Source organism: Lentzea californiensis (genome assembly GCF_024648825.1).
In the GTDB taxonomy this organism is placed as follows: domain Bacteria; phylum Actinomycetota; class Actinomycetes; order Mycobacteriales; family Pseudonocardiaceae; genus Lentzea; species Lentzea californiensis.
The window spans coordinates 281684-337999 of record NZ_JANBBE010000003.1 but is presented as its reverse complement, the minus strand read 5'-3'; the positions used below and the strand labels follow the sequence as shown (position 1 = coordinate 337999).

Genomic DNA, 56316 nt, shown 5'->3' with positions numbered 1-56316 from the left:
TGCGACCCGGCCTCACGGGCCAGCCTGGTGGTCGACCACTCCGCGCATCGACCCCCGAATCGTTACCCGGCGTGATAACGCCTGGTGGCTTCCGGACGACGTAACGACCACAGCGTCCGAACGGCGTAACGAGGAGGCCTCCATGGCGACCACGTTCTGGGCTTGGATCGTGTCCGCGCTAGTCATCGTGCTGCTCGCGGTGGTGGTCCCCAGCCGCCTCGGCGCGCAGAACGTGCTGAGGGACGGCCGCGGCCGCTACAGCCTCTCGCGGGTGCAGGTGACGGTGTGGACCGTCGTACTGCTCTCGCTCATCAGCGGCATGGCGTTCGGCCGGTTCGCGGCCGGGCAGGTCGACGTGGCCGGGTTCCAGATCCCGGACCAGGTGCTGTGGCTCCTGGGCATCTCCGTCGGTTCCGGTGTCGTGGCGGGCGCCATCAAGGTCACGAAGAGCGCGAGCCACCCGGACACCGTGGCCGCGTACCCGCTCGGCGCCGGAAGCGGGCGGTTCTGGGAGATGCTGACCGCCGAGGAAGGTGCGTCGGCGGGCAAGTCGATCGACCTCGCGAAGTTCCAGAACTTCGTCATCACGGTGTTGCTGGTGCTCATCTACGTGGCGCAGGCCGTCTCGGCGTTCAGGGTCGTGGACAACCCCGCCGGCATCGCCGGGCTGCCCGAGTTCTCCGAGGCGTTCCTCGTACTGCTCGCGGTGAGCCACGCCGGGTACCTGCTGGGCAAGGTGCCGTCACCGGCCGGGACCCCCGAGGGCGGCACGATGGCCCAGCGCCTCGCTTCCGCCGAACCTGAGGAGAACGTGGCGATGGTCGTCCCTGGGGTGCGCCCCGCGTGACGTCCACTCGCGGGTGATTCTCACAAGATACGAACGGCGTGGGCCGGGAGTCCGTTCCACCACCGCGCGTAACGCTTGTACACCAGCGGCTCCCGATCACCCAGGAACTTGCGCAGAGCCGCCACCTCCTCGGCCAACCCGGCCCAGTCCTCCTCACCAAGAGCACGGAACGCAGTCACCTCAACGCCTCCGTCCACAGTCGGACGCCACACCCCGGCCACGTACCCGTCGACGAGCACGGTGGGCAGCGTGTCACCGTTGTTGCGGATGACGAGCTTGCGGTACTCCTCCGGAATGATCCGGCTCCGGTCCGCATAGGCGAGCAAGGTGCTGTCCCACATGGCCATCAGCCGCGGCGGAGCCAGAACATCCTCGTCCGAACCCGTCCGCCCAGGAACGTCGTAGTAATCACCGTCCCGAACGAGATCCAGCAACGCCAACGCTTCCCGGATCGTGGTGCGCGGCAGCATGCTGAACTGGTTCATGTCGAGCACGGTCGCCGGCCCGAACCCGGTGAGGTAGCGGCGCAGCATCTCCGCGACGGCCGCCATCCGCTCGCGGGGCTCGGCAGTCACGGCCAGATAGGACGGCCGCAGTCCGAACGACCACGGCCCGCCCGTAGGTGCGTGCACCAACCCGCCGTAGGTCCGCAGCGCCCACCAGACGCCGGGGTCACCCACGTCGCCGACGTGCGAGTGCAGGAGTTCCTCGATCTCCGCCTTCTGGCGGGGAGTCGCGGCGAACTCGAGCAGGTGTTCCAGCAGTGCGTCGGTCTGCTCGATCGTGACGTTCATCGTCTTGAACCGCTTGTCGTACAGCCGTGACGCCCTCAGGGCGGGCAGCATCGCGTGGTGGAACACCGAGTGGTCTTCGGCCGTCACGGCGTGCAGGGTGATCCGCATCAGCGATGCCTTGCGGACCACCCCGCTCGTGAACGCCTCGTCCAGGCCGGCGGGGTCGAAGCCCTCGATCCGGTTCCACAGCGCGATGTACGGCGACGCGGGTTCCTGCGCCTGGATCGCCACGACCCGGTCCACGGCCGTCAGCAGGTCAACCGGTTCGCGCCTCAGCAGCATCTGCCGGTCGAGCGTGGCGCGGTTGAGCTGACGTGCCGTGAAGGTCATGCCGAGATCCTGGCTCACCGCAGCTTCGACGGCCACCAGATTCGTCCGCCGACGTCCACCGAGAGTGCCGGCACGAGCAACGACCGCACCAGCAGCGTGTCGAGCAGGACACCGAACGCGACGATGAACGCGATCTGCGTGAGGAACAGGATCGGCAGCACGGCCAGTGCCGCGAACGTCGCCGCCAGCACCACACCCGCCGACGTGATGACGCCGCCGGTCAGGCTCAGGCCGCGCAGCGTGCCCTCGACCGTGCCCAGTTGCCGGGTCTCCTCGCGCACCCGGGTCATCAGGAAGATGTTGTAGTCGATGCCCAGGGCCACGAGGAACACGAACCCGAACAACGGCACCACCGGATCGGCGCCCGGGAAGTCGAGGACGTGGTTGAACACCAGCGCCGACACGCCCATCGTGGCCGCGAACGACAGCACGACGGTGGCGATCAGCAGCAACGGTGCCAGCAGCGACCGCAGCAGCAGCGCCAGGATCAGGAAGATCACGACCAGCACGATCGGGATGATCAGCATCCGGTCGTGCTCGGAGGTCGTCCTGGTGTCGAGCAACGTCGCCGTCGGCCCGCCCACCTTCGTGCCCTCGATGCCGTCGACGGCCGCACGAAGCCGTTGCACGGTCTCCACCGCGGCGTCGGAGTCCGGCGCGTCCTTCAGCGTGGCCTCGATGCGCACGAGCCCCTCGGCCGTTCCGGACGGCCGCACGTCCGCGACACCGTCCACCTTGGACTTCTGCACGACCTCGGCGGTCTTGTCCTCGGCGGCGATGATCACGGTCGGCGAGCCGGTGCCGCCGGGGAAGTGCCGCGACAGCACCTCCTGTCCCGCAACGGACTCGACCGGGGTCAGGAACACGTCGGACTGGGCGGTGCCGGACGCCTTGAGCTGCGGCAGGAACGCGGCGCCGGCGAGCAGCACGAGCGTGGTGACGATCCAGATCGCCCGCGGCCTGCGGCGCACCAGGTTCGCGACGCGGGCCCAGAGCCCGCTCGTCTCGGGGTGCTTCGAGCCGAACTTCGGGGCGAACGGCCAGAAGGCGCCGCGGCCGAGCAGTGCCAGGGTCGCGGGCAGGAACGTCATCGTGGTCAGCAGCGCGGCACCGATGCCGATGGCGGCGACAGGGCCGAGGCCCTTGTTCGAGTCGAGGTCGCTGAACAGCAGGCACAGCACGCCGAGGATCACCGTGCCGGCCGAGGCCGCGATGGGTTCGATCGTGCCGCGCCAGGCCGTCTTGACGGACGCGAACTTGTCCTGGGTGTCGCGCAGTTCCTCGCGGAACCTCGACACCAGCAGCAACGCGTAGTCCGTCGCGGCGCCGAAGACCAGGATCGAGAGGATGCCCTGGCTTTGGCCGTTCAACGCCAGGACGTCGTTCTTCGCGAGCAGGTAGACGACGAAGCTGGCCAGTCCCAGTGCGAACACGGCCGACACCAGCACGACGACCGGCAGCAGCGGACTCCGGTAGACCACCAGCAGGATCAACGCGACCACGGCGCCCGCGACGAGCAGCAGCAGCCCGTCGATCCCGCCGAACGCCTCGACGAGGTCCGCGACCTGCGCCGCAGGGCCCGTGACCAGCACGGTCAGCCCCTCAGGTGCGCCGCGCGTGCCGTCGCGGAGCTGGAAGATCGAGTCCTTGACGTCCTCGGCCGGGTCGAGCAGCAGGACGACCTGCGCGGCCTGGTCGTCGTTCGGCGAGGGGATGACCGGCGACGCCTGGAAGCCCTTGACCTGGTCGGCGAGGTACCGCTTGTCCTCTTCGGTCAGTCCGCTGGTGCGTTCGACCACGACGATCGCGGGGATCGCCTCCTCGCGCTGGAACTTCTTCTGCAGCTCCGCGACCTGCGTGGACTCGGCGGAGTTGGGCAGGAACGCGCTGCTGTCGTTCTCCGCGACCTCCGACAGCTTGCCCGCGTACGGCCCGGTGAAGCCGCCCAAGGCCAGCCAGACGACGAGCAGGACCCCGGCTAGGACTCGCATCAGACATTCCTTCGATCGTCGAACGTTTCGATGGTCGAAACAGTAAGCTGTGCGCGTGAGCGATGCAACCGACTACGAGCTGGGCATGATGCTGCGCGCGCTGGTGATGGAGTCGAACCGGTTCCTGGAGATCTTCAGCGCCGCCCACGAGTTGCATCCCACGGACATGACAGCGCTGAACCTCATCATGACCGCTCCCATGACACCCGGCACGCTGGCGAAGGCGCTGAACCTCAGCGCGTCGGCGACGACGTCCGTGCTGGACCGCCTGGAGCGGGCAGGTCACGTCGTCCGCGACCGCGATCCCGGCGACCGCCGCCGTGTCGACCTCCGGGTGCTCGACACGGCGACGGAACTCGCCTCCACGTTCTTCCAGCCGCTGGCGCGCGGCTACGCGGCCGCGTGGGAGCGGATGACCGCCGAGGAACGGCAGGTCGTCGCGCGCTTCCTCGCCTCGACGATCGAGGCGACGGCGCGGGTGCGCGCGGAGGTCATCTGAGCCTGCCGACCGGCAGCGTCCGCCCGCAGACCAGCAGCAACAGGTCCTGCGCCAGTCCCCTGACCGGTTCGCCCTCGCCGAACGTCCAGTCCAGGTCGGTGGCCTCCAGGCGTTTGCCGCGGAGGTCCGCGCCGAAGTACTTGACGGTGGACGGCTTCATGCCGCCGAGGACGTGGCGGAGCCGGTCGTGCGGGACCCGGCGCTCCAGTCCCAGGGCGACGCTGATGTCCAGGCCGTGGATGACGTCGTGCGAGAGCGCGCCGGCCGGGCCACCGCCGGGCGGCGTCCACGGGTGGTCGATGTTGTTCTTCAACGAGTTCAGCAGGTCGCTCGCCGGGAGCCGCGCGTCCTTGCGGGCCATGCGGTCGGAGGCGTGGTTGAACCGGCCGGCCGATTTCAGCACCTCCAGGACCACTCTCGTTCCCGAGGAACGGAACGGCAACGTCGTGTGCGCGACGACGTGCTTCACCGTCCAGCCCTCGCACAGGCTCGGCGCGTGCCACTGCTCCCCGGTGAGTCCACTCAGGAGTTCTGCCTGGTCTCGCCGTTCCGCCGCCACGGCGGCGCGGATGTCTTCGGTCATGCCCTGGTGTACGAGCCGGGCGACGAGAACTCATCGGTCCGCGTAGGGTCCTGGGCGTGATCGAGGCGCTGGAACCGTTCCGCGTCGAGCTGAACGGCTACTGCTACCGCATGCTCGGCTCCGGCTTCGAGGCCGAGGACGCCGTGCAGGAAACACTCGTGCGCGCATGGAAGGCGTTCGACAGCTACGACTCTGAGCGCGCTTCGTTGCGGACGTGGCTCTACCGGATCGCCACGAACATCTGCATCGACATGCAGCGCAGTGCCCAGCGCCGCGCCCTGGCCGTGGACCTGGGCCCGTCCGGCGGAGACCTGGGCGCTCCCCTGCTGGAGAGCGTCTTCGTGCAGCCCGTGCCGGACGCCCTGGTGCTGCCGGAGGACCAGGCGATCCGGCGCGAGACCGTGCGGCTGGCGTTCGTGGCCGCGTTGCAGCACCTGCCGCCCCGCCAGCGAGCCGTGCTGATCCTGCGCGACGTCCTGGCGTGGCAGGCCTCCGAGGTCGCCGCACTGCTGTCCGTCTCGGTCGCGTCGGTGACCAGCGCGTTGCAACGGGCTCGCGCGACACTGCGGGTGGCCGACGTCGGCGCACCGCTGAACCTGTCCGATCCCGTGCAGAAGTCGCTCCTGAGCCGCTACTGCGAGGCCTTCGACCGGCACGACGTGCGGACGCTCGTGGCCCTGCTGCACGAGGACGCGACGATGTCGATGCCGCCGTTCAGCTGGTGGCTGCGGGGCCGCGAGTCGATCTCCCTCGCGTTGAACGATCCCGGCGCCGCCTGCGCCGGCGCCTGGCTGGTGCCGGTGCGGGCCAACGCCTCGCCCGCGTTCTGGCAGATGCGGCCCGGCTTGGAGAAGCCGTTCGGGCTGGTGTTCCTCGACGTGCGGGACGGGTTGGTGACGGGCAACACCACGTACCTGAACGTGGACGAGTTGCTGCCGTTGTTCGGCTCGCCCCCGGCTGAACCGATCAGTTCCGGGCGGCCGTCCCGTACCTCTGTGGACGACTAGTTCTGGAGGAAGTCCATGGCTGTTCAGCCCATCATCGTGACGCCCGATCTCGACCGGGCGCAGGCGTTCTACTCGCAGGTGCTCGGCGCGGCCGAGGTGCTCCGCTACCCGGCCGAGGGACCGGTCTTCTTCAAGACGCTGAAGATCGGCGACGGGGAACTGGGGCTCGTGGTCCAGGAGACGGACGTGTCGCTGCCCGCGCGCATCGTCCTGAGCATCGACGTGGAGGACGTCGACGCGGTGCTGCCGCTGGTCGAGGCCGCCGGTGGGCGGGTGCGGGGACCTGCGAACGACATGCCCTGGGGGCAGCGCGTGGCGCACGTCTTCGATCCGGACGGAAACCCGGTCAACCTGACCCAGAAGATCTAGACAGCCCCGACGAGGTCGCGGCGCCGGGCCGGTTCCGCCGGCCTGCGGATCCGGCCCCACGGCTTGAACACGGACAGGAAGTAGGCGAACAGCAGCAGCGTCGGCGCGACCACGACCGGGTTCAGGATGCCGGACGGGATCACCGCGGCCGGGTCGCCCGCCGGCATCCGCTCGCCGATCCCGGCCGCCTCCTCGACGCCGGGCCGCAGGGCGAACGCGATCAGCAACGACATGCCGGTGTTCAGGACGAGCTTGACCGCGACCCACCAGTACCTGACGAGCCCGTACTTGCTGCCGAGGCCGAGCACCGCGCCGGAGATCATGCAGACGACGCTGGCACCGAACATCGGCCAGATCGCGAACAGGTCGACCGCCTGGATCGCCACACCGGCGGTACCGGTGTCCTCAGCGGACAGTGCGACCACGACGAGGATTCCCAGCGCGAGGTCGATGCCGAGCCACGCCCCCGCCGACAGGACGTGCACGAGCAGAACGGCCTTGCGGGCGCGGCCGCCGAGCTTGCGGGTGGTGGTCATCGCGATGCACTCCTTCTCCCGTGGTGTCGCGTCCTACTCTCGTCACCACGGGCGGCGGCATCATCCGCTCACGTTCTGATCTCGCGTACGTCAGATCGCGTACCCGGCTGCGCGGCGCGGACGTAGCTCACCTGCAGCAGCGTCAGCTGTCGCGCGCTCACCGCCATGGCGCCGACGTTCGGCAGCTCGACCGCCTCCTGCTGCCCGGCGGCCCGGTACTGCACCGGCCCGCTGATCGTGAGCTCGCGGTCCGCCACGTCCGCGGCCGACCGGCTGTAGGTGAGCAGCCACCCCGCGACGTACGTGCCGTCCGACAGGTGACAGCCCACGTGCACCCGGCAGTCGGGATGAGCGGTGAACAGGCGCCCCCACGCGGAGAGGAACGGGGCCTCGTTCCTCCTGCCCAGCCGGTCGAACAGCGGTCCCGCGATCAACACGGCCAGCAGCGTCGCGACGCCGACGAGTCCCACGCCCCAGATCCAGAGCGCCACGTGGTGCTTGACCGCGTAGTCGCCCGGCTTGGTGAGCAACGCGGTGAGGTCGACGGTCCGCTTCGGCAGCGCCGACCACACCACCAGCGCCAGGGACAGCACGACCAGGTCGCACACGACGCTGACCACGACCATCGCCACGGTCTCCCGCAGCGCCGAGAACTGCCGTTCCGGCCCCGACCGCTCCCGCCGCGCGCTGTACGCGAAGCCCGGGGTCAGCAGTGCGATGAACAGGACCAGCCCGACGAGCGTCGTGGGGACCATGCCACCCTCCCAGTGGAGCTCCGCGATCTATGATTGTGTCACGAAGATCGTTTGAGCAGCTGGACGGAGCCAACCGTGTCGTCACCGCAGGACCCGGACTTCACCGACATCGACTTCGCCGACCTCGGCGAGGACAACGTGCGGGGCCACGCGGTCGCGAGCCACGCGCAGCTGCCTCCGACGGCGGACGCGCCCCCTCCTCCCCCGCCGCCCGCCAAGCCGTAACGAGTTCGTTCGCGTCCGAAGGCCGCGGTGATCGCGCTACGGTCGTTCGGTGGACATCGATGCTCTTCGCGCACAAGCAGCTGATCTGCACGCGAAAGCACGAGAGTCACCCACCGCCGAGGCTGCGCGAGCCGCGGTGGAGGCAGCGCGCCTCGTGGTGCTGCACAGCCCGCCGGACGACATGCGCGCGGAGGACCTCTGGTTCCTCGGCTGGGCGCTGATCACGTGGTGGAACGCCGGCGGCGCGGACGGCCTCTTCGACGAGGCCATCTCGATGTTCCGCGTCGTCGCGGGCCTTGCGGGTTCGCGCAGGAGCGCGGTGCTGGCGATGGTCTCCGCGTGGCGCATCCGCGCGGAGCGGGACCCGTCACGGGCCGTGCTGGACGCCGCGCTCGCCGAGGTGAGCACGTACGCCGGCGAGTTCCCCGAGGCGGCGGAGGAAGAAGCGAACCTGCTCGTCCGGCGCTACACCGTCGCGAACAGCCCGTCCGACCTCAACGAGGCGATCGCGAAGCTGACCGCGCAGGCGGGGCGTCCCTCAGCGAACCCGCGGCGAACCCGGTGGCTGCTGAGCAGTCTGCTGCGCTTCAGGTACGAGTCGTTCCAGCGCGCCGGTGACCTCGTCCTGGCGATCGGCTTGGCGGCCGGGGTGATGCTGGAGGACGACGAGGCGGCGCGGCTGGAGTCGGGCGCGCTGCTCGCGGACTGCCTGCACAGCCTGCCTGACACGCCCGGCGCGGCCGCGGACGCCGTGACAGCGCTGTCCGGCGCGTTGCGCGAGAAGGGTGATCAGCGGTTCCACCAGGAACTGGTCGCCGTGATCGTGACGAGCCGGTACAAGGCGACCGGGAAGCCGAGTCTGCTCAGGGTGTTGCTCGGCCTCTACACCGAGGCCCGGTACGAGGACGCGAGCGGACTCTTCGCGCGGGAGATCGTGCTCGAATGGGCCGGCCACCGGCAGGAGCGGTACGCCCCGCTCGGCCTCTCCGACGACGAGATGATCCTTCTCCTCGGTCTGTGCGCGCACGCGATCCGGACGCACACGGCCTTCGGTGATCTCGTGACCTTCCTGACGGGACAGCTCCTGCTGATCGCGAGCGTGTGGAGCTCGGGGGCCGAGCTGTCGGCGGACGTGCTGAAGCGGGCCGTCGAGATCATCGAGCCGGTGGTCGACGCCGTGCCCGCACCCCACCGCAAGGCGTTGCTCTCGACGCTGTCGGAGTTGCACCTCAAGTACCTGAACCGGGCGGCGGAGCCCGGTGACGGCAGGGCTTTCCTCGAGGTGAACCGGCGGCTCGCCGCCGAAGGCGATCCCGGCGGGCTCTCTATGCTCGCGAACGCACTGGTCTCCAACTATCGGCGGACCGGTGCCGATGCCGAACTGGACGAGGCCCTCCGGCTCCTGGACGAGACCAGCCCCCAGAACTACGCCCACGAACTGCTGCACGCGAGAGCACTGATGATGCGGCTGGCCCGCGACCAGAACCCTGCGGACTGGTTCGCGGCCCTGCGGCTGATGGACAGGCCGGAGGCCCAGATCCCCGGCAACCCCAGATTCCGCGAGGGTTTCGGCGAGCTCGTGGAGCAACTGGCCGAGACCGCGGACACGGCCGGCTCACCACTGGCTCCCGAGATCGTGCGGCGACTGCGCGGACTCTGCGAACGGGCGATGCTGGTCGTCGACGGCGAGGACCTGTTCGAGAAGCTCCGGTACCTGGCGGGCGAGTTGCGCCAGAAGCCGCCCGAACTGCCACCGGCCGACGACGACCACGCGAAGTGGATGCTCGCCCAGTCCCTCGCCGGCACGCACGGGGAAAACACCCCCATGAGCGATCTCGACCGTGCGATTCGGCTGATGGAGGACCTGCTCTCGACGGGGACGGGCCGTCACTTCCGCGCTCAGCTCCTCAACGACCTCGCCGGCGCGCACATCGCGCGGTTCACGAAGGCGGGGGACAGAGCGGATCTCGACAGTTCGGTCACGGCGATGCGCGAGGCGGTGCGGCTCAAGCCGGACGACGCGCTGATGCTGGCGAACCTGTCGCACAAGCTCACGGAACGGTTCGAGGCCCTCGGCAGCAAGGCCGACCTCGACGAGGCTCTGGCGCTTAGCGAACGAGCCAGGGATCGGCTGGGTGACGACGACACGGGGGTGGCGTTCGTCGTCCACAATGGACTGGCCGGCCTCTACCGCAAGCGGTCCGTCTTCACCACCGGCCCGGCGGACCTCGACCTGGCTCTCGCCGCACTGCGCGCCGCGCTTGGTGCTCTGCCCGACGAGCACCCGGACCGGGTGATGGCCCAGCACAACCTCGGCTCGTTCCTGCTCTACCGGACGATCCAGGGGCAGAGCTCGGACCCGGAGGAGGTAGTGGGGCTGATCAGCGCCGCGCTGGAGGCCACTCCCGCAGGGCACCCGGCGCGGACCGGCCGGAGGATGTCGCTCGCACAGGCACTTCTACACCGGTCCGACACGTCCTCCGCACGTCAGGACGACCAGGCCGAAGCCCTGCGGATCATGCGGGAGCAGCTGGCGGAGTACGGCGCGAACGAGCCGAGGCGGTTCGTCGCGGCCTTCGTCCTCGCCACCGCGCTGCTGAGCCGGACGAACTCGCTGGCCGAGGCGGCGCGGTTGCTCCAGGAGGTCGTTCGCGCGCCGCAGGCTCCGGCGGAGACCCGGCTCAACGCCGGAGTGAGCTGGGCGGTGCTGACGGAACGCGCCGGCTCCCCCGCCGAGGCGATCGGCGCCTGGGACGAGGTCGTCCGGTTGCTCAGCCTCGTCGCCTGGCAGGGGTTGCCGCGCAGTGACCAGGAGCGGTTCCTGGTGCAGTACCAGCGCCACGTCGCCCGCGCGGCCACGTTCGCGATCAACGCGGGTGACGCGCGTGGTGCTCTCGACCTGCTCGAGCACGGCCGGTCGATCCTGTGGCAGCAGGAGGGCTCGGCCGATCCGGAACTGGGCGCGGGCGAGTGGGCGGTGGTGCTCACCGCCCACGGCGAGTCCGGGCACGCGATCATCGTCGGCCACGACGGCGTCCGGGCGGTCGGGCTTCCCGGTTCGACGGCGCCCGAGATCGACCGGTGGTGCGGTGCCATGGAGGCCGCGACGAACGCGCTCGGTTCCGGTGACCATGAGATCTACGACGAGGCCCAGCGGGCGGCCGCCGCTGTCCTCGACCGGTTGTGGCACGTGGTCGTCGCGCCCGTGCTCGCGGCGCTGCCCGAAGCCGAGGGCAGGCCGAGGCTGTTCTGGTGTCCTACCGGGCCGCTGGCGACGATGCCGTTGCACGCCGCGACCGACGCCACGAGCGGGCGGTGCTGTCTCGACCTGGCGGTCTCGTCGTACGTGCCCAGTCTGAGATCTCTCGCGGCGGCGCTCGCCCGTCGTGGTGGCGGGCAGGAGATCGAGGAGTTCCTCACCATCGCGCTCGACGACCACCCCGACGAGAAGCTGGCGCTCGTCCACGTCAAGGCCGAGGTCGCCACCGTCGAACGGTTGCTGCCGGGCGCGCGGCACAAGGCGTTGCTGAATCTCCAGGCCACTCGCGCGGCCGCGGCGGCCGAGCTCGCCCGGCACCGGTTCGTCCACGTCTCCTGCCACGGCGCCCACGACCCGAACGCACCGTCGGGCAGCGGCATCGTCCTGGCCGACGGCGTGCTGAGCGTGCTGGACATCGCGAAGGTGCGCACCGAGGACGCCCAGTTCGCGTACCTGTCGGCGTGCCGGACGGCGATGGGGGCGCCGGAGCTGTCCGACGAGTCGATCCACCTCGGAGCCGCGTTGTTCCTAGCCGGCTTCCGGCAGGTCGTCGGCACGCTGTGGGCCGTGGGCGACCAGCTGGCCGCCAAGATCGCGGAGGCGTTCTACCGCAAGGTGGTGGTGTCGGGGCCGGACGCCGCCGCGACCGCCATCGGTGAGGTCGCGCTTCTGGTTCGTGCGCAGCGCAAGGCAGAACCGTTGCTGTGGGCCGGATACGTCCACATCGGCGCCTAGGCGGTGGCCACGAACCTTTACCGAGTATTCCGCTGTTCAGACGGGTGCGTCGCGGTGCCGTCCCCGCGTCCCGAGTACTGGACGTACAGGGGCGCGGGGACGGTGCCGCGAGGCGCCCTGCTGAGCACCGGAAGACCCCGTGAAGGTTCGTGGTCACCGCACTAGGTCTCAGCCGCCCGGAGTCACGATCCCTCTCTCGTAGGCGAACACCACGGCGTGAGTGCGGTCGCGCAGGCCGAGCTTGGTGAGCACGCGCGACACGTGCGTCTTGACGGTGGTCTCCCCCAGGAACAACGTCGCGGCGATCTCCGCGTTCGACGCGCCCTTGGCCAGTTCCACCAGCACCTCGAACTCGCGGTCGGTGAGCTCGGGCGGCCGGGTGCGCTCCCTGGGCGCCGTGCTGAAGCGGGCGATCACCCGCCGGGTGACCTCGGGCGAGAGCAAGGCATCCCCGCGCGCGACGACCCGCACGGACTCCACGAGGTCCTCCGGGGAGGCGTTCTTGAGCAGGAAGCCGCTCGCGCCCGCCTGCAGTGCCTCGAAGAGGTAGTCCTCACGGTCGAACGTGGTCAATATGACGACACGGGTTCCGTGACCTGTGGAAAGGATCTGACGGGTGGCTTCCAGGCCGTCCATGCGGGGCATCTGGACGTCCATCAGCACGACGTCGGGGCGCAGCTCGGCGACGAGTTCCACGGCCTCGGCGCCGTCGCCCGCCTCGCCGACCACCTCGATGCCGGGCTCGGTGCCGAGGATGACCCGGAATCCGGCGCGGACCAGGTCCTGGTCGTCGGCCAGCACTACTCGCAGACTCACGCCTTCTCCTCCAACAAGGTCGGCAGCGACGCACGGACCAGGAAGCCCGCCTCGCGCCGTGGCCCTACTTCCAGCGAACCTCCGTGCACGGCAAGACGTTCGCGCATTCCCACGAGACCGAACCCCGAGCTCGTGGAAGTCGAACGGCCACGGCCGTCATCGGTGATCTCCAGTTCCAACGCGCTGTCCAGGAACCGCATCCGCACGTCGACGTGCTGTGCGTCGGCGTGCTTCACCACGTTCGTCAGTGCTTCCTGCACGACCCGATACGCCGACAACGCGACACCCGACGGCACCTCGCGTGCGTCGCCGTAGACACCGTGCGAGACCTCGAGGCCGGCCGCGCGGGCGCTCTCGAACAGCTCCGGCAGGTCATCGAGTCCGGGCGCCGCTTTCAGGTCGGTGTCCGAGTCCGCGCGCAGCACGCCCAGCAGGCCGCGCAGTTCGCTGATCGCGGTGCGGGCGGTCTGTTCGACGGTCTGCAGGGCGTCGCGGGCCAGGGCGGGGTCGGAGTCGAGGACGCGGCGCGCGGCACCGGCCTGGATGCCCATCACGGACACGTGGTGCGCGACGACGTCGTGCAGGTCGCGGGCGATGCGCATGCGTTCGGCCGCGATGGCGCCACGCGTGTTCTGCTCCTGCGAACGGCGCAGTTCCTCGGCCTGGAACTCCAGCTGGGCCCGGCGCCGGGCACCCGACCAGGCCAACTCCCCCACCACGTAGGCGAACAGGAAGAAGAAGACGTTGAACTCCAGTCCGTAGAGGACGGAGGCGAGCACCGGGTCCATCGGCCCGGCCGCGTCCTTGAAGTCCCCCTTCGGCCCCAGCAGGGCACGCACGAGGCTGAACCCGAGCCACAGGAACATCGCGGCGATCACGCCGATGCGCGACCAGCGCGCGACGCGGCGGTTCTGCTCCCAGGCTCCGACCGTGTAGATCGCGAGGAACAGGATCGCGGACGGCACCAGCGTGTCGCCGGCCCGGTTGACCTGCGCGGCGATGAACAGCGCGGACACCACGAGCATCACGGCGAGCGGGTAGCGGCGGCGCACCACCAGCGGCACGGACAGCACCACCATCCACAGGACCTGCGCCAGCAGCCCCGGAGGGTCCTGGAAGACGTACGCGCCCATGCTGTTGACCAACACCGTGACCTCGATCGCGCACAGCAGCACGATCACGGCGATGCCGATGTCCCGGCGCCGTTGCCCCGCAGTCGGGCCGGGCCGCCGCCACTCGTTCCACACGGGCTCTTCCACGCGATGAAGGTACCTGTCGCGCGTTTCCGGGAACCGGGACGTGATCTACCGTTGACCGATGGACCTCAGCCTGACCGTGCTCGGGTGCGCGACGCCGTACCCGAGCACGGACAACCCGTGCTCGGGCTACCTGGTGTCGCACGGCGACACTCGCGTGTGGATGGACGCCGGCACCGGCACGCTCGGCCCGTTGCAGCGCTACACGCGGCTGGAGGACCTGGACGCGATCTGGATCTCGCACCTGCACGCGGACCACAGCGCGGACCTGCTCACCGCCTACTACGCGCTGCTCTTCGCGGACGTCCAGCGCGGCCCGGTCCCGTTGTACGGCCCGCCCGGCATCGCCGACCGGCTGGCCGGCTTCCTCACCAACGGCCCGGTGCGCAGCCCGGTGGAGGACGCGTTCGAGGTGGTCGAGCTGCACCACGGCCTCGAGGCGGCGATCGGCTCGATGCGGCTGACGACAGCGGCCGTCGAGCACGGCATCCCGGCGTTCGGCGTGCGGATCGAGGCGGGAGGCGCGTCGCTGACGTACTCCGGCGACACCGCGCCGTGCCCGAGCCTCACCGAGCTGGCGAACGGCACCGACGTGTTGCTGTGCGAGTCCGAGAGCGCGGAGAAGACGCCGGACATGGTGCACCACACGCCAGAGGACGCGGGCGGCACCGCCGACGCGGCACAGGCGCGAAGGCTGGTCGTGACGCACGTGGGCCGCTTCCTGACCCCGCAGGAAGCGGTCACCCGCGCCTCGGCCCGTTTCAGCGGCCCGGCCGGCTACGCCGAGCCGGGCTCCACGGTCAGAGTTGGTTGATGCGAACCAGGTTGCCGGCCGGGTCGCGGAACGAACAGTCGCGCACGCCCCACGGCTGGTCCTCGGGCTCCTGCAGCACCTCGCCCGCCCCGGACGACTCGACCCACGCCCTGGCTCGGTCGAACGTGCCCTGCAGGTCCTTCGAGGCGAGCGAGATGGCCGTGTAGACGCCCTTCGCCATGAGGACCGCGATCGTGCGGCGTTCCTCGTCGCTCACGCCGGGGTCGGCGGCGGGCGGGTGCAGCACGATCCCGGTCTGCGGCTGGCCGGGCGGACCGACGGTGATCCAGCGCATGGTGCCCTGCCCGACGTCCTGGCGGACCTCGAAGCCGAGGGCGTCGCGGAAGAAGCCGAGGGACTTCTCGGGGTCGTCTGCCGGCAGGAACGCCGACGCGATGATGACTGACATGGCGGTCAACCTAATCGGACGGACCGGCCGCCGCTTCTCGATTCCTGATCGGCCTCATCACGGCCTTGGCCAGGCAGTTCGGGATGCCCTGACCGTCGGTGGCCGCGACCTTTCGGTACTGGCTCGGGGACATGCCGACCAGTTCGGAGAACCGGGTGCTGAACGTGCCGAGCGACGTGCAGCCGACCTCGAAGCAGACGTCGGTCACGGACATGTCGCCCCGGCGCAGCAACGTCATGGCCCGCTCGATGCGGCGGGTCATGAGGTAGCTGTAGGGCGACTCGCCGAAGGCCGCGCGGAACGCACGGGAGAGATGGCCCGCGGACAGGTGCACACCGCGGGCCAGCGCCGCGACGTCGAGCGGCTGCCGGTACTCGCGGTCGATCCGGTCGCGGACCTTGCGGAGCAGCACCAGCTCCTGCAGGCGCGGGTCTTGGACGGTCACGATGAACAGCCTAAGCCCCGCGCCTGACAGATCCCTGACTTCTACGACGGACTAGCAGGCACCCTGGTCACGCCAGACGCCCCACTCACCCGTGGTTCCGGGCTCCTCGTTCTGCGTCCACCACTGGGCCCTCCACTTGCGGCCCTTGTGCGACACCTCGTTGCCACCGTTGTAGACCTTGCCGCTCTCCCAGGCGGGCAGCGAGCAGGCCGGCGGGTTCGACGTGGTGGTCGTGGTCGTCGTCGTGGTGGTCGTGGACGTGGAGGTCGGCGGGTTGCCGCCACCGATGCGTGGGTGGTCCGCGCTGATCGCGTACGACTGGCCACCGAACGTGAACACGAAGTTCGACGGCGTCGAGATCGGCAGCTGGTAGCTGACGGTCACCTCGATCGACGCGCCCGGTGCGAGCGACTGCCACGACGGCAGCGTGAGCTCCGCCTTCTGGAAGTCGCCCTTGAGGCCGCCGACGTTGGGCCCGCTGTGCCCCTTCGAGACGACCTTCAGGCCGAAGCCCGACTGGTCGCCCATGCTGCCCGGCGCACTGGTGCCGTAGTCGAACGCGATCTTCGTGCCACCGGGGATCGTGACGGTCGAGCGGTTCGTGAACTTGATCTTCGGCGTGATCGGGTAGTTGTTGTCGCCCAGCGCGAAGCCGTGGACGTCCACGTCGACCGCGAGGGACTGGGCCTGCTGCGTCGAGGCCTTCAGGTTGCCGTAGGGCGCGGCACCGTTGAGACCGGTGTTGATGGTCGACAGCAGCGTGTCACCGATGAAGTACTCGTTCTTCGCGGAGTCGAACCTGTAGTCGCCGGCGAGCTCCCAGATCATGATGCCGCCGAGGCCCTTGTCCTTGACGTACTTGGCCTTCTCCGCCATGGACTGCTCGGTCTCGGTGGAGAGGAACACCTTCTTGTCGTTGTTCCACAGCCACGGCGACTTCAGCGTCGAGTCGTAGTACGGCGCGTAGGTGCCGGTGAGGCGGTCGGTCGGGTCGTTGACCGGGTCGAGGCCGTACTGCGCGCCGTAGGAGCCGGTGATCTTGGCTTCCAGGTTCTTGGTGTGCCACAACGGGTTCACACCGGACGGAACCTCGGCGCCACCCGCGGTGACGTCGTGCCAGATGTTGTCGATGCCGGCCGCGCCGTTGCCGCACGGAGTGGTCGAGCCGACCGACGACCCGGTGCCGGGCGGGCACTGCGACTGGTTCGGCAGCGGAGCCTTGCCCCACAGGCCGTTCGTGCCACCGGTGACGCCCTGCCAGCCGCGCGAGTAGAACGGCACGCCGATGTTGATGCGTCCGGCCTGCATGGCACCGCGGTAGTAGTGGTACGACCAGTCGGTGTTGAGGTAGCCCATGCCCTCGTACTGCGGCGCCGTGTACACGCCACCGGCCGAAAGCTCGCCGTCCTTGCCGTCGTCGTAGAGCGCGGCGTTGGGGCCGACGAACTGGTTCCACGAACCGTGCAGGTCGTAGCTCATGACGTTCAGGTAGTCGAGGTACTTGACGACCTGGTACGCCTCCTGGCCGCGCAGCAGCCAGCCGGAGGCGGGCACGGCGGCGGTCAGCATGTAGTGCTTGCCGTCGGCGGCACCGGCGCGGTCGAGCTTCTCGCGCAGCGTCTTCATGATCGCCTGGTAGCCGGCCCACAGCGTGCCGCGGTTGGCGTTGGAGATCCAGAAGTCGTCCGGGTTGCCGGCGTGGTTGTTCGACGTCGCGTACTCGTAGTCGATGTCAGCGCCGTTGAAGCCGTACTGGCGCAGGAAGGCCACGGTGCTGTCGGCGAACGTGTCGATCGCGGCCTGGTTCTGGCCGAGCTTGTAGAAGCCGCCCGACGCGTTGCGCGAGCCGTCGGCGTTGAAGAAGCCACCGGTCTCCGCCCAGCCGCCGACCGAGATCAGCGTCTTGACGTTCGGGTTCTGCTTCTTGAGCTTCGTGAGCTGGTTGAAGTGTCCCTTGTAGGGCAGCGACGGGTCCATCTCGGCGCCGGGGACGCCTGGCCACTCCATGCCGATGGACGAGTTGTTCGCGTCGTTCGCGCCGACCGAGATCTTGTTCTGGGCGTCGATGTGCGCGAACGCGTAGTTCAGGTGCGTGACCTTGTTCCAGGGGATGTCCTTGGCGAGGTACCCGGGCTGACCGTTCTTGCCGGTCCGCCAGCTGGTGAAGTACCCGATGACACGTCTGGACTTGTCCCCCATGGTCTCGCGGCCGGCGGTGTCGTAGACGGTGCAGTACGGCACCTCGACGCCCGGCGTCTTGTACAGCCCGTCCGGCCGGCAGTCCTCGTGGGCTGCGGCTGCGGACGGTGCGTTGGTCACGGCTATCACGGTCCCGGCTAGCAGAGCTAGCACCGGGACCACTCTGGCGAGCAGTCGCAAGGGAAGGACCTCCTGGCTAGGGCGGCGGCCACTGCCGGGAACGGTAAAATGGTCCAGACCTTTAGGTCAATAGTCGATCACTGACAAAAGGTGTCAGTGAATCGGTTTAGCGTCTTTTCCATGAGTGAGAACGATTTCAACTTCCTCCACGGCCGCTGGCGGGTGGCCAACCGCAAGGTCGCCGACATCGTCGGCCGCGGCACCGAGTGGGTCGAGTTCGAGACGCGGGCCGAAGCCAGACCCCTGCTGGGCGGCGCGGCGATCATCGACAGCGTCTTCGCGAACGACTGGGAGGGCATGACGCTGCGCCAGTACGACCCCGCCGCCGACGTCTGGCGCATCTGGTGGGCCTCCACCCGCGCCCCCGGCCACCTCGACCCGCCGCTGGAGGGCCGGTTCACCGACGGGCACGGGGTGTTCCTCGGCGACGACGAGGTCGGCGGGCACGCGGTGAAGGTGCGCTTCGACTGGACGCCCGGCGACGAGCCCGTCTGGGAGCAGCGGTTCTCCTACGACGGCGGCGAGACCTGGGAACCGAACTGGATCATGCGGTTCACCCGCGCCTGAGCCGACTCAGTGGTGGTGCTGGTGGACCACGGCGTGGCCCTTGCCGCGCGCGATCATCCAGCGGTTCACCGGCACCGTCACCACGAACGCGACGGCCAGCGAGAACGCCAGCGCCGCCCAGAACACCCAGTTCGCCAGGCCCGAGTCCATCGCGCCGGGCACGAGCAGCATCACCGCGTTGTCGACGACCTCCATGACCGCGATCGACACGGTGTCCGCCGCCAGCGCCACGCCGAGCGCCGCCTTGAACGCGAGACCCGAACGCAGCACCGGGCGGATCGTCAGCGAGTAGCCGAACACGAACGCGAGCACCACGGCCAGCACGATCGTGGCGAGGTTGCTCCAGCCCAGCGCCGTGCCGATGACCATGCCGAGCACCTCGCCGATCGCGCAGCCGGTGAGGCAGTGCAGCGTCGCGGAGATCGCCTGCTTGGTCAGACTCGCGGGAGTGTGGTGGTCCATGCCGCCGAATATACCCCTAGGGGGTACCTGTATCAAGGCCGTTCACCGTAGGGTGTTCGGCATGACGAGGCGCCGGCTCACCCAGTGGGTGTTGCTGTGCGCGCTCGTCCTCGCCGTCGTCGGGATGCACCACGTCGCCGCCGCGGAGTCCCCGCACACCGGGCACGCGGTCTCCCACCAGCAGGAACAACCACCGCACGAGCACGACCTGCTGCACCTGTGCCTCGCGGTGCTGGCTGCCGCCGCCGTGGTCGTGCTGGGCTGGTTCCTGGTGCGGACGGCACTCCCCCGGCTCGTGGCGCTGCCCGGCGAGGCGCCGCCGAGCACACCCGCACGTCCGCCACCGGGCGGAAGACAGCTCCTCACGACTCTCTGCGTGCTTCGAAACTGAGTTCATCAGTCCACTCGGCACTGTCCACACACGCAGAGAGAAGAAGATTCTCGTGAAGAAGTCCCTCATCGGGGCTGTCGTCGGCATGCTCGTTTTGAGCGCCTGCGGCAGTCCCGCGAACACCGCTGCCGACGTCGAGTTCGCGCAGGGCATGGTCCCGCACCACGAGCAGGCGCTGGACATGGCGAAGCTCGTGCCGTCCCGCAGCGGCAACAACGAGGTCCGCGATCTCGCCCAGCGCATCGAGAAGGCGCAGGGCCCGGAGATCTCCCGGATGAACGAGTGGCTCGATCGGTGGGGAGCGAAGCAGGAGCACCAGGGCCACGACATGGCCGGGATGATGAGCGGTGACGACATGGCGGAGCTGGAGAAGTCCAGCGGCGCCGAGTTCGACCGGCTGTGGCTGGAGATGATGATCAAGCACCACGAAGGTGCCGTCGAGATGGCGAGGACCGAGCTCGCCGAGGGCGAGGACGAAGGCGCCAGGAAGCTCGCTCAGGAGATCATCGACGGTCAGCAGAAGGAGATCGCCGAGATGAAGACCCTGCTCGGTTAGCCGATCTGGGTCAGCGCGAGCCCGCCGGCCATCAGCAGGGCGCACGCCAGGCCGTGCACGACGGGGTTGCGCACCAGGAGCGCCACGAACTCCCGCAGGAACGCGCTGGGCACGAAGTACCAGGCCGTCGGCGCGCCGATGACCTGCAAGCGCAGGCCCTGCTTGCGGGAGAGCACGGCGGTGCGGAACACGTGGTAGTTGTTCGTGACCGCGACGACCCGGCCGTTGAGACCCCGCTCGGCGAGCAACGCCTTGCTGTAGCGGAGGTTCTCCTCGGTCGTGGTCGCCTGGTCCTCCAGGACGATGTCGTCGTCCGGCACGCCGCGTTCGAGCAGGTACTCGCTCATGGCGAACGCCTCGGACACCTGCTCGTCCGAGCCCTGCCCGCCCGACACCACGATCACCGGTGACCGGCCGGCCTCGCGGTCGCGGTGGTAGAGCCGCATCGCGCGGTCGAGTCGGTTCGCCAGCAGTCGCGGCACCTGGTCCCCGATCAGGCCGGCACCGAGCACGACGATGCCGTCGAACCCGTGGCGGCGGCCGGTGCGCCCGTAGATCACCGAGTACAGCAGCAGGCTCACGAACAGGAACGCGATGTACGCGGACACCAGGAACAACCCGATCGCGGAGCCGCGGATCCAGTCGCTGGGCTGGGCGATGCCCCACACGAAGTAGACCATCTCGCCGAGCAGGGCCAGGCCCGCGAGCAACGACAACAGGTTGCCCAGCGAGCGGCCCTCGCGGCGGACCATGACCAGGCCGTTGGCAAGTAACGCGAGCGGGAGCAGCAGCAGGCCCAGCACGGCCAGCACGAACGCGAGGATCAACGGCAGGCTCAGCACCGGGTTGTCCCGCCCGGCCTCCGCCAGCAGCAGGAGCAGCATCACCAGCGCGATGCCGAGCCAGACGGCGTTGCTCAGCCTCCGCCGGTCGCGGAGCACGCCGATGACGAAGAACATGGCGGGGATGAGGAAGAGCAGCCCGGCTAGCACCGGGCAAGGGTAGTACCGGCGATCACCCGGTGCTGTCGGTGCTCTCGGGTTGTGGCGCGGGCTTCGGACGGGGCCTCAAGCGGACCGCGCCCGCCGTGAGGTCGAGCGGTCCGGTCTCCTCGTAGTCCTCGCCCGTGCCCGCGTCCGTCGCCTCGCGGCGGACCTTGGGGCCGGGGAACAACTCGCCCAACTGTCCCATGCACCCGACCCTACTCTCAGAACAGGACGACGAGCAGCAGGATCACGGCGAGCACGGCGGCGACCACGATCCACATCGAACCCTGCGGCCTGCGGTAGTGGCGGCGGACCGTCGTGGACCCGAACCAGCTGTAAGGGCGGCTGCGGCGGTGCTGGCGAACCCAGGGCATCTCGTCCTCCTCGGAAAGTGGCTGTCAGCCGTGGGATACCCAGGTTCCCAATCGATCCACTACTCCGGCCAGCCCAATCTCGGCCACCTCCTGGTCGCCGATGTCGTTGCCGCGAAGGACTTCGTGCCACGGTCCGAGTCGGTGCCAGATCAGGGCCCTCTCCTGCAGGCCCCGCGTGACGCCGTAGGTCTCGGCGAAGGCGCCGGCGAACTCGGGCGGCGTGCAGTGCAGTGCCCACGCGAGGTCGATGGCGGCGTCGCCGACGTGCAGGTCGCCGAAGTCGATCACGCCGGTCAGCACGCCGTCGCGGCCCAGCACGTGCTCAGGGCCGAGGTCGCCGTGGACGAGCGTGTCGGCGGGCAGGCCGCCGAGTTGCGCGAGCAGTTCCTCAGCACCGGGTACGCGCACCTCGGCCCGGAAGCGTTCGATCGGGAGCTGCCGCGGGCCGACGCCCCGTTGGACGGCCTCGGCGAGGGGTGCGGCGTGCAGGGCGCGCAGGAACTGGCCGAGCTGACGGCCCTGGACGGCGTTGAGCGCGTGTTGCTCCTCCCCCGGCACCAGTTCGTGCCGCACGACCACGGGCGTTTCGGACACGACCACGGGCACCGGGACGGGCAGCGGTAGCAGGGGTGCGAGCCACGGCATGACCACCGACTCGCGCAGGAGCTGCGGCCCGATCTCCGGACGGCGCGGCCGCCGTTCCACCCAGCGTCCGATCAGGACGGCCGTGCTGTCCCAGCCTTCACCGAGGTACGTCATCCGCCCAGTCTCACCGGCGACACCCGCACGCCCGAAGCGACTTTCCCGGCTGGGCTGGAATGGACCGGGCAGAATCCCCGGGGTGGCCGCCACCGTCTCCTCCAAGCTGCTGTCGCTGCTGGGCACCTTCGACAGCCGGCACCGCCGCCAGACCCTGAGCGACATCGCGCGGCGCAGCGGGCTGCCGATCAGCACCACCCACCGGCTGCTCGCGGAACTGGCGGAGTGGGGCGCGGTGCGGCGGCTGGACTCCGGCGAGTACGTGATCGGCAGGCGGATCTGGCGGCTCGGGCTGCTGGCCGTCGGCGAGGTGGACCTGAGCCGGGTCGCGGAGCCGTTCCTGCACGACATCCACGCGGCGACGCGCGCCGTGGTGCACCTGGCCGTGCGGGAGGGGACCGAGGTGCTCTACCTCGACCGGGTCTCCGGGCACGCGTCGGTGCCGATCGTGAGCACCACCGGGAGCCGGCTGCCGTTGCACGCGACCGGGGTCGGGAAGGTGTTGCTCGCCCACGCCCCGAAGGAGGTGCAGGAGCAGGTGCTCATGCACGGGCTGACGCGCATCACGGCGTTCACGGTCACGGAACCCGGTCGGATGCGGGCCCAGCTGCACCGGGTTCGGCGCGACGGGTACGCGCAGACGTTCGAGGAGATGACGCTCGGGGCGTGCAGCGTGGGCGTGCCGGTCGAGGTGGACGGGCACGTCGTCGCCGCGCTGGGGATCGTGGTGCCCGACCTGCGCAACGTGCGCGCCCGGCTCGTGGCGGCGTTGCAGGTGGCGGCTCGGGGAATCGCCCGGATGCTGGAGCCCAGTTTCCATCCACCGGAAGCCGGTCTTGGATGATCAGGTGTTCTGCCGCTTGAATCCCTGACCGTGGCAAGCGAAACACGTGAGCTCCTCATCGGCGGCGACAGCGTTCCGGCGCTGGACGGCCGCACCACCGACGACCTCAACCCCTTCACCGGCGAGGTCCACGCCGTCGTCGCGGCGGCCGGACCCGCGGACGTCGCGCGGGCCGTCGACGCGGCCGAGCAGGCGTTCGCCGGGTGGGCGGCGACGTCGCCGTCCGTGAAACGCGGGATCCTGCTGCGGGCCGCGGACGGGCTGGAGGCCAGGACGGCCGAGGTCGTCGCCCTGATGGCCGCCGAGGTCGGCGGCGTCGGCGGGTGGGCAGGGTTCAACGTCATGCTCGCGGCCAACGTCCTGCGCGAGGCGGCCGCGGCGGTCACCCAGCCCGTCGGCGAGGTGCTGACGACGGAGGTGCCAGGCCAGCTGTCGCTCGCGGTGCGGGAACCGCTCGGGGTCGTCGCGGCGTTCGCGCCGTGGAACGCGCCGGTCATCCTGAGCACGCGGGCCGTGGCCGCGCCGATCGCCGCAGGCAACACCGTCGTGCTCAAGCCCAGCGAGGACGCGCCGATCGCGGCCGGGCTGCTGATCGCCGACGTGCTGCGCGAGGCCGGGCTGCCGGCGGGCGTGCTCAACGTCGTCACGAACGCCCCGGAGGACGCCGCCGCGGTCGCCGAGGCGCTGATCACCGACTCCCGCGTGCGCGCCGTGAACTTCACCGGCTCCACCGAGGTCGGCAGGATCGTCGGAACCCTTGCCGCGCAGCACCTCAAGCCCGCCGTGCTGGAGCTCGGCGGCAAGAACTCGTTGCTGGTGCTCGACGACGCCGACCTCGACCACGCGGTGAACGCGGCGACGTTCGGCGCGTTCCACAACGCGGGCCAGATCTGCATGTCGACCGACCGCATCCTGGTGCACCGCGCCGTGGCCGAGGAGTTCACCGCGAAGCTCGCGGCCAAGGTCGGTGCGCTGCCGCACGGCGACCCGGCCGACTCCGGCACCGTGATCGGCCCCGTGATCAACCCGCGAGCGGCCGCGCGCGTCGCCGCCCTGGTGGAGGACGCGGTCGCGAACGGCGCCACCGTCCGCGCGGGCGGCAACGGCGGCGCGACCGTGCTCGACGGCGTCACGCCGCAGATGCGGGTGTTCCAGGAGGAGATCTTCGGTCCGGCCGTCATCGTCGTGCCCGTGGCGGACGACGACGAGGCCGTGGCGATCGCGAACGACACCGAGCACGGCCTCACCGCGGGCATCCTCACCGAGGACTCCCGGCGCGGACTCGGCCTCGCGCAACGCATCCGCACCGGCATCGTGCACGTCGGCAACCAGACGGTGGACGACGAGCCGCAGGCGCCGTTCGGTGGCGTGAAGTCCAGCGGGTACGGCAGGTTCGGCGGCCGCTGGGGCATCGAGGCGTTCTCCGCGACGCGCTGGGTGACGATCGCCAGCGAGCACGGCCACTTCCCGTTCTAGACGGGGCTCTGAGGTTGATGAGGGGAGCTTTCATAAACCTGAGGTTTATGAAAGCTCCCCTCATCAACCTGGTGTGAGGTGCCTAGACGGCCAGGCCCGCCTCGTGGGCCACGATGGCCGCCTGGACGCGGTTCTCCGCGCCCAGGCGGCTCAGGATCGCGCTCACGTGACCCTTCACGGTGCCTTCGACCAGCTCGAGGCGCCGGGCGATCTGCGCGTTCGACAGCCCCTCGCCGAGCAACGCCAGCACGTCGCGTTCCCGCGCGGTCAGCGACTCCACCTGCGCCCGCGCCTGCCCGACCCGCCCGCCGCGGAACCGCGTGATCATCCTGGCCGCCACCTTGGGCGCCAGGTAGGCACCGCCGGACGCGAGCGCGTGCACCCCGGCGATCAGCTCGCGCGGATCTCCCGACTTCAGCAGGAAGCCGCGTGCGCCGCCGTCCAGCGCCCGTTCGAGGTAGCCGTCGTCGTTGAACGTCGTCAGCATCGCCACGCCGAACCCGAGCCTGGCCAGTTCGCGGGCCGCCTCCAGGCCGTCGAGGCGGGGCATCCGGACGTCCATCAGCACGACGTCGGGCCGGTGCTTGAGCGCCAGGTCGATCGCCTCGCGGCCGTCCGCCGCCTCCGCGACGACCGAGAGTTCGGGATCGGCGCCGAGGATGGCGCGCACACCCGCGCGCACCAGCACCTCGTCGTCCGCGAGCAGAACCCGGATCACAGCTCCCCCGTGTGCGGCACCGTCGCGACCAGCTCGAACCGGCCCTCGTCGCGGCTGACACGGAGCGTACCGCCGGCGATCCGCACCCGTTCCCGCAACGCGACGAGCCCCAGCCGGCTGCCCGCACCCCGGCGCAGCCCCGCCTCGTTGGCCACCTCCACCACGGTGCTGCCCTCCCCCGACGTCACCTCCACCCGCACGACGGACTTCGGCGCGTGCTTGGCGGCGTTCGTCAGCGCTTCCTGCACCACCCGGTGCACGGTCCGTTCCACAGTGGACGGCAGCTCACCCTCCACCGTGAACTCGACCCGCATCCCGGACGCCACGGCGCGGTCCACGAGGTCCCGCAGGTCGGCCATCGCGGGCGGCTCGCCGTCGCGCAGCAGGAACACCAGCGCCGACAGCCGTTCCGTGGCGTCGGAGGCGGTCACCCGGAGCTGGGCCGCGGCCGCCTGGTGCTCGGCGGGCAGGGTCATCTCCAGCGCGCCCGCCTGCAGGGCCAGCAGGCTGAGCTCGTGGCCCAGCGTGTCGTGGACCTCGTGCGCGATCCGGGTGCGTTCCCGCAGGTGAGCGGCCTCCACCTCGGCGGCGGCCAGCGCGGCCTGCTGCCCCGCGACCCGGCCGAGGAACCACGGCAGCGCCACCGCCAGCCCCACGACGATCAGCTGCGTGAACCCGATGAAACCCGCCGCGGCGAACATGATCGCGGGCCAGCCGGGCGCCATCCGGCGGCCGAGCAGGAAGGCGGCGACGAACAGCCCCGCGCACACCACGATCGTCCACGGCGGCACGTTGTCCTCCATGAAGAACGACGTGCCGAACGCGACGGCCACGCAGACCCCGAGCGCCACGACCCTCATCGCACCCACCTCACGACCGCCAGGCTCAGGTTCATCGCGCTGGACACGCCCAACCACACCACGAGCGGCAGAGAATAGTGCGCCAGCTGGAAGAACGTGATGTCGCGCCCACCCCCGTACAACAGCCCGAGCAGCGCGGGCAACGCCAGCAGCACGCCCAGCGGCACGAACCTGAACACCTGCCAAGCCTTGTGGAACCTCCGGGGCCGCCGCAACGCGCGAACCCCCAGCCCTACGGACAGGAGCGTGAGCCCCGCCAGCACGAGATCGATCAGCAGCCGGTACGACTCCGGCTCCGGCGGCGTCCTGCCCTCGAGAAGGTCGGCGATCCCGTTCTCCAGCGCGTGCGTGCCCTCGTTGCCGAGCGTGACCCCGCTGTTGGACATGACCGCGATGCCGTACCCCGACGGCGTCAACAACTGCCCGGCCGTGCCCGTGAACCAGATGCCGTTGTGCCGCAACCGGCCTTGCTGATCGGCCTTCCAGCCCATCCCGTCCTGCGGCTGGAGCCTCGGTTGCGCCGCCAGCCACTTCCCCATGTCCGCGGCGGTCGTGATCACACCGTCCGATCCGGTGACGAACCGGGCGGGCTCGGTCAGCGGCACCGAGAACCCGTAGGCGTACCCGTACCCCCTGCGGTAGTCCGGCGGCAGATCCCTTGGCGTCACGTCGATCGCCACGGTGTCCTTCATGTCCAAGGGCTCGAAGACGTGCTTCTTCAGGTACGCGTTGAAGTTCTCGCCCGAAGCATGCTCGACCAGCCGTGCGAGCAGGTGGTAGTTGGTGTTGGTGTACCGGAACTCGTCGTCGGGCACGGCGTTCTGCAGGGCCTCTCGAGCCCGTTCCACGGCTCCTGCCGCGTTCTCGGGCTGAGGCAGGCTCTTCTCGGCCAACGTCCGGTCACTGATCCCCGACTTGTGCGCGAGCAGCTGCCGCGGCGTGACACGCGAGTCGAACACCGGCCGGTCGAGGTCGATCTTGCCGGCGTCCGCGAGCTGCCGGACCGCCAGCGCCGTGAACGACTTGCTGACCGACGCGATCGTCATCTTCGTGTTCTCGGTGATCGGCGCGCCGGACGAGTCGTGCCCGAAGCCCTGGACCGCGATCACCTGGTCCCCCTTGGTGATCGCGACCGCGACGCCCGGAAGGGACGCCTCTCCTGTGTACGTGGACGCCAGCAGCGTGAGCGCTGCACCCCAGATGTTCATGGGAGAGAACGTAAAGAGGATCAGTGCCGGAAACCCGGCCCGAAAGGCAGAGCGGACCCCCGACGAAAGTCAGGGGTCCGCTCCAGGCAGGACCTGTCAGTGACCCGCGGCCATCTCCGCCGCCAGCCGGTCGTCACCGCTCGTCTCCTTGAGCGGCTTCTCCTTGATGAACACCACCGCGAGCAGCGCCAGCACCGCGAACGGCGCGCCCACCAGGAAGATCTCCGCGGTCGCCGTCGCGTAGATGTCGGCGATCACGGCCTTGATCTCCGGCGGCAGCACCGAGATGTCCGGCACGTTGCCCTCGCCGCCGGTGAGACCGCCCATGGGGCCGAACTTCTCGGCCGCGAGCGACGAGACCTTGCTGGCCAGCACGGCGCCCAGTGCCGAGACGCCGATCGCGCCGCCCAGGGAGCGGAAGAACGTCAGCGTGGACGTGGTGGCGCCGAGGTCCTTGGCCGGCACGTCGTTCTGCGCCGCGAGGACCAGGTTCTGCATCATCAGGCCGACGCCGACGCCGAGCACGAACATGTGCACGGACACCATGAACACCGTGGTCTGCGCGGTGATCGTGGACAGCAGCAGCATGCCGCCGACCATGAACACGCCACCGGCGACCAGGAACGCCTTCCACTTGCCGAACTTCGTGATCAGCTGACCGGCCACGGTGGACGAGATGAGCAGGCCGAAGATCAGCGGCAGGCCCAGCAGGCCGGCCTGGGTCGGCGTCTTGCCGAGCGAGAGCTGGAAGTACTGCGAGAGGAAGACCGTGCCGCCGAACATCGCGATGCCGACCAGGGCGCTGGCGAGGGTCGTCAGCGAGACGGTGCGGTTGCGGAAGATCGACAGCGGCACGATCGGGTCGTGCGCGGTGGCCTCCACGCGGACGGCCGCCACGAGCAGCAGCACGCCCAGCGACACCAGGCCGGCGGTCCAGCCCGACGCCCACTCGAACTTCTGCCCGGCCAGCGACGACCAGATCAGCAGCGTCGAGACACCGGAGACGATCAGGAACGCGCCCAGGTAGTCGATCTTCGTCTTCTCGTTGCGCACGACCGGGAGGCGCAGCGTGCGCTGCAGCATGTAGATCGCGGCGAGGGTGAACGGGATGCCGATGAAGAAGCACCAGCGCCAGCCGAGCCACGAGGTGTCGACCAGGACGCCGCCGATCAGCGGGCCCGCGACGGTGCCGACGCCGAACACCGCGCCGAACATGCCGGAGTACTTGCCGAGCTCGCGCGGCGGGATCATCGCGGCCATCACGATCGTCGCGAGCGCCGTGACGCCACCGGCGCCCAGGCCCTGCACGACGCGGCTGACGATGAGCATCTCGACGTTCTGCGAGAAGCCCGCGATCAGCGAGCCGACGACGAACAGGCTCAGCGACGCCTGGATCAGCAGCTTGCGGCTGTAGAGGTCGGCGAGCTTGCCCCACAACGGCACGGTCGCGGTCATCGCGAGCAGTTCGGCCGTCACGATCCACGCGAAGATCGACTGCGAGCCCTTCAGCTCGGCGACGATGCGCGGCAGCGCGTTCGACACGACGGTGCCGGCGAGGATGGCCACGAACATGCCGAGCATCAGGCCCCACATGGCCTGGACGACTTCGCGTTTGCTGTGGACCGGTGTCGGTTCTGCCTCGATGCTCATGATCCCCCTTCGTGACGACGTGGTGTGTGAGCCAGCCCGGTGCCGAACAGGTCGAGTGCCTCGGTGACGAGCTCACCCAGCGCGACGCTGTCGTCGCGTGCCCAGCGCGTCACCGCGCAACGGAACGCGGCGCTCCCGGCGGCGACGAGCAGGCGCGGGTACGCGTGGGACTCGGGCAGCCCTGCCCGCCGTCCCACCGCGTCCGAGAGCAACTGCTCCGACTCGGCGCTGTTCGCGAACGCGCGGACCAGCAGGTCCGGCCGCTGCATCAGGACGTCCTTGCGCAGCAGCCACAGGTCGCGGGCGTTGTTCAGCTCGTCCGTGATCTCCGCGAGCACCGACGACCGGTACGCCTCGAACGGCGTGACGGTGTCGGGAAAGGCGAGGATCCGCTCGGCCATGCGCGGCCCCGCCTCGGGGTCCGCGCCGATGAGCGCCTCGTCCTTGCTCGCGAAGTAGTTGAAGAAGGTGCGCACCGAGACGTCGGCCTCGGCGGCGATCTCCTCCACGGTGACGTGGTCGTAGCCCCTCTCGGCGGCGAGACGCACGGTCGCCCGCTCGAGCGCGGCACGGGTGCGGCGCTTCTTGCGGTCGCGCAGGCTCTCCCCCGGCTGGTTCACGGGGCAAGAGTACAGGATCGTTTTGCAGTCACTGCAACTTTGCAGTGTGTGAACTACGACTCGCTCGCGGTAGCTATGACCAGGGACTCTTCGGCCGCTCCTGGAGCTCGCCGTCGACGAAGAGGTCGACCTTCTCACTGAAGAAGCACGCCATTCCAGCGATTTTCTGGCTCTCCGGCAGGGGCGACCGGTAGATCCAGACGAGGTCGTCGTGGGTCACGCCGTTCACCTCCACCGACCAGTACGCGGCGGTGCCCTTGTACGGGCACTGCGTCTGCGTGCCCGACGGCCTGAGCAGATCGAACCGGACGTCGCTCAACGGCAGGTAGTAGCGCGGTGGAAGGGTCGTCTCGAACAGGATCCGCGGCTGCGACGACGCCGCCAGCGTCACCCCGCCCAATGCGACCCGCACATGCCGTGAGCTGCTCAGGACGTCGACGCGCTTGTACGGGTCGCGCGGGTGGACGTAGATCGGCTCGTCCTCTTCGAGCCACTCGTCCATGGCCGCGAAGTCGAGGCGGACGAGGTCCCGCAACTGCGCCGAGTCCGGGTACGTCACCGCCGCGCCCGAGGCCGTGCCGCCGGGCGTGACGACGTCGTGGACCACGCCGTCGCCCCTGGTCTCCCCCGTCGCCCTGAGTTCGGCGCGGAGCGAGGTCAGGGGCAGGTAGTAGGCCGGGTAGTGCGGGATCTCCCAGACCAGCCGCGGCGTGGTCGCGTCCGCGACCAGTTCGCCACCGAAGTACGCACGGACCCGCTTCGCCGAGGTCTCCACTCGCAAGTCGCCCATGCCCCCATGTCACCACGGGTCGAGCGTGCGGGCTTCCCGGACGGTCAGGCGTTGCCGTCGAAGAGGCTCGTCACCGAGCCGTCCGCGAAGACCTCCTGGATCGCCCGGGCCAGCAGGGGCGCGATGCTCAGCACGGTCAGGCCGGGGAACCGCTTCCCCGGCGGGATCGGCAGGGTGTCGGTGAGGACCACCTCGCGCGCCTTGCTCGCGATGAGCCGGTCGTGGGCGTCACCGGACAGCACTCCGTGCGTGGCCACGAGGACGACGTCCTTCGCGCCCTGCTCCAGCAACTGCCGGGCCGCGGTCGTGCTCGTCAGCGCCGTGTCGATCATGTCGTCGACCACGACGCAGGTGCGGCCCTCGACGTCGCCGACGACGCGGTTGGCCACGACCTCGTTGGGACGCAACGGGTCGCGCGTCTTGTGGATGAACGCGATCGGGCAGCCGCCGAGCAGGTCGGCCCACTTCTCGGCGAGCCTGGTGCGGCCGGCGTCCGGCGAGACGATCGTGAGGTCCTCGCCCCGGTAGCGGCTGCCGACGTGGTCGCAGAGCAGCCACATGGCGTGCAGGTGGTCGACCGGGCCGTCGAAGAAGCCCTGCGCCTGCGCGGTGTGCAGGTCGACTGTGACGACGCGGTCCGCACCGGCTGTCCTGAACATGTCCGCCACCAGGCGGGCCGACACGGGTTCGCGGCCGGCGTACTTGCGGTCCTGGCGCGCGTACGGATAGGACGGCACGACCGCGGTGATGCGCTTGGCCGAGGCGCGCTTCAGCGCGTCGACCATCAGCAGCTGCTCCATCAGCGAGTCGTTGACGGGAGCACTGTGGCTCTGCACGACGAACGCGTCCGCGCCGCGCACCGACTCCTCGAAGCGGACGAAGATCTCGCCGTTCGCGAAGTCGTAGGCGGCCTGCGGGGTGATGGCGATGCCCAGGTACTTGGCCACGGCCTCGGCGAGTTCCGGGTGCGCCCTGCCGGTGAGGAGGATGAGCTGCCGCTTGGCGATGCCGGGCTTGCCGCTGACCATCACACGCTCCACGCTCGTCCGGCCCCGGGCCGATCGTCCGGCATGGCCGCGAGATCACGCAACCGAACGTCCGTCCGCTGAGATTCCACGGTGCCGGTCATCACACGTTAACTCGATCGAGGGCACCCACAGGGGGTCGCGTAGCAGGACTGAGGTCCCACGCTGGGTATAGATCCGGGCAACCCGATTCACCTCTTGGGGTACGTCTGGTGTGATTCCCTGATCAGCGTCCTCGAGGCCTGAACGACCATCCCTACGCTCCCTCCATGCCCGACAGCCAGGACGCACCCGCGGCCACAGCGCAGACGCCGCCGACGAGCCCGATCGTGATGGGCACGCCCATCCACGACCAGATCGCCGATCACCTCGGAGTTCGCCAAAAGCATCGACGCTCCGACTGAGCGCGGCTAGGAACGCTCCATGCGTTCCTCCGTGCTCGGCGCCGTGGTGGCGCTCCTGGCAGCCCTCACTCCCGTGGCTCAGGCCGCACCTCCCGCTCCGCCGATCGCCTGGGCGGCGTGCGCACCCGCACGCCCCGGTTTCGAGTGCGCCACGATCACGGTGCCGCTCGACCACGACGAACCGCGCGGCGCGACCACGACCGTGGCGTTGACGCGCAAACCCGCCACCGATCAGGCAGGGCGCATCGGGTCGTTGCTCTTCAACCCCGGCGGGCCTGGCGCGTCGGGCATCGACTACGTGCACGCGTGGGGCGAGAAGATGTCGGCCGGGGTGCACGGCCGGTTCGACGTCGTGGGCTTCGACCCGCGCGGCATCGGCCGCTCGAACCCGTTGCGCTGCTTCGCGTCCGAACAGGAACGTGCGGAGTTCCTGGCCGCGGGCCCGATCTTCCCGTACGAGCCCGCGCAGGAACGGCCGTTCTTCGACAGGTACCGCTCGCTGGCGGCGAAGTGCGACCAGCCGATCGCCCGGCACATGAGCACCGCCGACGTGGTGCGCGACCTCGACCTGCTGCGGCGCGCGCTCGGCGACAGCAAGCTCACCTACTTCGGCACCTCGTACGGCTCGTACATCGGCACGACCTACGCGAACATGTTCCCGGGCAACGTCCGCGCCCTCGCTATCGACGGCGTGCTGGACCCCGAGCTCTGGTCGAGCGGGCGGCAGGTCGAGGCCGACCGGATCGCCACGAAAGAGGTGCTCGACGAGTTCTTCCGGCTCTGCGACGAGGCCGCGTGCGCCTTCGGGCCGAACTCGAAGCAGCGGTGGCGGGCGCTGCTGGAGTCGGTGCGCGCCCAGCCGATCACGCTCGGGACCGAGGTGTGGGCCTACGACGAGGTGATCGCGTGGGCGCTGTTGGCCGGGTTCGCCTCGGAGAGCTGGACGGACGTCGCCGCGGTGCTGGACCAGCTCGCTGACGCCTCCGACGCGGGCCTGTCCACGGCGGCGGCGCCGGACTACGACAACTTCTTCGACGCCAACCTGGGCACCACGTGCGCGGACACCGAGTTCCCGCGCGCGTTCGGCGCGTACCGGGCGGTGTCCCGTTACGCCGCAGCGGGTTCCGACTTCGGTCCCTACTGGTGGTGGAGCACCAGCGCCTGCGCGGACTGGCCCGCCAGTCCCGACCGCTACACCGGACCGTGGCGGGCCCGCACGTCCGCGCCGGTTCTGGTGGTGGGCAACAGGTTCGACGGTTCCACCGATTTCCGGGGCGCACAGGCCGTCGCGCGGCAGCTGCCGAACAGCCGTCTGCTGGAGTACGCGGGCTGGGGGCACATCGCGTACCGGCGCAGCCAGTGCGCGATCGACCACATCCACTCCTATCTGCTCAGCGGTTCGCTGCCGCCCTCGGGAACGGTGTGCGCGGCGAACCCGAACCCGTTCCTCGACAACGCGTCCCAACTGGCCGGTCACGACTTTCGGCGGTCGACGGGGCCGGTCGCGAGCAGGTAGGAAGAGCGCTTCTGCGGACGAGAGGGGAGCTTGTCGATGCGATTCACCGTGCTGGCCGCCGCGGCCGCGCTCATGATCACCGGCACACCCGCCGTGCAGGCCTCGGGAGGTGGCGCGCAGGTCCCGAGGATCGACTGGGCGGCCTGCGGACCCGAGCACCCCGGCTTCGAGTGCGCCTCCGTCGAGGTGCCGCTCGACTACGACGACCCGCGCGGCGCCACGACCACCGTCGCGCTGGCGCGCAAGCCCGCGACGGACACCGCGCGCCGGATCGGGTCGCTGTTCCTCAACCCCGGCGGGCCCGGCGGCTCGGGCGTGGACTTCGCGCTCGGCGCCGGCAACGCCCTGTCGGCGAACCTCCAGGGCCGGTTCGACATCGTCGGGTTCGACCCGCGCGGCATCGGCAAGTCCGATCCGTTGCACTGCTTCAAGAGCGAGGCGGACCTCGGCGAGTTCTTCGAAGGGGTTCCCGGCTTCCCGTACCAGGCGGCGCAGGAGCGGCCGTTCTTCGACCGCTACCGCTCGCTCGGCCCCGAGTGCCGCGACGACCAGCGGATCGCCCGGCACATGAGCACCGCCGACGTCGCACGGGACATGGACCTGCTGCGCCGCGCCGTCGGTGACCGCAAGCTCAGCTACCTCGGCTTCTCGTACGGCTCGTTCCTGGGCGCGACCTACGCGAACCTGTTCCCCGGCAACATCCGCGCGCTCGTGATCGACGGCGTGCTCGACCCCGAACTGTGGTCGAGCGGCCGGCAGATCGAGTCGGACCGGATCGCGACGAAGGAGGAGTTCCGCGAGTTCCTGCGCACCTGCGACGAGGCCGCGTGCGTCTTCGGCCCGCAGTCGGAGAAGCGCTGGGACGCGTTGCTGAAGTCGGTGCGCGCCAAGCCGATCGAGCTCGGCGACCAGGTCTTCACCTACGACGCCGTGATCAACTCCGCGATCGGCGCCATGTACTCGCCGAGCGACTGGCCGGACGCCGCGGCGCTCTTTGACCAGCTGTCCGACGCCGCCGCCGGGTCGCTTTCGGTTGCGGCGGAGCCGGACTACGCCAACGGGTTCGACTCCTACAACGGCAACGTGTGCGCGGACATCGAGTACCCGCGCGACTTCAACTCCTACACGGCGATCTCCCGTTACGCCGCAGCGGGTTCGGAGTTCGGGCCGGCGTGGTGGTGGGGCAACGCGGCGTGCGCGAACTGGCCGGTGAACCCCGACCGCTTCACCGGGCCGTGGCGCACCCGCACCAACGCGCCGGTTCTCGTGGTGGGCAACTACTTCGACGGCGTGACGGACTTCCGGGGCGCCCAGGCCGCCAACCGTCAGCTCGCGGGCAGCCGTTTGCTCGCTTACGCGGGTTGGGGCCACACGGCGTACGGGGTGAGCAAGTGCGCGACCGACCACACGAACGCGTACCTGCTCAACGGCACGCTGCCGCCCGTCGGCACGGTGTGCCCGGCGAACCCGAACCCGTTCCTGCCGTCGGCCGCCTCAGCCGAGCCGCTGTTCAAGCCCAGCCGCAGGTAGGTCCCAGGCCTGATCCGGAGTCAGAGCTGGCGAGACGAGACGTCTCGTCTCGCCAGCTCCTGGGTCAGTTCGACGGCGGCCCGCGCCGGGTCGTCGCCGAACCGGCTGCCGAACGCGTCGTGCACGCGCCACCCCGCGTGGGTGAGCGCACGCCAGCGAGCTAGATGCGCCCGCACTCCGGAAGGGTGCGGGCGCGTCTCCACCGCGACGGCGCCGTCCTTCTCCCCCACCACCAGGTCCACCCGCCACTTCCCGACCGGGTAGCCGGTGCGCACGGTCAGGCCCGCGGCCCGCAGTTCGTGCGCGAGGCGCGCGGTCCACTCGTCCTCGGGTTCGGTGCCGGCGGTCTCGGTCGGCGCGACGTCGGCGTGCCGCAGGTACTCGCCGATCAGGCCCGGCGGTTCGGGCGCGGACGTGATGACGTGCACCTTGCGGCGCGCACGGGTGGTCAGCACCGCGAGCAGGCTGGGGTCGTTGACGAACCGCCACGCGCCCGGCTTGGCGTCCGCGGCCAGGCTGACCACCACCTCGTCGAACTCGCTGCCCTGCACGCCGTGCACCGTGCCGACGCGCACGCCACCGGTGGTGATCTCGTCCAGCGTGAGCTCGCTGAGCAGCGCTTCCTCCAGCGCGTCGGCCTGTGCGCGGAACGGCGTCACGACGCCGATCGACCGCACGCCCGCGGCCACCCGCTTGCGGACGTGGGCGAGCACGGCGCCGACCTCGGTCTGGTTGACGCCCTTCGCGGTGCGGTCGCCGTCGACGCGTTCGGTGTCGATGCAGTCGACGTCCGCGATCGACGGGTGCGTGGTGAGCAGCGCGATCTTGCCGTCGTAGAACTTGGCCGCCGCGAACCCGATGAGGTGCGGTGCGCAGCGGTGGTGCTCGTCGAGCCAGTGCACGCCCGCCGTCGCCGCGCCCGCGTCGAACAGGCTCACCTTCGGCACGTCCAGCCGGTCGCGCAGGTCCTGGGTGCCCTCCGCGTCGACCGCCGCCTGCACCGCCTGGTCGCTGACGAACGACACGTGCCGCAGCTGCCGGGGGTCACCGCCGATCACCGCGGTGCGGCCGCGCAGCAGCGCGGGTGCGGCCAGCGGCTGGTCGACGTGGCTGGCCTCGTCGATGATCACCAGGTCGAACATGCCGGGCACGGGCGGCAGGATGTCCTCCACATCGGACAGCGTGCCGACCCACAACGGCAGTGCCGCCACCAGGTCCGCGCTGTCGATCTCGGCGAGTCCGCGCCGCCGGGCCGCCCGCCCGGACCGCAACGCCTTCGCCAGCGCCGCCACCGCCCGGCGCGCGCCGGCACCCCGGCGGCTCACCGAGTACTCCTTGAGCCACGCGGCGGTAGCCGTGCGGCTCGCGACGTCCTGCTCGGCCAGCAACGGCCGCAGCTCACCGAAAGCCGTGCCGCCGTTCACCCCGATCCGGACGGACGCCGCGGTCTGCTCGGCCGCCTCGACCGCGGCGCGGAGGTCCTCGACCGGCGCTTCGCCCGCACCGGCGAGTCCGCGTGCCTTCCGCACCGCCCACCCGGTCCGCAGTCCACCGAGGAACCCGGTGCGCGGCTGGAGGAGTGCGTGCAGTGCGGCGAAGTCCGCACCCGCGTCGAACACCTTCGGTGCCACGGCACGATGTGCCGGCATCAACGCCTGGTGCTTCTTGGCTTCAGCGGCCAGCTGCTCGTCGGTAAGCGAGCCACCGGTCGTGCGTTCGACACGGGCCACAGCGGCGGCGGCCGCACGCCGAACGCGATCGAGTTCGTTCAGGCGTTCGGGATCGCTCGTGGCGGTCAGCCCGTCGCTCAGTTCGCGCGCCATCTCCTGCCGCAGCTCGGAGTCGCCGAACAGCACCGGCACCGGCCCGCCCGCTTTCCGCAGCGCGCCACCGAGCACGTCGGCGGCGTTGCGCGTGCGGCTGGCGAGGAGCACGGACTTGCCCGCCGCCACCGCATCGAGCGCCAACGCCGCGAGAGTGTGCGTCTTGCCCGCACCAGGAGGCCCGCCCACGACCGTGATCCGCGCACGGCGAGCGTGCTCGACCGCGCGCATCTGGCTGTGGCTGAGCGGCAACGCCGAACTGATCGGCTCCTCGTGGTGGTCGGGCTCGGCGGCGGCGCCGTACAGGGCCGCGAACGCCGTGCCGTCGATGCCCTTCTTGCCCGACCAGTCGTACAGCGCCGTGCCGTGCTCGGTGTTCACGACGGGCTCACCCGCGTGCAGCCCGGCTCCCATCGCGACGACGAGCTCGCTGCCGGAGATGAGCTTCTTGGGGGCGTCGTGCACGATCGGCACGTCCTCGAACCCGGCGAGCCGCAGCGTCTGGGTGATCCAGGCCTCGGTCGGCGCGAGCGCGGCCTCCCGCTCGGCCGTCTTGGCCCAGTCGTCGATCAGCGGGAACACCCCGGCGTCACCGGCGACGTGGTAGGCGTAGCCGAGGCCGAGCCCGTGGTGCAGCCGCACCGGCCGCGACACCAGCGGCAGGCACACCCGGCGCCGTTGCCCGCCGATCTGCGCGGGCCCGGCGAGGAACGCCCAGCCCAGCCGCAGCAACCGGTCCTCCTGGTGCAGCGCGTCGTACGCGGCCAGGTGCGCGACCTCGTCGCGGGCCTGCTTCGGCGCCGTCCACGAGACCGGCGTCCAGTGCGGACCCTCCTGCACCAGCGTGATCGCCCGCCACGACGGCTCGTGGTCGCCGAGCCAGAGCAGCCCGGCGGCCTTGGTGAGGTCGAGCACGAGCTTCTGCGGCTGCTCGGCGGCGCTCAACCGCGCCAGGGTGCGCAACACAGCCGGAACGTTCACGCAAGACATCCTCGCATCAGGCCCGGTAGCTTCGTGGACCGTGGAGGATCTTCCGGCGGAACTGCCCGATCGCGACCTGCGGGCGGGGCTCGCCCAGTTCGGCATCACCGGGCCACCGGTCTACGCCCCCGTCGGCTTCGGCGACTACCACTGGACGGTCTACGACCGGTGGTTCACCTCGGTGTCGGACCTGACGACCAAGCCGCTGGCCGGTCTGCGGCAGGCGATGGAGACCGCGGCGAGCCTGGCTGAACAACTGCCGTTCGTCGTGGCACCCGTGCGATCGGACGACGGCGAGACCGTGGTGGTGCTCAACGACCGCTACGCGCTGAGCGTCTTCCCGTACGTCATGGGCAAAGCCGGAACCTTCGGCGATCCGGTCCACCCCGGCGTGACCGAGCTGCTGACCGCGCTGCACCGCTGTGAACCACCGGCGGGCACCCCGGTCGCGCCGATGGACATCCCTGGCAGGGCCGCGCTGACGGCATTGCTCGACGAGCCGGGTGAGTGGTTCTCGGCCGAAGCCCGCGAGGTCTTCGTGGCCCACACCGAGATCGTCCACGCCGCACTGACCGAACTGGACCTGCTCGCCGGGCAGCTCCCGGACGAGCGGGTCGTCACCCACGGCGAACCCCACGCGGGCAACGTGATCCGCAGTCCGCAGGGTCTGTGCCTGATCGACTGGGACACGGTCGGGCTGGCCCCGCCGGAACGCGACCACTGGCTGGCCGGCGGTTACAGCGCCTTCTACTCGCTGCGGTGGGCCGTCGGCGACATCGCGGACTTCACGCGAAAGCTCCGCGCCCCGCACGAACAGTCGCGGGACGCGGAGCTCACGTTGCACTACTTCACCGAAACGCTGAAGAGCCTCTAGACGGTCGTCAGCCGGCGAGGGCGAAGAGATCGTCCCGGTCGCCCGACTGCTTGAGCTGGGCGAGCGACTGCTTCTCCAGCTGACGGATGCGCTCACGGGTCAGGCCGAGCTCCTCCGCCACCTCCTGCAGGGTGCGGGCGCGCCCGTCCTCCAGGCCGTAGCGCAGGCGCATGATCCGGCCCTGCCGTGCGGGCAGGACGTCCAGGAGGGAGCGAACGCCCTCGGTGAACTCCTGCTGCTCCAGCAGGTCCGGCGCGGACACGCCGTCGGTGTCCTGGATCAGGTCGCCCAGCACCGAGTCGCCCTCGTCGCCGACCGGCGTCTCCAGCGACACGCAGGTGCGTGCCGCGTCGCGCAGGTCCTGCACGCGCGTCGGCGAGCACTTGGCCTCGGCGGCGATCTCCTCGACCGTCGCTTCGCGACCGAACGACGCGGACAGCTTCTGCCCGATCTTCTTGAGCTTGTTGACCTCTTCGACCACGTGCACCGGCAGGCGCACGGTGCGGGTCTGCTCGGCCAGGCCGCGTTCGATCGCCTGGCGGATCCACCACATGGCGTAGGTCGAGAACTTGTAGCCCTTGGCGTAGTCGAACTTCTCGACCGCGCGGATCAGGCCGAGGTTCCCCTCCTGGATCACGTCCCCGAACGGCAGTCCGCGGAACGAGTGCTTCTTCGCGACCGACACGACCAGGCGCAGGTTCGCGCGGATCATGTGGTCCTTGGCGCGCTCACCCTCGGCGACGACGCGGCGCAGCAGCCGCGGCTCGTGCTTCGCGTCACCGCTCTGGAGCAGGTGGGCCGCGTACACGCCGGCCTCGATGCGCCGGGACAGGTCGACCTCTTCGGACGCGGTGAGCAGCGGTGTGCGGCCGACCTCGCGTAGGTACTGGCCGACCAGGTCCGCGTCCTGCTGCCCGGACGCGCGGTTCTTCAGATCTGCGGGCATGCCAAATCCCCCGTATCCGTTGGCAGGTGTGGCAGCCGAAGCGGCTGCACTCGTGTGTAACGGTTCAGACGTCTGCTTCATTCCGCGGTTTCGCCTGTGACCTCAGCCTCACCAGGGTGACCGCGTGGTGTTCCACCCTCCGGACCTCGATCTTCCAGCCGGAGACCTCCACCACGTCACCCGGCTCCTCCGGGATGCGGCCGAGGAGCAGGAGCACCAGCCCGGCGATCGTCGAGTACGGCCCGGCCGGCGCGTCGCGCAGTTCGACACCGACGTCCACCAGGTCGTGGATCGGGAACGTGCCGGGCAGCTCGAGCGAGCCGTCGGGTCCCGCCTTCACCGCTACGACGTCGGAGTCGGTCTCGTCGTAGATCTCACCGACGATCTCCTCCAGCAGGTCTTCCAGGGTCACGATGCCGTCCACCGCGCCGTGCTCGTCCACGACCAGTGCCAGCTGCTCGTGCTCGGCCTTCATCCGTCGCAGCGCGTGCGTGACGCGCAGCGAGTCCGGCAGCACCATCGGCGTCCGTGCCACGTCCGTGAGGGCCACGGTGTCGTCGAGCAGGTCTCGCAGGTGCACGACGCCGACCACGTCGTCCAGGTGCCCGTTCTTGGTCACCGGAGCCCGTGAATGTCCGGACTTCGCGAGGATTTCCCTTGCGGCGGGGGTGTCCAAACCTGATTCGACGATCGTCACCTGCCGTCGCGGTACGAGGACCTCGCGCAGCTTCCGTTCATGGATCTCCAGGGCGCCCGTCATGATCGTGCGTTGTTCCTGGTTCAGATGCTGTTGCACCTCAACGAGATCCCGCAGCTCCTCCGCCGACATCTGTTCCTCGTCCGCGTTCGGGTCGCCGCCGAACACGCGCACCACGAGGTCGGTCGACTTGCTGAGCAGCCACACCGCGGGCCGCGAGATCGTCGACAGCAGGTCCAGCGCGCTGGCGACGATCTTCGACCAGCGCACGGCGTACTGCATCGCGAGGCGCTTGGGCGCCAGTTCCCCGAAGACCAGTGTGACGAACGTCAGGACCACGGTCACGAGCGCGATGGCGACCCCGTTCGCGGCACTTCCGAGGAAGCTCAGCAGCGGCACGACCGGGGCCGCCAGCGAGACCGCGGCGGTCGCCGAGGCGAGGAACCCGGACAGCGTGATGCCGATCTGGACCGTCGCGAAATACCTGTTCGGATCGCGTGCGAGCCGCACGAGCCTGCGGTGCCCTTCGCGTTCCAACGAACGCAGTTGACCTTCGCGCAGCGACACGAACGCCATTTCGCTGCCCGCGAAAGCCGCGTTGAGCAACACCAGAACCGCGACCAGCGCGAGGTTGAAGCCATAGCCGTCCACACGTTTGGGGTAGCACGCACGGTGGTATTTCGCACCCTGACGGCCGTCTTGAGCAACCAGGAGGGCCCGAGGAACGAGGTGGGATGGATATGGACACCCCCGAGGTGCTGAGCGCCTCCGCGAGGACCTTGCACACCCTGCCGGAGGACGAGCCGGACCTCGGCGCGATGCGCGCGTGGATCGGGACCCTGCTGAGGGATCTGCCGGAGGACGTCGTCCTCGATGTCCTCCTCGTGTGCACGGAGCTGGCGAGCAACGCGTATGAGCACGCCGAAGGACCGCGGGCGGTGCGAGTGCAACGGCACACGGACTTCGTCCGGGTGGAGGTCGACGACCACACGCCGGCCGAACTCCCGCGGCTGGGACAGTCGCGTCTGGGCGACACGCGGGGCCGCGGGCTGGTGTTGATCGCCCAGCTATCCCGGTGCTGGGGCACGCAGGACTTCACCGGCGGGAAGACCATCTGGGCAGAGGTGGACGCATAGGTCGTCTGTGCGTTTCGCACAGAGAAGACGTGACAGTGCACGGATAGGTCCTGCCGCGAGTCTCTTCGATTCTCGAAGCATGACTACAACGGTTTCTCCGGCGGTTCGGCCGCTGGTGCGCCACGGGGCAGAGATGCTCGTGGCGATGCTCGTCGGGATGGCGCTGCTCGGGCCCCTGTGGACGCCCGGATCGGTCGAGGTGGCCGCCCTCTGGATGGCGGCGTCGATGTCCGTGCCCATGGTGTTGTGGATGCGCTACCGCGGTCACGGCCGGATCTTCGAGATGTGCGCGGCGATGTTCGTGCCGTACCTCGTGCTCCTGGTGCCGTACTGGTTCGGCGTCCTGGGCGGGCACGCGGTCGAGGTGGGCGGTCACCTGCTGATGCTGCCCGCGATGATCGCCGTGCTGGTCCGCTACCGCCACGAGCACGGCACCCCCAGCACCAACCCGGTGGTCCGGGCGCTGGGTGAGCGCTGGCCCGCGGCGATCGCACTGGCGATCACCTTCGACTTCTGGCAGGCGCCGCTGGTGCCTCCCGTGTGGACCCTGCTGCTCTGCCAGGCGGTCTACCTGTTCTGGGGACGGCGGGCACCCAGGACGCAGCTCGCCGTGTTCAGCCTGTACGCGTCACTGGCCGTCGCGGTGATCCTCGTGTCGCCGCACGCAGGGGTGCTGCTGATCGCGCTGGGATGGGGCGCGCACGCCGTCTGGGACCTGGTGCACCACGTGCGCAACGCCGTCGTGCCGCGCTGGTGGTCGGAGTTCTGCGGGGTGTTCGACCTGGTCATCGCGGTCACGATCCTGATGGTGTGGTTCTAGGCTGATGGCGATGAACGATCTCCCGCACGTCGCGCTGCGCGGCACCCTGCACGTGCTGTGGCTGAGTTCGCTCGCCGTGCCGCTGATCTCGGTGCTGCGCGAGCCGACCGCGCTGCGCTGGCTCGGGGTGCTGGGGCTGCTGGTGCTGGCCGTGGCGTACGCGGTGACGTTGCGGGGCGGGCCGCTGTGGGTGCTCGTGGCCGCGACGCTGGTGACGATCCCGCTGGTGGCGCCGGTCGGGCCGGATGAGCTGTCGACGTGGGCGTGGATCGGCGGCGCCGCGGCCGGGTTCGCGCCGCTGCTGCTGAGCGGCCCGTGGAGGTGGCTGGCGGCGATCGGCGCGGTGGTGGTCTCGGGCCTGGTCGGGTTCTTCGTCGGCCGCGACCAGACGGCGTACCAGATGATCGCGGCGGCGGTCGGCGTGACGATCATCGCGATGGCCGGGCTGCCGATGTGGTTCGCGGGGCTGCTCGGGCAGGCGCGGGCCGGGCGCGAGGCGCAGGCGGAGCTCGCGGTGAGCGAGGAGCGGCTGCGGTTCGCGCGGGACGTCCACGACCTCCTGGGGCATCGGCTGACGGTGATCGCGCTGAAGTCCGAACTGGCCGGGCGGCTCGCCGCCACCGACCCGGAGCGGTCCGCGGCGGAAGCGTTCGAGGCGCAACGGCTGGCGTCCTCGGCGCTGGAAGAGGTGCGTGACGCGGTGCACGGCTATCGCGCCGTGAACCTGCCCGAACAGCTTGAGGCCGTGCGGAACGTGCTGCAGGAGGCCGGTATCCGGTGCACCGTCTCGGAGGTGCCGGTGGAAGGTGAGCGTGCCACGCAGCTCGCGCTGGCGTTGCGGGAGGCGTGTACCAACGTGCTGCGGCACAGCCACGCGACCTGGTGCATGATCGACGTCGCCGCCGCGGACGAGGAGGTGCGGATGACCGTCACGAACGACGGCACCGAGAAGCCTTCGAGCGAGGGCAACGGGCTGCGCGGCCTTCGCGAGAGGCTCGCGGCCGTGGGTGGTCAGGTGTCCGTGGAGAAGTCCGGGGACGTGTTCACGCTGCAGGTCGTGGTGCCCGCGTGATCAGGGTCCTGCTGGCCGACGACGAGGAGCTGATCCGCGACGCGCTCGCGGCGCTCCTCGGCCTGGAGCCGGATCTCGAGGTGGTGGCCCGCGCGGGGGACGGCCGGGCCGCCGTGGAGGCCGCGCGGGCGCACCGCCCGGACGTCGCCGTGGTGGACCTGCAGATGCCGCTGCTGGACGGGCTGGAGGTCACCGAGGAACTGGCGCGCGTGCTGCCGTCCTGCGCCGTGGTGATCCTGACCGGCCGGGGCCGTCCGCCGCACCTGCAGCAGGCACTGCACGCGGGTGCGAAGGGCTTCCTGCCCAAGGGATCGCCCGGCGGCACGCTGGCCGACGTGATCCGCCGCGTGCACGCCGGTTCGCGCTGGGTGGACCCCGCACTCGCCGCCGACGCGCTCGCCGCTCCCCCGTGCCCGCTGACGCAGCGCGAGCTGGAGGTGTTGCGGCTCAGCGAGTTCGGCACCCCGGTCGCCGAGATCGCCGCGCGCACGTCGTTGTCGGCCGGGACCGTGCGGAACCACCTGTCCGCCGCGGTCGCCAAGCTCGGTGTCGCCGGCCGTTCCGAGGCGTTCTCGGTGGCGCACGAGCACGGCTGGCTCTAGCGGCGCAGGCACGCCGGCACGGTGAGGGTGGTCGACTGACCGTCGGTGAGGTTGCGGACGCTCGCGCCGAGCAGCAGCTCGCCCGCCTTGTCGAGCACGGTGCGGGCTACCCGGCTGCGGTCCTCGCCGCGTTCGAACACGCGCATGACCTTCGCACCCGTCCTGACCGCCGTGGTCCAGCCCCGCGAGCGCGGGACCTCCAGCCAGTCCGCGACCTCCTCGTCGACGACCTGCCGCACCATCGCCGCGACGACGCCGTCGAAAGCCCTGCCGGGCACGAGCTTCTCGTACAGCTCGACGAGGTTCCTGGTGAGTTCTACGCCTTCCTGTGACGGCGCGTAGGACGCCCGGACCATGGTGTTGCTGAGCTCTTCGGCTTCTGCCAGCGTTTCCGGCATCGCGTCAGGACGGATGCCGAGCACCGCGCCGGCGACGCGCCAGACGTGGTAGTAGTCCTCTGCCTCGGTGTCGGTCACCGAGACGCCGATGCGGCGCATGCCCTCGATCACCTGCACGGAGAAGATCAGCAACGCGCCGAGCAGGTCCTGCTGGCACACCGGGACGCCGTCCTCGGCGTGGTCCCACTCCGGTGAGCGGCCGACGAAGTAGCGCACCGCGGCGTGGATGAGCCGGGTCTTCTGGATGGTCGGCACGAACGAGCCGCCCGTGCCGAAAGCGTTGGGCTCCATCATGTTCAGCACGAACTGCGACGTCTCCGACAGCCTGCGGTGCGGCTGGTTGAGCCGATGCGTGAGCGTGAGGACGCGGGACGGCCTGGGCTGCGCGTAGCAGTTGACCATCGCGCCGAACGACAGCACCGACGCCACGTGCACGCCGTCGTCGACGAAGAACTCGTGGGCGCGGGCGACGCGGTCCTCGTCCATCCACTCGGGCGGGTCGTCGGTGGCGACGAGGTAGTCGCGGACCACGGGCGGCAGGTGCGCGGGGATGGGCTCGTCGTTGCCGCGGAACTCCGCGAGCACCTGGTTGACTTCGTTCAGATTGCCGTTCTCGATCAGGTGCGCGATCACGGCGTCGGCGAGCGGGTCGCCCTCGTACTTCAGCGCGTGCAGGTCCACGGCGCCGAGCGTATGGGCCAGTTCGGGCGGTTGATCGCCGTGATCACCTCTTCGGCCCAGCGAATCCACACCTTCGTGAGGCTGCCGGGGCTCAGCCGCCTGAGGTGAGGACGTCGAACGCGTGCCTGCGGTGTTCCGCGAAAAGCTTCAGCGCGCCCTCCACGTTCCCCAGGCGCAGCGCGGCCACCAGGTCCCGGTGCTCGTCGCGGATCTGCTCCAGGTACCCGTCCGTGCTCAGCCGCACCCGCGTGATCAGGAACAGGTGGACCTGCGACCGGATCGCCTCCCAGGCCTGGGTCAGCCGGGAGTGGCCGGCGGCGGCGTACACGGCGTCGTGGAACGCGATGTCACACCGCACCATCTCGTGCGGTGTCAGGGCGCGCTCCATCTCCAGCGCCGCCGCGGCGATCTTCTCCAGGGACGCGCCCGCGGCCACCACGCGCTGGACGGCCAGCACCTCCAATGCGCCACGCAGGCTGTCCAGCTCGGCGACGTCCTGAAGGGACAGCTCGGCCACCGTGGTGCCCCGGTGCCACTCAGTGCGCACCAGGCCCTCGTGTTCGAGCACGCGCAGCGCGTCCCGGACGGGACCGCGCGAGACCTGCAGGGCCTCGGACAGTTCCACCTCGCGCAGCGCGCTGCCCGGCGGGTAGCCGCCGTCGAAGATGGCCTCGCGGATCATGTCCGCGACCTCGCTGCCCAGACCTCGCCGTCGTGCCGGACCCACTGTCATGTGAGCAATGTTAACAAGACGACATCTTGTCAGGATGTTAACATTCCTACATGCCGAACATCCCCCGCTTCCACCTCGCCATGCCCGTCGACGACCTCGCCGCCGCTCGCACGTTCTACGGCGAGACCCTCGGCCTGGAGCAGGGCCGCAGCTCCGACACGTGGATCGACTGGAACCTGCACGGCCACCAGTTCGTCACCCACCTCGCGCCGAGGACCGAGCGCGTCAGCAACCCGGTCGACGGCCACGACGTGCCGGTCCCCCACTTCGGCCTGGTCCTGACCGTGGACGAGTTCCAGGCGCTGGCGGCCAAGCTGACCGGCGCCGGCACGAAGTTCGTCATCGAGCCCTACGTGCGGTTCAAGGGCGAGCCCGGCGAGCAGTGGACGATGTTCCTGCTGGACCCGGCGGGCAACGCGCTGGAGTTCAAGGCCTTCGCGGACGACGCCCAGGTGTTCGCGGTCTAAAGGTCGGTTAAAAATCTTGCACAACGCGCAAGTTTCGGTAGCGTGGACGTGACGCCGAGCCACGGCCCGGTCACACCGGGTCAGACAGGGAGAGGCCATGTCCACGGCCGAGCGGCAGCGCAGCGCGCAGGAGCTCATCCGCCCGCAGTTGCCCGCTGAACTCACCAACCGCGGCAAGTGCCCGTTCGACCCGGCCACCGGGCTGACCGAGCTGAGCGAGCAGGGGCGGATCCACCGGATCGAGCACAACGGCGACACCGTCTGGCTCGTCACGGGGCATGACGAGGCACGGGCGGTGCTCGCCGCACCGCAGATGAGTTCGGATCGGATCAACAGCCCGCGCGCGAGGGCGCTGATCTCGCCCGAGCTGCACGCGGAGCTGTTCCCGCCGGAACGCCGGGCCGGGTCGTTCATCTTCATGGACGCCCCCGACCACACCCGCTACCGCCGGTTGCTGACCGGGCAGTTCACCGTGCGCAGGATGCGGGACCTCACGCCGCGCGTGCACGAGATCGTCACCGCCCAGCTCGACGCGATGATCGAGAAGGGACCGCCGGCCGATCTCGTGCACGACTTCGCGCTGCCGGTGCCGTCGCTCGTGATCTGCGAGCTGCTGGGCGTCGACTACGGCGACCGCGACGAGTTCCAGCGCCGCACGTCCAAGCTGCTCAGCCTGAACACCACGGTCGACGAGCAGATCAAGAACACGACCGAGCTGCGGAAGTTCATGCACGTGCTCGTCCGCGCCAAGCGGCAGAACCCCGGCGACGACCTGCTGTCCGGGCTGGTGCGCGACACCGACCTCGACGACAACGAGCTCACCGGCATCGCGAACCTGCTGCTCATCGCGGGGCACGAGACGACGGCGAACATGCTGGCGCTCGGCACGTTCGCGCTGCTGGAGCACCCTGACCAGTTCGCCCGGCTCCGCGACGACCCCGAACTGGTCGAGAACGCGGTCGAGGAGCTGCTGCGGTACCTGTCGATCATCAGCTCGGGTGTCTCACGGCACGCGAAGGAGGACGTCGTGATCGGCGGCGCCACCATCCGCGCCGGCGAGACGGTCGTCGTGTCGGTGCCCGCGGTCAACCGCGACGACCGCCAGTACGAGGACCCGCACGCGCTCCTGGTCGACCGGCCGCGCGGGCACCACGTGGCGTTCGGGCACGGCATCCACCAGTGCCTCGGCCAGCAGCTGGCGCGCGTGGAGATGGCGGTCGGCTTCGCAGAGCTGCTGCGCCGATTGCCGACGCTGAAGCTCGCCGTGCCCGCGGGCGAGGTGCCGCTGCGGACCGACATGTCGATCTACGGCGTGCACCGGCTCCCCGTCACCTGGTGAGGACGGTCACCTGGTGAACCCGTCACCGAGCTGGTCGATCATCCGGCCGACCAGCTCGGTGACGTCGAACCTGTCCGTGGCCTGGGGGGTGTCGAGCCACCACTGCACGACCGCGCGCATCGACGCGAGGATCGTCGACGCCGTCACCGCCGGGTAGGGGTCGGCCTCGGGGTCCACGCCGCACCGCACCGCGATCGCCGCCGTCAACGCCTGCTCGCGGGCGGAGTAGGCGGCGAACACGTGCGGCAGCAACGCGGGGTCGCGCCGGAGCTGACGCAGCTGGCGGAGGCGGTCGAGGTCGACGTAGCGGGGGTAGATCGTCCGCAGGGCCTCGCGCAGCGCGACGAGCACCGGTTCGTCCAGGGGCCGCGCGGCGAACTCCTCCACGAACGCGAGCGCTGTGGCCGTGTCACCGGCGACGACCGCTTCCTCCTTGGAGGGGAAGTAGTTGAAGAACGTCCGCAGCGACACCCCGGCGGCCCGCGAGATCTGGTCCACCGTCACCCGGTCGAGGCCGTGCTCCACGCACAGGCTCCAGGCGGCGTCACCCAGCGCTTCCCTGGTCGCCGCCTTCTTGCGTTCACGCAGGCCCGTCATGGCGCAAAGATTAAAGCGTGCCGAAAATTGGTGTAGACCTTGTACCGACGTGAGCACCTCACTACGGTCCGTGAGAACGCTCTCACAGAACCTACGGAGGACCGGGTGCGCTTACTCGGAGTCGTCGTGCTGACCGGCGCCCTGCTCACCGCGGGCCAGGCCGGCGCAGCTCCCCCACCAGCCGCGTCGTCAGCGCCCACCGTCACGCTGATCACCGGGGACCAGGTGCTCACCGGGCAGCGCGCGATCCGACCCGCGCCAGGCCGTGAGCGCGTCCTGTTCTCCACGTACAACGCCGGAGGACACGAGTACGTCGTGCCGCACGACGCCATCCCGATGATCGCGGACGGCCGTCTCGACGAGCGCCTCTTCGACGTCACCGAGCTCGCGACCTACGGCGGGGCCCTGCCGGTCATCGCCACCTACCCCGCGGGCACCCTGAGCGCGCAGTCAGGCCTCCAGCTGCGCAGCATCAACGGCGTGGCGTTCGACGCGGCCAGGACCCCGCTCGCCGGCACCCTGTCCGCGTCGGGCGCGAAGAAGATCTGGCTCGACGCCAGGCGCAGGGCGAGCCTCGACCGCAGCGTCGCCCAGATCAACGCTCCTGCCGCCCACGCCGCGGGCTTCACCGGCAAGGGCACCACGGTCGCCGTCCTCGACACCGGCGTCGACGACACCCACCCGGACCTCGCGGACCGCGAGATCGGCGAGCGCAACTTCTCGGGCTCCCCCGACAACGACGACCACTACGGCCACGGCACGCACGTGGCGTCGATCGTCGCGGGCACCGGCGCGAAGAGCGGCGGCAAGTACCGCGGCGTCGCGCCGGACGCGAGCATCCTCGACGTGAAGGTGCTGGGCGACAACGGTTCCGGGCAGGACAGCGGGATCATCGCCGGCATGGAGTGGGCGGTCGAGCAGGGCGCCCAGGTCATCAACCTGAGCCTCGGCGGCTACGACACCCCCGAGATCGAGCCCCTCGAAGAGGCCGTGAACCGCCTCAGCGCCGAGAAGGGCGCACTGTTCGTGGTCGCCGCCGGCAACAGCGGACCCAACGCGCGCACGATCGGCTCACCGGGCACCGCCGACGCGGCCCTGACCGTCGGCGCGGTCGACGACCGGAACGGGATCGCGGAGTTCTCGAGCCGCGGCCCGACGCAGGCCGACACGCTCAAGCCCGACCTCACCGCGCCCGGCGTCGGCATCGTCGCCGCACTGCACTCCGGCGGCAGGATCGGCGCGCCGGTCGCCGACGGCTACACCTCGCTCGACGGCACCTCGATGGCGACCCCGCACGTCGCGGGCGCGGCGGCACTCCTGCGCCAGCAGCACCCGGAGCTGAACGGCACCGCGCTGAAGGCCCGCCTCACCGGCACCACCACGCCGACGGCGGAGCTCACGCCGTTCGAGCAGGGCTCCGGCCGCATCGACGTCGCCAAGCTGATCAAGCAGAACGTGACGTCGAGCCCGGCCAACGTCAGCTTCGGCGCGCACCAGTGGCCGCACACCGGAGAACCCGTGCTGTCCCAGGAGATCACCTACTCCAACGCGGGTTCCGAGCCGGTCGCGCTCGACCTCACCACGGAGACGAACGGCAGCCTGTTCAGCGTCTCCCCTGCCACGCTCACGGTTCCTGCGGGCGGCACCGCGACCGCCACGGTCACCGCGGACGTCACCAAGCAGCCGGCGGGCGGCGTGTTCGGTGGCGCGATCGTCGCGAGCGGCGTGCGCACGGCCGTCGTGGCCGACCTGGAGGTAGAGAGCTACGACGTCAAGGTCACCGGTGTCGAGCGATCCGGAATCACCACGGCGTCGACCTTCGCGTTCCTGATCAACGTCGACACCGGCGCCCGTGTCTGGCCGGACAGCACGACCGGCGTCGCGCGCGTGGCCAAGGGTCGCTACATCCTGACCGGCAGCGTGCTGTCGTCGTCCGGCGCCTGGACCCACGACGTCATCAACTACCCGAACCTGACCGTCACCGGCGCCACGACGATCAGCCTCGACGCCCGCCAGGCCGAGCCGGTGAAGGTGACGCTGCCGGTCACCGCGCAGCTCTCGTTGCTGCAGACCGGTTTCGAGCGGGTCGTCAACGGCACCAGCTACACGATCGGCAACTTCTCGGTCGGCGGTTCGATCGACCACCTCGGCGTCGCGAGCCTCGGCCCCGACTCGAACGAGGTCACCGGCAAGATCGCCACCTTCTGGAACGCGGGTCCGGACTTCTACGGACTCGCCTGGTACCGCAAGGGATCCGCGCCCAACGGCCTGACCAAAACGATCGCGAAGAAGGACCTCGCGACCGTCAAGGTCGACATGCCTGCTCTCAAGCCGGGCCAGAGCGCGTCGATCGGCCACACGTCCTCGCCCGAGGGCCGCGCCGACTGGACCTACGGTTCGCTGGACAACTTCGTTCCCGGCCAGCGCACCGAGTACTACGGCGGCGAGGGCGGCGACTGGTCGCGCAGGTTCAACCTGTTCGACGAGACCGGCAACATCGGCGCGCTCGTCACCCCGCTGCGGCACTACAAGCCGGGCAGGTCCTACGTGGAACCGTTCCACCGCCCGGTGTTCGGCCCGGCGCTGCCCCCGGCGCGCGACGTCCCGCACTCGTTCCGCACCGGCGACTTCGTCCGGATCACCGTGCCGCTGTACGGCGACAACACGGGCAACGAGGGCTACGGCCCGGTGACCGAGGCCCGCACGACCGTGTACCGCGACGACGTCAAGGCCGTCGAGACGGCCGAACCGGGCTGGGCGATGCTCGACGTCCAGCCCGGCGCCGCGAACTACCGCGTGGAGACGTCCGCCGTCCGGAACAACGCCTTGAGTTCCAAGGTGTCCGGCGTGTGGACGTTCCGCAGCGACACGACGGCGCGGCAGACGGCGCTGCCGCTGTCCGTCATCCGCTTCGCCCCGCAGCTGGACGACGACGGCTACGCCCGCGCCGGCCAGATGCTCTCCGTACCGATCTCCACGCAGTCGCAGGTGGACTCGGTGCGCGTGACGTCCGTCGAGGTCTCCTACGACGGCGGCACGACGTGGAAGCGCACGCAGATCACGGCCAACCGCGTGCTGCTCGCCCACCCGAAGGACGCCAAGTCGGTCTCCCTGCGCGCCAAGGCGTCCGGCAGCGGCCAGACCGTGGAGCAGACGATCATCGACGCGTACCTGCTGCGCTAGCTAGCGGAAGGCGTCCGCGTGCTCCCGAGCCCATGAGGCGAAGGAGCGCGCGGGCCTTCCCAGCACGTCCTCGACACTCGGCACCACCGTGTACCCCTCGGCGGGCATGTCCCGCTTCCACCCGAGCAGCACGTCGGCGAACTCCGCGGGCCGCCCCGCCCTGAGCATCTCGTCCCGCGCCTCCGCCTCGGACTGCTCGACGTACCTGATCTCCCGGCCGATCGCGTCGCTGATCGTCGCCACCTGCTCCGGCACGGACAACGCCTCCGGCCCCGTCAACGCGTACGTGCGACCGCCGTGCCCACCCCTCACGAGCACGGCGGCCGCCACCGCGCCGATGTCGCCTTCGTGCACGAGCGCACTCCGCGCGTACGCGAACGGCTCACGCACCACCCCCTCCCGGCGCACCGGCTCGGCCCAGGCCAGCGAGTTCGACATGAAGTCCCCCGGCCGCAACACGGTCCACTCCAGCGGACCGGCCGTCACCGCCTCCTCCATCGGACTCCGGTACCCGTTCCACACCAGCGTGATCCTGCGGACGCCGGCCTTCTCCGCCCGCCGCAGCAGGTCCGGCCCGGTGAGCAGTTCGGCGTAGTCGTCGCCCGCGCTGGCCAGCAGGTGGGCGGCGGTGACGCCCTCGAACGGGATCGTCTCCGGCCTGGTCAGGTCTGCCTCGACGACCTCGACACCGGCCGGGAGCCGCGCCGTCGCCGCGTTCCTGGTGATCGCGCGAACCCGCTGGCCCAGCGCGAGCAGTTCGTTCACCACCTGGGCTCCGGCATTTCCGGTCGCCCCCGCAACGAGAATCGTCATGGCCCCGACCGTAGGACCTGTAGTTAACTGGAGATCAAGAGAAGGGGGCGCGGTGCGCGAACTGACCGACGAGATCACCGCCGGCCACGGCCCGCCACCGGCGAAGGACGCACCCACGGGGGTCAGCATCCCGGGCCGTCACGTCGCCGAGGTCGCGAAGCACCCCGACGGCCGGCTCGCGGTGATCACCTGGTCGTCGCCGGAGATCGACCCCGGCCTGCTGAACCCCGCGCTGCACGTCGTGCAGACCGACGGGACCGTCACCGACCTGGGCGCGACGCCCGCGGACGCCGGTTCGCCGGTGTGGTGGGGCGACGAGGTCTTCTACCTCGCGCTGACACCGCCGCACCTGCAGGGCGGCAACGCCGTCTTCGACCAGCGCCACCGCAACCTCACCGAGGGCATGCCGGCCTGCCCGATCGATCTCGTCCAGGACGACGGCAGCGCGCCGGTCATGGTCGTCGCGACCGGCCTGGACACCGAGTTCCGCCGCCTCGACGGCACCTTCCTCGGCCGTGTCACGGGGTCGCACCTGCCACCTCGCTACCGCGACCTCGACGGCATCGAGTGGGGCGTCCAGGAACGCCTCCACTACCGGGCCCGCGACGGGCTCGACCTCGACGGTCTGCTGGTGCTCCCCGTCGGCTGGACGAGACGAGACGGACCGTCTCGTCTCGTCACGATCGTCCACGGCGGGCCGTACGACCGGTGGACCGACGACCTGCAACTGCACTGGGTGCCGTCGGCGCAGTGGTTCGCGCATCAGGGGATCGCGACCTTCCTGCCCAACCCGCGGGGCGGACAGGGCCACGGCCACGAGTTCGCGGCGGCCGTGGCCAAGAAGGTCGGCCAGGAGGAGTGGCACGACATCGAGGCCGGCATCGACCTGCTCGTCGACCAGGGCGTGGCGGACGGGAACCGGCTCGGCATCGCCGGCTGGAGTCACGGCGGGTTCATGGCCGCGTGGGCGACGACCAGGACGGACAGGTTCAAGGCCGCGCTGGTGGGTGCGGGCATCTCCGACTGGCCGAAGCTGATCGCCACCGGTGAGTGGGGTGCGTTCGAGGCGGCGCTGGGCGACAGCCCCGAACACAGTCCGATCACCTACGCGGACCGGATTCGCACGCCGATGTTGATCGTGCACGGCGCGGAGGACACCAACGTGCCGGTGGAGCAAGCCGAACTCCTGCACAGCGCCGTGAAGCACTCCGAACTCGTCGTCTATCCCGGCGAAGGGCACTCGCTGCGGCAGCGTGAGCACAGGCTGGATCTGCTGAACCGAACCAGAAGGCTGTTCGCGAACCTCTGAGAGTTGCGCAAGCCTTACGCAAGCTCAGCAAGCCCACAGCAAGTGCTCGCAAGCCGGAACCATCGCCAGCACATCAATTTTCCGGGCAGGTTCGGGTCCGAACCTCCCACACCGCCGGATGTCCAGCTGCTGGTGATCGGCCTTGTGCACGTTGCGACACTGGTCGGACACGGGAACGAACACCCGTCTTTCCTGTTCAGAGCGCTATGTCGCAAATTTGCGCAATCACGTCGAGATATTGCGGTAATCTGCTAGTCACTTCTACGGTGAGGCGCGCCACACCCCCTCGCGTCCCCACCGAGAAGGGCCAAGCACGCCATGTCACCGACGACACGCGTCCGCTCCCTGCTAGCCCCGATAACGGCACTGATCACGGCAGCGGCGACCCTGACCATCGCCCCTGCCGCCCAGGCCGCACCGGTCAGCCTCGACCTGGCCAGGCAGACCCGCATCGACCAGGTCACCCTGACGGCCCCGAAGAACAGCACCGAGACGTTCGCCGTGCAGACGAGCCTGGACGGCAGAGGCTGGTCGACGCTGGTCGCCGAACGACCACACGACTTCGAGAACGGCAGGGTGACGTTCCAGGTCGACCCGACGCTGGTCCGGCACGTCCGTGCCACCAAGACCACGGCCAAGCTCGAGGTGCACGAAGCGGCCGTCAGCGCCCAGCTGCAGGCCACCTACAGCGCGAGCGGCACCAACCAGAACTACGGGCCTGGCAACGCCGGCGACGGCAACCAGGGGACGTACTGGGAGAGCCCGAACAACACGTTCCCGCAGTGGATCCAGGCCGACCTCGGCGCCGCGCTGAAGGCAGACCGGGTCGTGCTGAAGCTCCCGGCCGGCTGGGGCGCCCGCACCCAGACGCTCACGGTCCAGAGCAGCACGGACGGCCAGAACTTCACGGATCTCGTGGCATCCAGGGGACACGACTTCACCCCTGCCGCGAACAACACCGTCACCATCGACTTCACCGCGGCCACCACGCGGTACGTCCGGCTGCGGATCACCGGCAACACCGGCTGGCCGGCGGCCCAGCTCAGCGAGTTCGAGGTGCAGGGCCCCACCGGCGGCGACACGCAGGCCCCCTCGGCACCGGCGAACCTCGCCCTCACCCAGCCCCAGGCCGGGCAGATCCGGCTGACCTGGAACGCGAGCACCGACAACGCGGGCGTCACCGGCTACGACGTCTACGCCAACGGCACCCTGCGGACCACGGTGACCGGCACGACCTACACCGACAGCCAGCCCGACGGCCTGCGCGTGAGCTACCACGTCATCGCGAAGGACGCGGCCGGCAACCAGTCCCCCGCCAGCAACACCGTCACGCGTGAGGGCGCGACCGGCACGAACCTGGCGCAGGGCAAGAGCGTCACCGCGAACAACAACGTGCACAACTTCGTCGCCGCCAACGCCAACGACGGCAACCTGGCCTCCTACTGGGAGTCCGGCGGGTTCCCCGGCACGCTGACCGTCCAACTGGGATCGAACGCGGACGTCAGCTCTGTCGTGGTCAAGCTCAACCCCGACTCCGCCTGGGGCGCCCGCACGCAGAACGTCGAGGTCCTCGGCCGCGAGCAGAACGCCACCGGCTTCACGAGCCTCGCCGCGGCCCGCGACCACCGCTTCGACCCGGCGTCCGGCAACTCCGTCACGATCGGCGCGGCCGGACGGGTCGCCGACCTGCAGCTGCGCGTCACGTCCAACACCGGTGCGCCCGGCGCCCAGGTGGCTGAGGTACAGGTGTTCGGCACCCCTGCCCCGAATCCCGACCTCACCGTCACCGCGACGTCGATCACGCCGGCCAGTCCCGTCGAGACCGACCAGATCACGCTGAACGCGACGGTCCGCAACGCGGGCTCGGCGGCCAGCGCGGCCACCGACGTGACGTTCTTCCTCGGCGCCACCAGTGTCGGCACGGCGCAGGTCGGCGCCCTCGCGGCAGGCGCGCAGGCCAGCGTGAGCACCACGATCGCGGCCCGGCCCTCGGGCAGCTACGAGTACACGGCCAAGGTCGACGAGACCAAGAAGGTCACGGAGCAGAACGAGACCGACAACGCCCGCATCCACCCGGACGCGCTGGTCGTGACGCCGGTCCCGAGCTCCGACCTCGTCGCCGTGCCGTCCTGGTCGCCGAGCAACCCGGGCAACGGCCAGAGCACCACGTTCAGCGTCGCGATCAAGAACCAGGGCACCATCGCGTCCGCGGCCGGCGCCCACGGCATCACGGTCACGATCCTGAACAGCAGCGGCCAGACCGTCCGGACGCTGACCGGCAGCCACAACGGCACGGTCAACGCGGGTGCGACGACCGCCGCGGTCAACCTCGGCACGTGGCCCGCCGCCGACGGCCGCTACACCGTCCGCACGGTGATCGCCAATGACGGCAACGAGATCCCTGCCAAGCAGGGCAACAACACCAGTGAGCAGTCGCTGTTCATCGGCCGCGGCGCCAGCGTCCCGTGGCAGCACGTCGAGGCCGAGGACGCCACGCCCGGTGGCGGCGCACAGGTCCTCAGTCCGAACAGGACGATCGGCGACCTCGCCGGTGAGGCGTCCGGCCGCCGTGCCGTCACGCTGAACGGCACCGGCCAGTCGGTCGAGTTCACGACGTCCGGCCCGACCAACACGCTCGTCACCCGGTTCTCCATCCCAGACAGCTCCGGTGGCGGCGGCATCACCTCCACCCTCAACGTCTACGTCAACGGCCAGTTCCACAAGGCCATCGACCTGACGTCGAAGTACATGTGGCAGTACGGCAACGAGGCCGAGCCCGGCAACTCGCCGGGAGCGGGCGGGCCGCGCCACATCTACGACGAGGCGAACGCGATGCTCAACTCGACGTTCCCGGCGGGCACGAGGATCAAGCTGCAGAAGGACGCGGCCAACACCACGAACTACGCGATCGACTTCGTGAACTTCGAACAGGTGACGGCTGCCGGAAACCCTGACGCGGCGCGCTATGCCGTGCCCGCTGGGTTCACCCACCAGGACGTGCAGAACGCGCTCGACCGCGTCCGGATGGACACGACCGGCACGCTGATCGGCGTCTACCTG

Annotated in this window: 55 protein-coding genes (2 of these 55 only partly in view); 26 read left to right on the top strand and 29 right to left on the bottom strand. The window is 70.1% G+C overall.

Annotated features, from left to right (window positions below; genetic code table 11):
- On the top strand, positions 1-75 hold the end of the coding sequence (locus LX88_RS15960) for a nucleoside/nucleotide kinase family protein (RefSeq protein ID WP_258948562.1). 540 nt of this gene lie to the left of the window's left edge; only the last 75 of its 615 coding nucleotides appear in the window; its start codon lies beyond the left edge, outside the window; it ends in the stop codon at positions 73-75.
- 67 nt (positions 76-142) lie between these two features.
- Positions 143-847, top strand: coding sequence for a hypothetical protein (locus LX88_RS15955; protein WP_258948561.1), 705 nt, complete (start codon positions 143-145; stop codon positions 845-847).
- Positions 848-867: 20 nt separating this feature from the next.
- Here the strand turns inward: LX88_RS15955 and LX88_RS15950 are convergent, their stop codons facing one another.
- Together LX88_RS15950 and LX88_RS15945 are read right to left on the bottom strand one after the other, a co-directional pair.
- On the bottom strand, positions 868-1971 hold the full coding sequence (locus LX88_RS15950) for a winged helix DNA-binding domain-containing protein (protein ID WP_258948560.1): 1104 nt from the start codon (positions 1969-1971) through the stop codon (positions 868-870).
- Positions 1972-1985: 14 nt separating this feature from the next.
- Positions 1986-3962, bottom strand: coding sequence for an MMPL family transporter (locus LX88_RS15945; RefSeq protein ID WP_258948559.1), 1977 nt, complete (start codon positions 3960-3962; stop codon positions 1986-1988).
- A gap of 55 nt (positions 3963-4017) precedes the next feature.
- Between LX88_RS15945 and LX88_RS15940 the strand changes: the two genes are divergently transcribed.
- Positions 4018-4461 (top strand): MarR family winged helix-turn-helix transcriptional regulator, encoded by a 444-nt coding sequence (locus tag LX88_RS15940; protein ID WP_258948558.1) that lies wholly within the window; start codon positions 4018-4020, stop codon positions 4459-4461.
- Here LX88_RS15940 and LX88_RS15935 read toward each other — a convergent pair.
- A complete protein-coding gene (locus LX88_RS15935) occupies positions 4454-5044 on the bottom strand; it encodes a maleylpyruvate isomerase family mycothiol-dependent enzyme (RefSeq protein WP_258948557.1) in 591 nt (196 codons plus the stop codon). The genes LX88_RS15940 and LX88_RS15935 overlap by 8 nt on opposite strands.
- 56 nt (positions 5045-5100) lie before the next feature.
- Between LX88_RS15935 and LX88_RS15930 the strand changes: the two genes are divergently transcribed.
- Both LX88_RS15930 and LX88_RS15925 read left to right on the top strand, forming a co-directional pair.
- Positions 5101-6051 carry an RNA polymerase subunit sigma-70 gene (locus LX88_RS15930; protein WP_258948556.1) on the top strand — a complete coding sequence of 317 codons (951 nt, stop codon included), beginning with the start codon at positions 5101-5103 and terminating at the stop codon, positions 6049-6051.
- A gap of 15 nt (positions 6052-6066) precedes the next feature.
- On the top strand, positions 6067-6420 hold the full coding sequence (locus LX88_RS15925) for a VOC family protein (RefSeq protein WP_258948555.1): 354 nt from the start codon (positions 6067-6069) through the stop codon (positions 6418-6420).
- Here the strand turns inward: LX88_RS15925 and LX88_RS15920 are convergent.
- Entirely contained in the window at positions 6417-6956 is a 540-nt protein-coding gene (locus tag LX88_RS15920; RefSeq protein ID WP_258948554.1) for a hypothetical protein, read from the bottom strand. The two genes, LX88_RS15925 and LX88_RS15920, sit on opposite strands and share 4 nt — an antisense overlap.
- A 68-nt stretch (positions 6957-7024) precedes the next feature.
- Entirely contained in the window at positions 7025-7711 is a 687-nt protein-coding gene (locus tag LX88_RS15915) for a DUF6338 family protein (protein WP_258948553.1), read from the bottom strand.
- Between the two features lie 75 nt (positions 7712-7786).
- On the opposite strand from LX88_RS15915, the gene LX88_RS15910 reads away from it, so the two are divergent.
- Complete coding sequence (locus tag LX88_RS15910; protein ID WP_258948552.1) at positions 7787-7936, top strand: hypothetical protein; 150 nt, start codon at positions 7787-7789, stop codon at positions 7934-7936.
- 49 nt (positions 7937-7985) lie between these two features.
- Complete coding sequence (locus tag LX88_RS15905) at positions 7986-11930, top strand: CHAT domain-containing protein (protein WP_258948551.1); 3945 nt, start codon at positions 7986-7988, stop codon at positions 11928-11930.
- A gap of 168 nt (positions 11931-12098) precedes the next feature.
- On the opposite strand, the gene LX88_RS15900 is transcribed toward LX88_RS15905, so the two are convergent.
- Positions 12099-12746, bottom strand: coding sequence for a response regulator (locus tag LX88_RS15900; RefSeq protein ID WP_258948550.1), 648 nt, complete (start codon positions 12744-12746; stop codon positions 12099-12101).
- Complete coding sequence (locus tag LX88_RS15895) at positions 12743-14005, bottom strand: sensor histidine kinase (RefSeq protein WP_258948549.1); 1263 nt, start codon at positions 14003-14005, stop codon at positions 12743-12745. The genes LX88_RS15900 and LX88_RS15895 overlap by 4 nt, the downstream gene beginning before the upstream one ends.
- A gap of 58 nt (positions 14006-14063) precedes the next feature.
- Between LX88_RS15895 and LX88_RS15890 the strand changes: the two genes are divergently transcribed.
- Positions 14064-14816 carry an MBL fold metallo-hydrolase gene (locus tag LX88_RS15890; RefSeq protein ID WP_258948548.1) on the top strand — a complete coding sequence of 251 codons (753 nt, stop codon included), beginning with the start codon at positions 14064-14066 and terminating at the stop codon, positions 14814-14816.
- Here LX88_RS15890 and LX88_RS15885 read toward each other — a convergent pair.
- The 3 genes from LX88_RS15885 to LX88_RS15875 are packed head-to-tail and all read right to left on the bottom strand — an operon-like array spanning position 14803 to position 17998.
- Complete coding sequence (locus LX88_RS15885; RefSeq protein WP_258948547.1) at positions 14803-15225, bottom strand: VOC family protein; 423 nt, start codon at positions 15223-15225, stop codon at positions 14803-14805. The two genes, LX88_RS15890 and LX88_RS15885, sit on opposite strands and share 14 nt — an antisense overlap.
- Positions 15226-15235: 10 nt before the next feature.
- The gene (locus LX88_RS15880) at positions 15236-15670 is read right to left on the bottom strand and encodes a helix-turn-helix transcriptional regulator (RefSeq protein WP_258948546.1); all 435 of its coding nucleotides are present in this window, start codon (positions 15668-15670) and stop codon (positions 15236-15238) included.
- Positions 15671-15721: 51 nt separating this feature from the next.
- Positions 15722-17998, bottom strand: a complete 2277-nt coding sequence (locus LX88_RS15875) for a glycosyl hydrolase family 18 protein (RefSeq protein ID WP_372511328.1) — start codon at positions 17996-17998, stop codon at positions 15722-15724.
- A gap of 171 nt (positions 17999-18169) precedes the next feature.
- Between LX88_RS15875 and LX88_RS15870 the strand changes: the two genes are divergently transcribed.
- Positions 18170-18616, top strand: a complete 447-nt coding sequence (locus LX88_RS15870; RefSeq protein ID WP_258948544.1) for a hypothetical protein — start codon at positions 18170-18172, stop codon at positions 18614-18616.
- Between the two features lie 6 nt (positions 18617-18622).
- Here the strand turns inward: LX88_RS15870 and LX88_RS15865 are convergent, their stop codons facing one another.
- A complete protein-coding gene (locus tag LX88_RS15865) occupies positions 18623-19078 on the bottom strand; it encodes a DUF4396 domain-containing protein (protein WP_258948543.1) in 456 nt (151 codons plus the stop codon).
- A gap of 61 nt (positions 19079-19139) precedes the next feature.
- On the opposite strand from LX88_RS15865, the gene LX88_RS15860 reads away from it, so the two are divergent.
- Positions 19140-19469 (top strand): hypothetical protein, encoded by a 330-nt coding sequence (locus LX88_RS15860; RefSeq protein WP_258948542.1) that lies wholly within the window; start codon positions 19140-19142, stop codon positions 19467-19469.
- Positions 19470-19521: 52 nt separating this feature from the next.
- Positions 19522-20025: a DUF305 domain-containing protein gene (locus tag LX88_RS15855; protein WP_258948541.1), complete on the top strand. Its 504-nt coding sequence runs from the start codon at positions 19522-19524 to the stop codon at positions 20023-20025.
- Here the strand turns inward: LX88_RS15855 and LX88_RS15850 are convergent.
- The 4 genes from LX88_RS15850 to LX88_RS15835 are packed head-to-tail and all read right to left on the bottom strand — an operon-like array spanning position 20022 to position 22144.
- Entirely contained in the window at positions 20022-21017 is a 996-nt protein-coding gene (locus tag LX88_RS15850) for a YdcF family protein (RefSeq protein WP_258948540.1), read from the bottom strand. The two genes, LX88_RS15855 and LX88_RS15850, sit on opposite strands and share 4 nt — an antisense overlap.
- A gap of 22 nt (positions 21018-21039) precedes the next feature.
- Entirely contained in the window at positions 21040-21216 is a 177-nt protein-coding gene (locus LX88_RS15845; protein ID WP_258948539.1) for a hypothetical protein, read from the bottom strand.
- A 16-nt stretch (positions 21217-21232) separates the two neighbouring features.
- A complete protein-coding gene (locus LX88_RS15840; protein WP_170176115.1) occupies positions 21233-21385 on the bottom strand; it encodes a hypothetical protein in 153 nt (50 codons plus the stop codon).
- A gap of 24 nt (positions 21386-21409) precedes the next feature.
- Positions 21410-22144: a phosphotransferase gene (locus tag LX88_RS15835; protein ID WP_258948538.1), complete on the bottom strand. Its 735-nt coding sequence runs from the start codon at positions 22142-22144 to the stop codon at positions 21410-21412.
- A gap of 82 nt (positions 22145-22226) precedes the next feature.
- Between LX88_RS15835 and LX88_RS15830 the strand changes: the two genes are divergently transcribed.
- Complete coding sequence (locus tag LX88_RS15830; RefSeq protein WP_258948537.1) at positions 22227-22988, top strand: IclR family transcriptional regulator; 762 nt, start codon at positions 22227-22229, stop codon at positions 22986-22988.
- A gap of 30 nt (positions 22989-23018) precedes the next feature.
- Positions 23019-24464, top strand: coding sequence for an aldehyde dehydrogenase family protein (locus tag LX88_RS15825; protein ID WP_258948536.1), 1446 nt, complete (start codon positions 23019-23021; stop codon positions 24462-24464).
- Positions 24465-24546: 82 nt separating this feature from the next.
- Here the strand turns inward: LX88_RS15825 and LX88_RS15820 are convergent, their stop codons facing one another.
- The 7 genes from LX88_RS15820 to LX88_RS15790 all read right to left on the bottom strand — a co-directional run bounded on the left by LX88_RS15820 (position 24547) and on the right by LX88_RS15790 (position 31338).
- Positions 24547-25182, bottom strand: coding sequence for a response regulator (locus tag LX88_RS15820; RefSeq protein ID WP_258948535.1), 636 nt, complete (start codon positions 25180-25182; stop codon positions 24547-24549).
- The gene (locus LX88_RS15815) at positions 25179-26042 is read right to left on the bottom strand and encodes a sensor histidine kinase (RefSeq protein ID WP_258948534.1); all 864 of its coding nucleotides are present in this window, start codon (positions 26040-26042) and stop codon (positions 25179-25181) included. Before LX88_RS15815 ends, LX88_RS15820 begins: the two co-directional genes overlap by 4 nt.
- Entirely contained in the window at positions 26039-27250 is a 1212-nt protein-coding gene (locus LX88_RS15810) for a serine hydrolase domain-containing protein (RefSeq protein WP_258948533.1), read from the bottom strand. Before LX88_RS15810 ends, LX88_RS15815 begins: the two co-directional genes overlap by 4 nt.
- Positions 27251-27346: 96 nt before the next feature.
- Positions 27347-28900 carry an MDR family MFS transporter gene (locus tag LX88_RS15805; protein WP_258948532.1) on the bottom strand — a complete coding sequence of 518 codons (1554 nt, stop codon included), beginning with the start codon at positions 28898-28900 and terminating at the stop codon, positions 27347-27349.
- On the bottom strand, positions 28897-29520 hold the full coding sequence (locus LX88_RS15800) for a TetR/AcrR family transcriptional regulator (protein WP_258948531.1): 624 nt from the start codon (positions 29518-29520) through the stop codon (positions 28897-28899). Before LX88_RS15800 ends, LX88_RS15805 begins: the two co-directional genes overlap by 4 nt.
- Before the next feature lie 73 nt (positions 29521-29593).
- Positions 29594-30310, bottom strand: coding sequence for a DUF427 domain-containing protein (locus LX88_RS15795; RefSeq protein WP_258948530.1), 717 nt, complete (start codon positions 30308-30310; stop codon positions 29594-29596).
- 44 nt (positions 30311-30354) lie between these two features.
- Positions 30355-31338, bottom strand: coding sequence for a ribose-phosphate diphosphokinase (locus LX88_RS15790; protein WP_258948529.1), 984 nt, complete (start codon positions 31336-31338; stop codon positions 30355-30357).
- A 266-nt stretch (positions 31339-31604) separates the two neighbouring features.
- On the opposite strand from LX88_RS15790, the gene LX88_RS15785 reads away from it, so the two are divergent.
- From LX88_RS15785 to LX88_RS15775, 3 genes are read left to right on the top strand one after another with little or no spacing between them, the layout of a single operon-like run.
- The gene (locus LX88_RS15785; protein WP_258948528.1) at positions 31605-31739 is read left to right on the top strand and encodes a hypothetical protein; all 135 of its coding nucleotides are present in this window, start codon (positions 31605-31607) and stop codon (positions 31737-31739) included.
- Positions 31740-31758: 19 nt separating this feature from the next.
- Positions 31759-33255, top strand: coding sequence for an alpha/beta hydrolase (locus LX88_RS15780; protein WP_258948527.1), 1497 nt, complete (start codon positions 31759-31761; stop codon positions 33253-33255).
- 36 nt (positions 33256-33291) lie between these two features.
- Positions 33292-34785: an alpha/beta hydrolase gene (locus tag LX88_RS15775; protein WP_258948526.1), complete on the top strand. Its 1494-nt coding sequence runs from the start codon at positions 33292-33294 to the stop codon at positions 34783-34785.
- Between the two features lie 20 nt (positions 34786-34805).
- Here LX88_RS15775 and LX88_RS15770 read toward each other — a convergent pair whose 3' ends face one another.
- Complete coding sequence (locus LX88_RS15770; protein WP_258948525.1) at positions 34806-37589, bottom strand: AAA domain-containing protein; 2784 nt, start codon at positions 37587-37589, stop codon at positions 34806-34808.
- Between the two features lie 40 nt (positions 37590-37629).
- Between LX88_RS15770 and LX88_RS15765 the strand changes: the two genes are divergently transcribed.
- A complete protein-coding gene (locus LX88_RS15765; RefSeq protein WP_258948524.1) occupies positions 37630-38463 on the top strand; it encodes a phosphotransferase in 834 nt (277 codons plus the stop codon).
- 7 nt (positions 38464-38470) lie between these two features.
- Here LX88_RS15765 and LX88_RS15760 read toward each other — a convergent pair whose 3' ends face one another.
- Entirely contained in the window at positions 38471-39409 is a 939-nt protein-coding gene (locus LX88_RS15760; protein WP_258948523.1) for a sigma-70 family RNA polymerase sigma factor, read from the bottom strand.
- A 64-nt stretch (positions 39410-39473) separates the two neighbouring features.
- Positions 39474-40757 carry a hemolysin family protein gene (locus LX88_RS15755; protein WP_258948522.1) on the bottom strand — a complete coding sequence of 428 codons (1284 nt, stop codon included), beginning with the start codon at positions 40755-40757 and terminating at the stop codon, positions 39474-39476.
- 89 nt (positions 40758-40846) lie between these two features.
- Here LX88_RS15755 and LX88_RS15750 point away from each other — a divergent pair, with 89 nt between their 5' ends.
- From LX88_RS15750 to LX88_RS15735, 4 genes are all read left to right on the top strand, one after another.
- On the top strand, positions 40847-41242 hold the full coding sequence (locus LX88_RS15750; protein WP_258948521.1) for an ATP-binding protein: 396 nt from the start codon (positions 40847-40849) through the stop codon (positions 41240-41242).
- 79 nt (positions 41243-41321) lie between these two features.
- Positions 41322-42062 (top strand): hypothetical protein, encoded by a 741-nt coding sequence (locus LX88_RS15745; protein ID WP_258948520.1) that lies wholly within the window; start codon positions 41322-41324, stop codon positions 42060-42062.
- Positions 42063-42072: 10 nt separating this feature from the next.
- Positions 42073-43134, top strand: coding sequence for a sensor histidine kinase (locus LX88_RS15740; protein WP_258948519.1), 1062 nt, complete (start codon positions 42073-42075; stop codon positions 43132-43134).
- Positions 43131-43736, top strand: a complete 606-nt coding sequence (locus tag LX88_RS15735; protein WP_258948518.1) for a response regulator transcription factor — start codon at positions 43131-43133, stop codon at positions 43734-43736. Before LX88_RS15740 ends, LX88_RS15735 begins: the two co-directional genes overlap by 4 nt.
- On the opposite strand, the gene LX88_RS15730 is transcribed toward LX88_RS15735, so the two are convergent.
- Both LX88_RS15730 and LX88_RS15725 read right to left on the bottom strand, forming a co-directional pair.
- On the bottom strand, positions 43733-44815 hold the full coding sequence (locus LX88_RS15730) for an oxygenase MpaB family protein (protein ID WP_258948517.1): 1083 nt from the start codon (positions 44813-44815) through the stop codon (positions 43733-43735). The two genes, LX88_RS15735 and LX88_RS15730, sit on opposite strands and share 4 nt — an antisense overlap.
- Positions 44816-44906: 91 nt before the next feature.
- Complete coding sequence (locus LX88_RS15725) at positions 44907-45548, bottom strand: GntR family transcriptional regulator (RefSeq protein ID WP_258948516.1); 642 nt, start codon at positions 45546-45548, stop codon at positions 44907-44909.
- A 50-nt stretch (positions 45549-45598) separates the two neighbouring features.
- Here LX88_RS15725 and LX88_RS15720 point away from each other — a divergent pair, with 50 nt between their 5' ends.
- The gene (locus LX88_RS15720) at positions 45599-46015 is read left to right on the top strand and encodes a VOC family protein (RefSeq protein ID WP_258948515.1); all 417 of its coding nucleotides are present in this window, start codon (positions 45599-45601) and stop codon (positions 46013-46015) included.
- A 97-nt stretch (positions 46016-46112) separates the two neighbouring features.
- Positions 46113-47354, top strand: coding sequence for a cytochrome P450 (locus LX88_RS15715; protein ID WP_258948514.1), 1242 nt, complete (start codon positions 46113-46115; stop codon positions 47352-47354).
- Between the two features lie 6 nt (positions 47355-47360).
- On the opposite strand, the gene LX88_RS15710 is transcribed toward LX88_RS15715, so the two are convergent.
- A complete protein-coding gene (locus LX88_RS15710; protein ID WP_258948513.1) occupies positions 47361-47951 on the bottom strand; it encodes a TetR family transcriptional regulator in 591 nt (196 codons plus the stop codon).
- Between the two features lie 105 nt (positions 47952-48056).
- Here LX88_RS15710 and LX88_RS15705 point away from each other — a divergent pair, with 105 nt between their 5' ends.
- The gene (locus LX88_RS15705; protein ID WP_258948512.1) at positions 48057-51134 is read left to right on the top strand and encodes a S8 family peptidase; all 3078 of its coding nucleotides are present in this window, start codon (positions 48057-48059) and stop codon (positions 51132-51134) included.
- On the opposite strand, the gene LX88_RS15700 is transcribed toward LX88_RS15705, so the two are convergent.
- On the bottom strand, positions 51135-51947 hold the full coding sequence (locus tag LX88_RS15700; RefSeq protein WP_258948511.1) for an NmrA family NAD(P)-binding protein: 813 nt from the start codon (positions 51945-51947) through the stop codon (positions 51135-51137).
- A gap of 52 nt (positions 51948-51999) precedes the next feature.
- Between LX88_RS15700 and LX88_RS15695 the strand changes: the two genes are divergently transcribed.
- Together LX88_RS15695 and LX88_RS15690 are read left to right on the top strand one after the other, a co-directional pair.
- On the top strand, positions 52000-53256 hold the full coding sequence (locus tag LX88_RS15695) for an alpha/beta hydrolase family protein (protein WP_258948510.1): 1257 nt from the start codon (positions 52000-52002) through the stop codon (positions 53254-53256).
- 318 nt (positions 53257-53574) lie between these two features.
- Positions 53575-56316 carry the 5' portion of a galactose-binding domain-containing protein gene (locus LX88_RS15690; RefSeq protein ID WP_258948509.1) on the top strand. 1065 nt of this gene lie beyond the right edge of the window, so the window shows 2742 of its 3807 coding nt (coding positions 1-2742); its start codon is at positions 53575-53577; its stop codon lies beyond the right edge, outside the window.

What these genes read in the sequence shown, in the direction of transcription:
- LX88_RS15955 (WP_258948561.1), top strand. Translation starts at nt 143, where the DNA reads ATGGCGACCACGTTCTGGGCTTGGATCGTGTCCGCGCTAGTCATCGTG.
- LX88_RS15950 (WP_258948560.1), bottom strand. Translation starts at nt 1,971, where the DNA reads ATGACCTTCACGGCACGTCAGCTCAACCGCGCCACGCTCGACCGGCAG.
- LX88_RS15945 (WP_258948559.1), bottom strand. Translation starts at nt 3,962, where the DNA reads ATGCGAGTCCTAGCCGGGGTCCTGCTCGTCGTCTGGCTGGCCTTGGGC.
- LX88_RS15935 (WP_258948557.1), bottom strand. Translation starts at nt 5,044, where the DNA reads ATGACCGAAGACATCCGCGCCGCCGTGGCGGCGGAACGGCGAGACCAG.
- LX88_RS15925 (WP_258948555.1), top strand. Translation starts at nt 6,067, where the DNA reads ATGGCTGTTCAGCCCATCATCGTGACGCCCGATCTCGACCGGGCGCAG.
- LX88_RS15920 (WP_258948554.1), bottom strand. Translation starts at nt 6,956, where the DNA reads ATGACCACCACCCGCAAGCTCGGCGGCCGCGCCCGCAAGGCCGTTCTG.
- LX88_RS15915 (WP_258948553.1), bottom strand. Translation starts at nt 7,711, where the DNA reads ATGGTCCCCACGACGCTCGTCGGGCTGGTCCTGTTCATCGCACTGCTG.
- LX88_RS15890 (WP_258948548.1), top strand. Translation starts at nt 14,064, where the DNA reads ATGGACCTCAGCCTGACCGTGCTCGGGTGCGCGACGCCGTACCCGAGC.
- LX88_RS15885 (WP_258948547.1), bottom strand. Translation starts at nt 15,225, where the DNA reads ATGTCAGTCATCATCGCGTCGGCGTTCCTGCCGGCAGACGACCCCGAG.
- LX88_RS15870 (WP_258948544.1), top strand. Translation starts at nt 18,170, where the DNA reads ATGAGTGAGAACGATTTCAACTTCCTCCACGGCCGCTGGCGGGTGGCC.
- LX88_RS15865 (WP_258948543.1), bottom strand. Translation starts at nt 19,078, where the DNA reads ATGGACCACCACACTCCCGCGAGTCTGACCAAGCAGGCGATCTCCGCG.
- LX88_RS15860 (WP_258948542.1), top strand. Translation starts at nt 19,140, where the DNA reads ATGACGAGGCGCCGGCTCACCCAGTGGGTGTTGCTGTGCGCGCTCGTC.
- LX88_RS15845 (WP_258948539.1), bottom strand. Translation starts at nt 21,216, where the DNA reads ATGGGACAGTTGGGCGAGTTGTTCCCCGGCCCCAAGGTCCGCCGCGAG.
- LX88_RS15840 (WP_170176115.1), bottom strand. Translation starts at nt 21,385, where the DNA reads ATGCCCTGGGTTCGCCAGCACCGCCGCAGCCGCCCTTACAGCTGGTTC.
- LX88_RS15835 (WP_258948538.1), bottom strand. Translation starts at nt 22,144, where the DNA reads ATGACGTACCTCGGTGAAGGCTGGGACAGCACGGCCGTCCTGATCGGA.
- LX88_RS15815 (WP_258948534.1), bottom strand. Translation starts at nt 26,042, where the DNA reads ATGAGGGTCGTGGCGCTCGGGGTCTGCGTGGCCGTCGCGTTCGGCACG.
- LX88_RS15810 (WP_258948533.1), bottom strand. Translation starts at nt 27,250, where the DNA reads ATGAACATCTGGGGTGCAGCGCTCACGCTGCTGGCGTCCACGTACACA.
- LX88_RS15805 (WP_258948532.1), bottom strand. Translation starts at nt 28,900, where the DNA reads ATGAGCATCGAGGCAGAACCGACACCGGTCCACAGCAAACGCGAAGTC.
- LX88_RS15795 (WP_258948530.1), bottom strand. Translation starts at nt 30,310, where the DNA reads ATGGGCGACTTGCGAGTGGAGACCTCGGCGAAGCGGGTCCGTGCGTAC.
- LX88_RS15790 (WP_258948529.1), bottom strand. Translation starts at nt 31,338, where the DNA reads ATGGTCAGCGGCAAGCCCGGCATCGCCAAGCGGCAGCTCATCCTCCTC.
- LX88_RS15785 (WP_258948528.1), top strand. Translation starts at nt 31,605, where the DNA reads ATGCCCGACAGCCAGGACGCACCCGCGGCCACAGCGCAGACGCCGCCG.
- LX88_RS15780 (WP_258948527.1), top strand. Translation starts at nt 31,759, where the DNA reads ATGCGTTCCTCCGTGCTCGGCGCCGTGGTGGCGCTCCTGGCAGCCCTC.
- LX88_RS15775 (WP_258948526.1), top strand. Translation starts at nt 33,292, where the DNA reads ATGCGATTCACCGTGCTGGCCGCCGCGGCCGCGCTCATGATCACCGGC.
- LX88_RS15760 (WP_258948523.1), bottom strand. Translation starts at nt 39,409, where the DNA reads ATGCCCGCAGATCTGAAGAACCGCGCGTCCGGGCAGCAGGACGCGGAC.
- LX88_RS15750 (WP_258948521.1), top strand. Translation starts at nt 40,847, where the DNA reads ATGGACACCCCCGAGGTGCTGAGCGCCTCCGCGAGGACCTTGCACACC.
- LX88_RS15745 (WP_258948520.1), top strand. Translation starts at nt 41,322, where the DNA reads ATGACTACAACGGTTTCTCCGGCGGTTCGGCCGCTGGTGCGCCACGGG.
- LX88_RS15740 (WP_258948519.1), top strand. Translation starts at nt 42,073, where the DNA reads ATGAACGATCTCCCGCACGTCGCGCTGCGCGGCACCCTGCACGTGCTG.
- LX88_RS15725 (WP_258948516.1), bottom strand. Translation starts at nt 45,548, where the DNA reads ATGACAGTGGGTCCGGCACGACGGCGAGGTCTGGGCAGCGAGGTCGCG.
- LX88_RS15720 (WP_258948515.1), top strand. Translation starts at nt 45,599, where the DNA reads ATGCCGAACATCCCCCGCTTCCACCTCGCCATGCCCGTCGACGACCTC.
- LX88_RS15715 (WP_258948514.1), top strand. Translation starts at nt 46,113, where the DNA reads ATGTCCACGGCCGAGCGGCAGCGCAGCGCGCAGGAGCTCATCCGCCCG.
- LX88_RS15710 (WP_258948513.1), bottom strand. Translation starts at nt 47,951, where the DNA reads ATGACGGGCCTGCGTGAACGCAAGAAGGCGGCGACCAGGGAAGCGCTG.
- LX88_RS15700 (WP_258948511.1), bottom strand. Translation starts at nt 51,947, where the DNA reads ATGACGATTCTCGTTGCGGGGGCGACCGGAAATGCCGGAGCCCAGGTG.